Origin of the sequence: Nocardia xishanensis NBRC 101358 (assembly GCF_001613365.1) — a bacterium.
Taxonomy (GTDB): Bacteria; Actinomycetota; Actinomycetes; order Mycobacteriales; family Mycobacteriaceae; genus Nocardia; species Nocardia xishanensis.
Genome location: NZ_BDCF01000023.1, coordinates 1 through 57,671, shown reverse-complemented (window position 1 = coordinate 57,671; position 57,671 = coordinate 1). Strand labels below are relative to the sequence as shown.

Below are 57,671 nucleotides of genomic sequence, written 5' to 3'. Positions count from 1 at the left end.
TCCGCGCCGACGGCCTCGCCCGCCACCGCGAGCACCCGCAGACTCGACACCCGCGCCGGATCCACCGTAGCCAGCGCCGACGGCGTGATCACCGCGTGCGTGACGCGTTCGGCCTCGATCAGTTCGGCCAGCGCGTCGCCGCCGAACACTTCGGGCGGTGCGACCACCGCGGCGCCGCCCGCGCCGAACGCCATGATCGCCTCGAACACCGACGCGTCGAAACTCGGTGAGGCGACCTGCAATACGCGCGCGTGCTCGTCCAGCGCGAGCGACTCGCGCTGCGCGGCGACGAGATCGGCGATGCCGCGGTGCGAGACCGTGACGCCCTTCGGCGTACCGGTGGAGCCCGAGGTGTAGATCATCCACGCCGGGTGGTCCGGCAGGATCGGCATGCGCGAATAGTCTTCGCGCGGCGACGAGTCGTCATTGCGCAGCGGCGAATCGTCGGCCGCGCGCCAGCGGGCGGCGAAGGTCGTGTCGTCCAGCACCAGCCACCGCGTGTCCTCGGGCAGCTGCGCGCGGTGCGCGGCGACGGTGAGGCCGAGCACCGCACCGGAATCGGTGAGCATGTGCTCGATGCGGTCCACCGGATGCTTCGGGTCGACCGGCAGGAACGCCGCGCCCGCCGCGGCGGCCGCCCACATGCCGACCAGCAGCTCCGCGCCCCTGGTCAGTCCGAGCGCCACCACCGTCTCCGGTCCGGCGCCCGCCTCGATCAGTAGGCGGGCGAGTTGCGCCGCGCGGGAGGCCAATTCGCGATAGGTCAGCGTCACGCCCGCGGCGACCACCGCGGCGCGCTCCGGATGCGCGTCCGCCGTCGCCGCGAACAACTCGGGCAGGGTGTGCACCCCGGCGGATTCCGGACCGCGCGCTGGCACCAGTTCGGCGCGCTCCAGCGGCACCAGCAGGTCGATGTCGCCGAGGCGCTGTCCCGGATCGGCGACGACCGCGCCGAGCACACCGAGCCACCGGCGGGCCATGGTGTCGGCCGTCGGCGCGTCGAAGAGGTCGGTGGCGTAGGTCAGCGTGGCGTCGATGCCCGCCCGCTCGGCGCCGTCGAAGCGCTCGCGCAGGTCGAGGGTGAGGTCGAACTGTGCCGCGTCGCGATCCAGATCCTCCACGTCGATGCGCAGGCCGGGCAGCTCGAGCGCCGGTTCGACGAAGTTCTGCAACGAGAGCGAGACCTGGAAGATCGGATGGTGCGCGGTGGACCTGGTCGGGTTCAGCACCTGCACGAGGCGTTCGAAGGGAACGTCGGCGTTGGCGAACGCGTCCAGATCCGATGAGCGAACGGCGGTGAGGAATTCGCGGAAGGTCAGGTTCGGGTCGACCGGCGTGCGCAGCGCGAGGGTGTTCACGAACATGCCGACCATCTCGTCCAGCGCGGCCTCACCGCGCCCGGCGACCGCGGTGCCGATCACCACGTCCTCGGCGCCGCCGAGCCGCGCGAGCAGCACCGCGAGGGCGGCGTGCACCACCATGAACATGCTGACCTCGGTGTCGGCGGCCAGCTCGGCCATGGCCCGATGCAAGCCCTGCTCGACCGCGAAATCCAGGTCCGCGCTGCGCATCGACTGCACCGCGGGGCGGGGCCGGTCGGCGGGCAACTCCAGCAGATCGGGTGCGCCCGAGAGCGATTCGGTCCAGAAGCGGATCTGGCTCGCGGCCAGCGAGTCCGGGTCGGACTCGTCGCCGAGCAGTTCCCGGTGCCACAGCGCGAAATCGGTGTACTGCACCGGCAGCGCGGCCAGCGCCGCCTCCTTGCCCATCGTGGCCGCGGCGTAAGCGGTCATCAGGTCGGTGGCCAGCGGCGCCATGGACGCGCCGTCCGCGCTGATGTGGTGCACCACCAGGACAACGACGTGCACCGGCGTCGCGCGGCCGTTGCCTTCGGCCGTGTGCAACCGGAACAGTCCGACCCGCAGCGGCGGCTCGGTCACCAGGTCGAATCCGACACCGGCCAGTTCGACGATCCGATCACGCAGCGGCGCACCGGGTTCGGTGACGATCGCTTGGAGCTCGGGCGCAACGGCATCCGCGCCCATGACCACCTGACGCAGCCCCTCGGCATCGGCGGGATACATGGTGCGCAGGCTTTCGTGCCGGTCGATCACCGCACGCAATGCCCGCCGCATGGCAGGCACGTCGAGTTCGCCGGTGAGGCGCAGCGCGACGGCGATGTTGTAGGCCGGCGAGCTGGGGTCGAGCCGGTTGAGCACCCACATCCGCTGCTGAGCGGGCGAGAGCGGGATCCGGTCCGGCCGGATCCGCGGCGCCAACGCGAAGCGGGCGCGGGCCCCGGCCGCGGCGGGAACCACCCGCGCCGACAGTTGCGCGACGGTCGGGGCGTCGAACAGATCGCGCAGCGCGATCGTGGCGCCGAGCGCCGCGTTGACCCTGGCCACCACCTTGGTCGCGCTGAGCGAGTTGCCGCCCAGTTCGAAGAACGAGTGGTCGATGCTGACCCGCTCGGCGCCGAGCACTTCAGCGAACACCTCGGCGACCGCTTGCTCCACCGGTGTGCGCGGCGCCAGATACCGGCGCAGGAAGGCGGCGAAATCCGGCACTGGCAGCGCATTGCGATCCAGCTTGCCGACCGGTGTCAGCGGCACCTCGTCCAGCACGACGAGATAGCCGGGCACCATGTAGCCTGGCAGCGCGCCCGCGATGCGCGAGCGCAGCCGTTCGGTGTCGTATTCCGGTTCATCGCCCAAGGATTCGCGGCCCGCGTCGCTGAGCACCACGTAGGAGACGAGCACGGTCTCCCCGGCCGGGCCCGGCATGCCGACGGTCGCGGCGTATTCCACGTGGTCGTCGGCCGCGAGCACGCCGTCGATCTCGCCGAGTTCGATGCGCAGGCCACGGATCTTGACCTGGAAATCGCTGCGGCCCAGGTACTCCAGCTCCAGCGCCGTTCCACCCGGGCGGTCGGATTCGACCCAGCGCACCATGTCGCCGGTACGGTACATCCGCTCCCCGTGCGCGCCGTACGGATTGGCGACGAAGCGGCCCGCGGTCATCGCGAACCGATTGAAGTAGCCGCGCGCGATGGCGGGACCTGCGAGGTACAGCTCGCCCTCCACACCGACCGGCACCGGACGCAGCCAGGTGTCGAGCACCATGACGGCGGCGCCGCGAATCGGTCCGCCCATGGTGATCGGCCTCCCGGCCTCCAGTTCGCCCGGCCCGGTGGCCCAGATGCTGAATTCCGTCGGGCCGTAGAGGTTCAGCATGCGCCTGCCGACGGACCACTGCGCGGTCAACTCCGGCCCGGCGGCTTCGCCCGCGACCGACAGGACGCGCAGATCGGGCAGGCCGCTCGGATCCATGGTTGCCAGCACCGACGGTGTGATCACCGCGTGCGTGACCCGCTCGGCGCGCAGCAGATGTTCGAGTTCGGCGCCGCCGTACACCTCGGGCGGCGACAGGACAAGGTGCCCGCCCGTCGCGTGCGCGGTGAGCAGTTCGAATACCGAGGCGTCGAAGCTCGGCGAGGCGACTTGCAGCGCCTTGGCGGTGGGATCCAGGTCGAGCGATTCACGTTGCGCCGTGGTCAGATTCGCGACGCCGCGATGGCTGAGCAGCACCGCCTTCGGCTTGCCGGTCGAGCCGGAGGTGTAGATCAGGTAGGCGGTCTGGTCCATCCGGATGGCACCGCCGCGCTCCTCGTCGGTGATGGGGCCGTCCGGGACCGTCATCGCCCTGCGGATGGTGTTGAGGTCGTCGAGCAGCAGCCAGTCGATGGTGCTCGGCAGCGTCTCGCCGGTGGCGCGAACGGTCACGCCGATGGGCGCTTTGGAGTCGGTGAGGATGTGCTCGATCCGTTCCACCGGGTAGTTCGGATCCAGCGGCAGGAAGGCCGCGCCCGTCTTTACCAGCGCCCACACCGCCATCACCGACTCCACCGAGCGGGTGAGGGCGAGCACGACGAACACCTCGGCGCCGATGCCGCGGCGCAGCAGCACCCTGGCGAATCGGTTCGACCAGGCGTCCAGCTCCCGGTAGGTCATGCTGTCGCCGTTCGCGCTGACCGCGAGGGCATCGGGATTCACCGCGGCGCCGGCGGCGAGGATCTCGGGTAGCGTGCGCTGCGGCACCGAGTCGATGCCGTGCACGGGCAGCAGGGCGGCGCGCTCGACGGCATCGCAGTGTTGCAATCGCGCGACGCCGAACTCGGGGTGCTCGGTGATCTGCTCGAGCAGCAGGACGAACCGGTCGAGCAGCCTGCGCGCGTCCCGCTCCGCCAGCTGGTCGGCCATGAACTTCACCGTGACCCGCAGCTTGTCGCCCGCCTCGCCGGGCAGCCCGTGCAGCGGAATCACCATCAGGTTCAACGGATACGGCGTGGCGTCGGTGCCTTCGATGTCGAGCACCCGCATGCCCGCGATGTCCAGCGACTGCGACAGCGCCTCCCGGTCGATCGGGTACGACTCGAAAACGGTGAGGGTGTCGAACAATTCGGCCAGACCGACCGCCTGGTGGATGGCCGCGAGACCCACGTGCTGGTGATCGAGCAGCCGCGCCTGCTCGGTCTGCACCCTGGCCAGCAGGTCGGCCACCCGCTCCGCCGGATCGAGCCGGACGCGCACCGGGAGGGTGTTGATGAACAGGCCGACCATGTCCTCGACGCCAGCCAGCTGCGGCGGCCTGCCGGACACGGTGCCGCCGAACACCACGTCGGTGCGTCCGGTCAGCATGGCGAGCAGCAGCGCCCACGCCGCCTGCACGGCCGTGTTCACGGTCGCGCCCGCCGCGCGGGTGGTCGCCTCCAAGCGCGCGACCGCCTCGGCGGACAGATCGACCGACACCATGCCGGACTCGGTGGACTCGATCCCGGCCAGCGTCGGCACCGCACGGGTCGGGGCATCGATCCCGGCCAGCGCCTCGCGCCAGGCGTCGAGCGACGCGGAACCCGCTGCGCCGGTGATCATCTCGGTGACAGAGCCGGGCGCGGCGGATGCCTCGGCGGGTTCGGCCGTCGGCCGTCCGGCCTCGGCCTGCCGCTCCGCGGCCACGACGCCCGCGGATTCGCCGGGCGCGGGCTCGACGACAGCTGCGGCGATTCCCGTTGCGGCCGCGGCGCTTTCGGCGCCATCCTGTTCGGCGAGCCAAGCGAGGAAGCCGCGATAGGACGGTGCGGGGGCGAGCACGTCCGCGGCGCTCGCACCCGCACCGGAGGCGATGTACACGGTCAGCAGCTCGCGCACCAGCAGCGGCGTCGACCAGCCGTCCAGCACCAGGTGGTGATTGGTCATCAGCAGGGTGTAGGTGTCGTCGGCGGTGCGGATGAGCTGGAAGCGCAGCAGCGGCGGACGGGTCAGGTCGAAGCGGGTGTTCGCGTCGAGCGCCAGGATCCGGTCCAGTTCTCTCGTGCGCTCGACCGGCTCGGCGATGTCCCTGAGATCCTGTTCGTGCCAGCGCACTTCGGCGTCGTCGAGCACCAGCTGGCGGGGTCCGTCTTGCGTCTCGACGAACGCGACGCGCAGGTTCTCGTGCCGGTCCACCAGCACTTGGGCCGCGGCTCGCAAGCGGACGGCATCCACCCGGCCCGCGAGGGTGAGCCTGGTCTGCACGGTGTAGCCGTCGGCGGTGTCGGTGTCGTACCAGGCGTGGAAGAGCAGCCCGTATTGCAGCGGCGACAGCGGCCACACGTCGGACAGGTTCGGGTAGGTGCGCTCCCAGCCCTCGATCTGCGACTGAGTCACCGTGGCGAGGGGGAAGTCCGACGGTGTGTGCCCACCGGCTCCGGTCGTGCGCGCGTGATCGGCGAGGGCGGCCAGCGCGTCGGCCCAGTGTTCGGCGAACGCGCGGACGTCGTCCGCGTCGAGCAGTTCCGTGGCGTAGGCCCAGGTGACCTCGAGGCCGTCGGCGCCCATGATGGCGTTGACGTCCACGACGGCGGGCAGCGGCGCGAGGTCGTCCTGTGTCGCGGCGAATCGCCTTGGCAGCCAAGGTCCTTCGGTACCGCCTGCGGCGCGGCCCAGATAGTTGAAGCTGATCTGCGGGGTCGGCCCCGCGGCCAGCTCGGCCGCGGTCCGCGGGTTCAGATACCGCAGCATGCCGTATCCGACGCCACGGTCGGGAATGGCGCGCAGCTGCTCCTTGGCGGCCTTGATCGCCAGACCGGCAGCGGGTCCGCCCGCGAATGCCTCGTCCAGGTCGATGCCGGCGAGATCGATCGCCACCGGGTACACGCTGGTGAACCAGCCGACCGTGCGGGCCAGATCGGCGCCGGGCAGCACCGACTCCTCGCGGCCGTGGCCCTCGAGGGTGAACAACGCGCCGGTCCTGGCCCGCCAGCGCGCGACCGCCATGGTGAGCGCGGCCAGCAGCACGTCGTCGGCGCCGCAGTGGAACAGCGCGGGGGCTTGGTCGAGCACGGCGGTAGCGACATCCACCGGCACGGTGGTCCGCACCTCGGCCGCGCTGCCCACGGTGTCCACCGCCGGATCCGCCGCCCGCCCGCCGAGCGGCGCGTCCGGGGTGGCCAGCACACGCTGCCACACGGGCAGTTCGCTCGCGCGCGACTCGGCCTGCTCGATGTTCGCGTGCGCCCAGCGGCGGTAGGAGGTGCCGACGGGCTCCAACTCGCCGCCGGAGAAGGCAGTGGCCAAGTCGGGCAGAAGGATTCGCCAGGAGACGCCGTCGGTGACCAAGTGGTGCAGTACCAACCAGAGCCGGGTCCCCTCGGCGATGCCACGACCGTCGTCGGTCCCGACACCATCGGTGCCGCGCACGTCGGTCGAGTCTGTGGCACCCCTGTCGATTCCACCGCTACTGGCAGCGTCCACGCCGGCGTCGATCCCGTCACCACTGGCAGCGCCAGGGACGGCAACGTCGGTCGTACCGGCGGCGGCGACAGGTGCGCCCGCAACAGAATTCGGCTCCACCAGGACGAACCGGGCGACGACGCCCGCGCCCGGATCCAGCCGATCGGCGGCGCGCTGCAAGGCGTACTCGCAGCTCGCCTCGGGATCTTCGCCTGCGATCACCGAATCGATGCAATCGGCCGCGCGCACCGAACCGGGTTCGGCGACAATCCATTCCCAGCCGTCCTCGGCCTTGCGCAAGCTGCTGCGCAGCACGTCGTGGTGGTCGAGCAGCGCCTGCACCGCGGCGGTCAGGCGGGCACGGTCGCCGTCCGGCGGCAGCGCGATCAGGACGGCCTGGCTGTATCGGTTCCAGGTCTCGCCCTGGTCGAGCATCGCGTGCACGATCGGCGTGATCTCCACCGGACCCACACCGCCGCCGGGCAATTCGAGCACGGCGGTATCGGCCGCGTCGGTGGCGACGGCGGCCAGCGCGGCCACCGTCTTGCGCTCGAACACATCGCGCGCGCTGAATCGCAGCCCGGCGGCGCGGGCGCGGGAGACCAGCTGGATGGAGATGATGCTGTCGCCGCCGAGTGCGAAGAAGTTCTCGTCGACGCCCACCGCGTCCAAGCCGAGCACCTCGGCGTAGAGCCCAGCGAGAGTCTCCTCGCGCGGGGTGGAGGGCGGGCGGCGCACGGCGGTACGCATGCCGAAATCGGGTGCGGGCAGCGCCCTGCGGTCGACCTTGCCGACCGGCGTCAGCGGCACGCTGTCGAGCACCATGATCACCGTCGGCACCATGTAGGACGGAAGACGTTCGCCGACAGCTGCTTTCAGCGCCTCCGGCTGCACTTCCACGCCCGCTGCGCCGAGCACGTAAGACACCAGCGCGGTGGCCCCGCTCGGGGTGGTCGCCCCGATGGTGAGGGCGAATTCGATCTCGGGCAGCCGCTCCAGCGCGGCGTCGACCTCGCCGAGCTCGATGCGGTAGCCACGCACCTTCACCTGGAAGTCGCCGCGGCCGACGTAGTCCAGCTCCAGCCGGCCCCCGCGGCGCCGCCATCGCACGAGGTCGCCAGTGCGGTACATGCGCGCCCCCGGCTCGTACGGGTCCGCGACGAACCTGCTTGCGGTGAGTCCGGTGCGCTGGTGGTAGCCGCGCGCGACGGCGGGCCCGCCCAAATACAGCTCACCGACCACGCCGGGCGCGACCGGCCGCAGCCACGGGTCGAGCACGAGGCCGACGACCCCGCGCGCGAGGCTGCCGATGCTCACCGGTCCTTCCGGCGTCAGCGGCGCGCTCACCGTGACGGTGACTGTGGTCTCGGTGGGGCCGTACCCGTTGAGCAGCGTGCGGCCCGCCCATTTCGACACCAGCTCCGGCGGGCACGCGTCACCGCCGACCACGACGGTGCTCAGGTCGGGCAGCGTCTCAGGGTCGAGCGAACCGACAACGGCCGGTGTGACGTTCAGATGGGTGACCCGGTTCTCGCGCAACACCCGCGCCAAGTCCTCGCCCGCGTAGGCGGCGGGCGGCACGACGGCGATCGACGCGCCCACCGCGAACGCGACGAGCAGCTCCTCGACCGAGATGTCGAAGCTGGGCGAGACCGCGTGCGCCACTACGGCACTCGCGTCGACGCCGAACGACGCGCCGGAGCCCGCGACCAGGTTCGCGAGCCCGCGATGGGTCACGGTGACGCCCTTGGGCATACCCGTCGACCCGGAGGTGTAGATGAGGTAGGCGGGCTGGTCCAGATGGATCGCGGCCGACCGGTCGGCGTCCGTGACCGGCGTCGAATCCTGGTGCCGCACCATCTCGTCCGTCTCGGGATCATCGAGCGTCAGCCAGGTGATGCGGTCGGGCAGCGCGGGCCGCGCGCCGGACACCGTGAGCCCGGCGACGACGCCGCTGTCCGCGATCATGTACTCGATGCGATCGGCGGGATAGCCGGGATCGATCGGCACGAACGCGGCGCCGGTCCGCGCCACAGCCCAGACCGCGAGGACCGACCGCAGTGAGCGCGGAATGGCGACGGCCACCGCGGTTTCCGGGCCCGCTCCCGCCGCGATGAGCAATCGCGCGAGGCGGTGGGAATAGGCGTCGACCTCCCGATACGTCAGCGCCGTGCCATCATCGGCGCGGACGGCGATCGCGTCCGGGTCGATGGCCGCGCCGTCGGAGAGAATCTCGGTCAGCGTGCGCGGCGGCACCGAGCCGGGACCGCGGGCGGGGGCCAGTTCGTCGCGCTCCTCAGGCGAGAGCACCGACACCGCCGACAGCGGCGCCTCCTCCCCCGCCGCCAGGAAACGGTGCAGGAAGTCGAGAAACCTACGGTGCTGCGCGGCCAGTTCCTGGTCGTCGTAGAGGTTGGGATTGGCCTGGAAATCGATGTGGGTGTTCTCCGCGCCCATGCCCGGATACAGATTCAGGAACAGGTCCTCGATCAACCCGGAGGTCAGCACGTGCATCCGGCCGGTGACCTCGCCGAGCCGAATCCTGGTGTCCACCATCATGAGATTGACCGTCGGGCCGAACGAGGCCGCCTCGTCCACCGACCAGCCCAGATCGCGGACGATGTCCTCCTGGCGGTACCGCTGCCTGCGCAGCGCCGAGGTCAGCTCGCGCTGCGCGGCATGGATCAACCCGCCGACGGTGGCCTCGGCGCCGAGAGGCAGCCGCAGCGGCACCACGTTGGCGATCATGCCGCCGGAGCGCCGCAGCACCGCGGTGGTGCGCCCGGAGACCGGCAGGCTCAGCATCACCTCGGGCGCGCCGGTCATCGCGCCGAGGTAGGCGCCGAACGCGGCCACCACGACAGGCGCGATACTGGTCGAGCGGGCTTTGGCGAAATCGTCCAGCAATTTCGCTGTGGCGGAAGGCAATTCGCCCGCCACCAGGCTGGGGTGCGCGTCCACGTCGGCCGCCCGCCCGGCCAGGCCGACCGGTTCGGCCATGCCCGAAAGATGCTCGCGCCAGTACTGCGCGTCGGCGACGAAGCGCTCCGAGTCCCGGTAGGCCACGTCCGCGTCGAGAATGGTGCGCAGATCGGCGGCCTTGCTCGGCGGCGGCTCGCCGCCCGCCAGCCTGGCGTTGTACAGCTCGGCGGTCCGCTGCACGATGGTCATGGCGCCGAAGCCGTCCAGCAGGATGTGGTGGATGCGCTGATACCAGTACCAGTGATCGTCGCCGAGCCGCAGCATGGCGGACTTGCCGAGCCGGTCGCGCAGCAGATCCAGCGGGGCGGTGTACTCCGCTCGCATCCACGCCTGCGCGGCGGCCGTCGGATCGGTCTCGTCGCGCAGGTCGACGAGCAACGTCTCATCCTCCAGCGAGGTGTCGATCACCTGGTAAGGGAAGCCGTCCACTTCGATCAGCCGCAGGTAGCCGCTGCCGAATTCGCGCGCGGCCTGGCGCGCTACGTCGGCGAGCAGATCGAGGTCGAGCGCGCCGCGGAACTCCACGTACTGCGCGATCGAGATCGGGGTGTCACCCGCGAAGTGCTGCGCGAACCAGATGCCGCGCTGGGCCGCGGAGAGCGGAAACGCTCCCGCGGGCAGGCGGCCGGCCGCGGCCACTGGGGTGAGAGACGGCTGAGGCATACAAAGTCCCTGCTGGCTCAGAAAAAAGACGGAGAGAACAAGTCAGGACGCGCGCGGTGCCCGCGAGGGGTGAGCGCGCTGTCGCCCGCGGCGGGCCTCGACTCGTGTGGGAACGAGCCTTCCCGCGGATGAGTCGACCAGCGTGCGCATAGGAGTACTTCCCCTGGAGAGTTTAGCTCCGCACGCTGGTCGACAACTCGAAATCCGCATGTCAGGGAAGGATTTCCCGACGCGGGATACGGTGCGTCGTCAGGACGCCTGCCGCAGTGGGGCGCGCTCGCCGTCGGTGATCGGGCCGTCCGATCCGGTGAGGTAACGAACGAGCATCGATCGGTCGTCGAGTACCAGCCAGCCGATGGCCTCGGTCAGTTCGCCGCGCAGCGCGGTGGTGGTGACGCCGATCGTGGCCGTCTCGACCTCGCTCGAACCCGGTCCGCGCGACGTGACGAGCACGGGGGTCGCGCCGGACTTGGCGATGGCCCAGCGGGTGACCGCCGCTTCGATGGCAGGCTCCACCGCCATGGCGACCGTCGCGCCCGGTCCGGCGCCCTTGGCGAGCAGCACCCGGGCGAGCCGATTCGACCAGGAGTCCAGTTCGCCGTAGGTGAGGACGTAGTCGGCGGTGGACACCGCGATCGCGTTCGGGTCGAAGTGGTCGACCGACGCGAGCGCGCCCGTCCGGGCCGGAACGGAAGGTGCGATGGTTTCGGTCGACATTGCGATGCTCCTCGGATTGCGGCGTTTTCTTTGTGCCTTCCAATCTCGTCGTCCGAGGCCATTGCCGACAGGAACCCCAAGGCTGCCTCCCGACCTCCGAGGGTGAACGATTCCCCACCCAAGGGGGAACGCGCGAACCGCCGGCCGCAATGGGACTCGCGACCGGCGGTTCGAGGTACGGGCGGAATATATCAGGCGGATTGGACCTCGGCATCCCAGTCGATGCGGTAGCGCCGCTCGGCGCCTACGGTCTTCTCGGGGTTCATCACCGTCTTCACCATCAGCGGCATCAGCAGATTCATCATCTTGCGCGCCACCGGACCGGGCGTCTTGCTGCTGTTGATCTTCGCGGCGCGCGCCGCGACGCCCTCCACCCGCTCCCGGCGCAGCAGCTCATAGGCCGCGAACGCCGCTGCGGGGTCGGGCAGATCCCGCAGGCACCTGGCCAACTGCACCGCGCTCTCGACGGCCAGCGACGCCCCCTGTCCCGAACTGTTGGACGGCGCGTGTACCGCGTCGCCGACCAGCACCATGCGTCCGCGGTACCAGTGCGGCACCGGCGGCATGATGTGCAGCCCGCCGGTGACCTCCAGCTGTTCGGGAGTGGTGCTGCGGGCCAGCATGCCGCCGGGGGTGTCCTCGGCGTAGGTGTCGCGCAGGATCGTCAGCCACTGCTCGGCCGGGATCGCGCGGGCCTCGGTGAGCGTCAGGTACTGCTTGGACGGCAGGTTCGCGCCCCAGAAGACCTGCCCGTCACCGGCCGACCAGTACAGGTAGTACGCCTGCTTGCCGAACGCGAAAACCATGGTGTCCGCGGGCACTTCGGCATCGCAGAAGGTCGACGCGCCGAAGCCGAGCATGCCGGTGTACTTCGGGCCTGGCGCGTTCGGATCGATCAGGCCGCGCACGGTCGAGCGGATGCCGTCCGCGCCGATCAGCACGTCCGCGGTGGCGGTGCTGCCGTCCGCGAATCGCGCGGTGACGCCGTCGGGGTGCTCATCGACGCCGACCAGGCGCTTGTCGAACTCGACATGGACGCCGGCGGCCACCGCGTGATCGTGCAGCGTCTGGTGCAGTTCGGCGCGGTCGACCAATTGCAGCGGCGGTTCGCCGGGCACGGCGGGCAGGTGGTGCTGGTTGCCGCCCACCGAGAGGATCATCTTCGACACCGGCTGCGCGATGGCGCGCACCGGATCGCCCGCGCCGATGATGTCGAGGGCGGCGACGCCGTTGGGGGCGAGCGCGAGCCCGCTGCCGATGCCGTAGGAGGTGCCGGGGTAGGCCTCGTAGACGCGGGCGTCGATGCCCGCCTTCAGCAGGGCGGTGGCCGCGACGGGCCCGGCGATGCCGCCGCCGATGACGAGCGCGGAACGGATTCTGGACATGGGGTATCTCCCGAGGTGAGTTGTCGGTTTCCCCGAACCGATCCGCGTACCGCGCACCCAGCTATCCTGTGGTTGCCAGCCTCGTGGCCGGGTGCGCTCGTGCGGGCACGGTTCGAGACGGTTTCATCGGGCTCGGCGGCGGTGTTGCCGCACCGCCGCCGGGCCCGGTCTCTATTGCGTCCCTCCCGGCTACCGCCGGGCGATGGTGGCTACTTCGGTTCCCGCATTCCCCTCTCGACCATCTCGACGACGTCGGACGCCGCCATGGCGCCGTCATGGAACTGCCGCCACATGGGCAGGTCGGGGAAGGTGCCGTCGACCAGCTCGGCGCGCCAGGAGCGGGCCCACGCGGCCTCGGCCTCCAGCATCGCCAGCCCGTATTCGGTCTCGATCAGGAACAGGCGGGGCAGGGTGCCCGCGAGCTTCGCCAGCTCACCGCGGACGCCCGCGGCGATCGCCTCCAGCGCGCCGATTCTGACGCCGAGCAGTTCGATCACCTCGTCCGGCGACAGCACGCTGGCCACCGAGAGCCCCGCCGTGAACGCGTCGCGCTCCCGAACCGGAGTGGCAATCAATTCCCTTGTCCAGTCGGACATTTCGGCGCGACCGGCGTCGGTGACGCGGTATATGACCCGTTCCGGGCGTGCGCCGTCGCGTTCGCTGCCGACGGGTTCGAGGAAACCGGCTTTGACCATGTTCTCGACCACCGTGTAGAGCGAACCCCACTTGATGTCCATGTCCTGGTCTTTGCCGCGCTCGCGCAGCTTCGAGGCGATCTCGTAGCGGTGCATCGGCCGTTCGATGATCACCGTGAGAATGGCGAGCGCCAGCAGGTTGTTCACCTTGCGTTTCGTGGCCATGACACCTCCTTACTCGTCTACGAATATACGTACGCGAGTATTCGGGCGCAAGTATCTGAAGTCGCCTGGCTGAGGGCGTGCGGAGGCAGGTGGAGTCCGCCTCCGCACGCCCCGCTCAACCGGATGTCAGCGGCGGCCAGGCTCACTCGATGGAGCTCGGTATCGATGGCCAGAATCCGGACAGGCTCCCACCTGGTACCGGTTCAACCGACTCCTGCGGGTTCGACCTCGTCCAGATGTTCTTCCAGCAACTTGGCGGCGACACTCATGAGGGCCCGGTCGAGCAGCGCACGGTCGGCGGGGCCGCGGTCGTTCCAGGTGTCGAGGCGGGCGCCGAGCCAGCGACGCCATGCCGCCTTCACCCGATCCACCTCGGCGACACCGGAATCGGTGAGGTGCAGTACGCCGTCATCGGCGTAGACATAGCCACCGCCGATGACCTTCGACACGACCGGCTCGATCACCTCGTCGGGCACCCGGTGCGCCTGCGCGATGGTGTGCATCGTCGCAACACCACGAATCCTGTTGTGCAGGTATACCTGTCCCAGCGCCCAAGCTTGACCGCGGCTGAGCGGGCTGTGCGCGTCGGCGAGAACGGCGGGGAACACCGGACCTTCGGCGCGCGCCTTGCTCATGGTCACCGCGACGGCACGTTCGAGCAGACCCTCCCGGTCGGCGTTGTCGGGCACCGAAAACCCTTCGCCCACATCGGAAGCGCCCGCCCGAGCGCTGTCACGCAACGGCACCTCCTTCAGGAACCAGGCCACCACGAACCCGGCCAGCGCCACCCCGGTGGCCACCGCCTCGGCGAGCAGATACGAGGTGACCACCCAGGCCATGTGCCCGGCTCCGCCGAGATCGGCGACGATGGTCGGCAGTGCGGTGGAGACGATGGTCTGATCCAGTGCCGCCATCAGCATGCCGAGCACGATGGTGGCGAAGACGACGTTGGTCCGCCCGCGACCGAGCGGCTCCCGGCTGGATTTCTCGGCAACAGCGACGGCACCGGTCATCGTGCCAGTATCGTCCGATGGCCACCCGGCGCAGGGCCAGCGACACGGCAGCGAACGCCCGCCCGCGCGTCAGCCCGCGCGGACCGCGTACTTTCGCAACCCCGGCTCCAGGGCGTCGAAGGCCACCCGGATGTATTCGGTGAGCGCTCCGGCGATCTCGTCGTTCGATTCGCCCGCGAGAGTTCGGCGCACCGTCTCCTCGAACAGCACGCGGTGCACGCCGCCGAGCTGGGCCGCGGCCACCCGGGGCGTGATGTCGTCGGGCGCGGCGCCGGTTTCCGCGGCCAGCGTGCTGGCCAGCGCCGCCTCCCTGTCATCGTGGAACTCGCGTAGGCGCGCCGTCAGCGCCGGACTCTCGGCGATCATCCTGGCGAACTCGGGACCGGAGAAGCCCACCACCGGGTCGCGGTCCGCGGCGGCAGCGAGGTAGGCGCGGCGCAGCGCGGCCAGCGCGGACTCTCCCGGTTCGCGCTCGCGCACGATGCGGGCGAGTTGATCGACGAAGACCTCCCCGAGGTCGAGGGCGAGGTCCTCTTTGCGTGGGAAGTAGTTGGTCACCGTCATCTTGGCGACGTCGGCGGCGGCCGCCACCTCGGCGATCGTCACCTTGTCGAATCCGCGCTCCAGGAACAGCAGCGTCGCTTGGTGCGAGATGTTCTCGCGCGTCTGCTGCTTCTTGCGCGCACGAAGTCCCTGTTCGGCCATGGCCGCGAGCGTATCCGATCTCGGCATAAATTTGTAGTTGACATATTTTTAGGCTGTATCTAAGTTTATCTCCGCCTCGCCGATCGACCGGAAGGACCACCCGTGCCCCAGCTCGACACCGCTCCCCTCTCCGACGATCCGATGCGGGACTACCTGCGCCACATCGGCCGCACCCCGCTGCTCACGCCCGCCGAGGAGGTCGCGCTCGCCGTCCGCATCGAGGCGGGCGCGCTCGCGCAGCGGCGCATCGACGAAAGCGCTTCGGCCGGAATCGAACTCGCGGCGGCCGAGCGGCGCGAGCTGCACAGCGCCGCCGCCGAGGGCCGGTGCGCCAAGGACCACATGATCCGCGCCAATCTGCGATTGGTGGTCTCCATCGCCAAGCGCTATCCGACGCCGACGGGGATGTCGCTGCTCGACTTGGTCCAGGAGGGCACTTTCGGCCTGATTCGCGCGATCGAGAAGTTCGATCACCGGCTCGGCCTGAAGCTGTCCACCTACGCCACCTGGTGGATCCGCCAAGCCGTCGGCCGCGCCATCGCCGACCAGGGCCGGACCATCCGCATCCCGGTGCACGTGGTCGAGGTGCTCAACCGGGTGACCCGAACCGGGCGCGAGCTCGCTCAGCGACTGGGCCGTGAAGCCACCGCGGCCGAGATGGCCGCCGAGCTGGAACTCCCGGTATCCCAGGTCGAGGAGGTGCTGGGCCACGGACGCGAGCCGATCTCGCTGCACGCTCCCGTCGGCGACGGCGAGACCGAATTCGGCGGCCTGATTCCGGACGATGCCCCCGACCCTGCCGACGTAGTCGCGGCGACCATGATCCGCGGCAGGCTCGACGCGGTGCTCGCCACGCTCACCGACCGGGAACGCACGGTGATCCTGTTGCGCTTCGGCCTGGACCGGGACGAACCGCGCACGCTCGCGGAGGTCGGCACCGCGCTCGGCGTCTCCCGCGAGCGGGTCCGTCAGCTCGAGGCGAAGGCCATGGGCAAGCTGCGCCAACCCCATCGCGCACGGCGGCTGGCCGGCATGCTGGCCTGACTCGATGACCCAACGGTCACCGAGTTCCGTTGCTGCTCAGGGAGTTTCGATAAGGGCGATGGCCACCGGAACCAGCAGCTCGACCAGCTCGGACACCGGAGGCCGCGGGTCGCAGAGCAGCCACTCGTGGGTGAGTCCGTTGATCGCGCCGATGAGCGCGCTCGCCGCGAGACTGGGGTTGCCGCGAATCCGGCCGCCGAGCACCACCCTCGGCACCACCGCCGTTTCGAGCACGCTCGCCCAGGCATGCCTGCGCTCGCGCCGGTGCCGCTCCATGCGCTCGCTCACCCCGACCACCTCGATGAACGCCACCTTGGCGCGGTACGGATCGGCGTCGAGCGAGCCGAGGTAGGCGCTGAGCACGGCCGTCATCGCGGCGCTCGGATCGAGGCGCGGATCGAGCACGGCGAGTGCGTCAGCGACCGCGGTGACCGCGTCGCCCTGGATACGGTCGTATGCCGCGGCGAGCACATCCTCCCTGGTCTGGAACTCCTCGTAGAACTGACGCTTGGAAAGTCCGGCGCCCGCGCACACGTCGGCCAGCGAGCATTCCGTGTACCCGCGTTCGGCGAAGAGGCGCGTTGCGGCCTCCAGGAACCGCAGCCGCCTTTCCGCCTTGCGCTCGGCCACGGCGCGCCCGCCGTATTGCCGCCCCACCGTCGTCGTCACGCCTTCACCGTATCCAACGCAATGGCGAGGTAAGGTCACCGAATCCGGGATACGCGCCGGTAGCGAACCCGTCTGGGTCGGCGCGGTTCCTTCCCTCGAAACTTACTCCAGAGTAAGGTTGCCGCATGGCGTGGAAACCTACCGAAATCCCGGACCAGACCGGGCGCACTTATGTCATCACCGGCGCCAATGGCGGCCTCGGCGCGGAGACGACCAAGGTGCTGGCCGCAAAGGGCGCGACCGTGGTCATGGCCTGCCGCAACGCCGCGAAAGCGAAGGAGGTGGCGGCCGAGATCCCCGGTGACGTGCGAGTCGCCGCGCTCGACCTCGCCGACCTGACCTCGGTGCGCGCGTTCGCCGACCAGTCCGGCGAGATCGACGTGCTCGTCAACAACGCGGGCCTGATGAACATCCCGTTCTCCCGGACCGCGGACGGCTTCGAGACCCAGTTCGGCGTCAACCATCTCGGCCACTTCGCGCTGACCGGCCTGCTGCTCGACCGCGTCCGCGACCGGGTCGTCACGCTCGCGAGCATCGCGCACAAGCAGACCCCGAAGCTGTGGATCGACGACCTCAACTACGAGAACCGCCGCTACCAGCGCAATCTCGCCTACGCGCAGGCCAAGCTGGCGAACCTGATGTTCGCGCGGGAGTTGCAGCGCCGCCTGGCCGAGTCCGGCTCGAAGAAGCGCTCCTACGCCGTGCATCCCGGTGTCTCGGCCACCGATCTGTTCGCCAGGACCGAGACCCCGCTCGACCACGTGAGCAAGCCGTTCATCCGCCTGATCGGGCACGCTCCGGCGAAAGCCGCGCACTCGACGCTGTTCGCCGCGACCATGCCCGACGCAGACCCTGACATCTACTGGGGACCGACCCGGCTGTTCGGCAGCCAGGGACCGGTGCGGCCCTCGTCCTCCAGCAGGCTCTCGAAGAACCCCGAATTGCAGCGGCGGCTGTGGTCGGAATCGGAGCGGATGACCGGGATCACCTACCGGTTCTGACCATGCTCGCGGCGGGGAGAGCCGAGGCCGACCTGCTCCTACGCACCCTGTAGTAGACAGGTACCGTAGTAAGCGTGTCCGCCTCTCCCCGCCGCTCGGCACACAATCGCCCGGCCCTGATCGCGCTGGTGATCGTGGCCGCCCTGGCCTGCCTTGCGCTCGGCTGGTGGCAGTGGGAGCGATTCGAGTCGTCCAGCGGAACCGGGCAGAATCTCGGGTACGCGCTGCAGTGGCCGTTGTTCGCCGGGTTCGCGGTGTTCGCCTATTTCCGGTTCGTGCGACTGGAGACCGAAACCGAAGACCGGCACACGCCGGGCGCCGCGCCGCAGCGGACCGAAGCCGCCCCGAAGACCGCGCCGCGCGAGATTCCGGCGGGCATCCTGCCCGAGCGACCGAAGGCCGCGCGCGACGACGATCCGGTGCTCGCCGAATACAACAAGTACCTGGCCGCGCTCAACGCCGACGAGTTCGACGACCGGGTTCGCCGGGCAGGCCTCGACACCCGCAACACCGAGAGGAGCGCCGGTTGAGCGCCAGCGAGAACGAGACCACCGTCGCCACCGAGGCCGCGGCCGCGCCCGTCAAGGCGGCGAACACCGCCAAGATCGCCTCGGCGCTGCTGCGCTACCGGGTGCTCGCCTGGACCACCGGCCTGTGGCTGCTGCTGCTCACCGGCGAGATGATCGCCAAGTACGGCTTCGGCGCGAGCACCCCGAGCTGGATCGCGGTCGTGCACGGCTGGGTCTACTTCATCTACCTGATCGCCACCGCCGACCTCGCGGTCAAGGTGCGCTGGCCGATCGGCCGCACCGTCGGCACCCTCATCGCCGGCACCGTCCCGCTGCTGTCGTTCTTCGTCGAGCACGTCAACGCCAAGCAGGTCAAGAACGACTTCGGCGTCTGAGCCGCGCGGACGTCAGCCTGCTAGCTCGGCCAGCGCCGGCAGCAACTGCCGCAGCGCGCGGCCGCGATGCGAGGCCGCGTCCTTCTCGGCGGGCGTGAGCTGGGCGGCCGAGACCTCGCCGCCCTCCGGCACGAACAGCGGGTCGTAACCGAAACCGCCCTCTCCCATCGGTTTCCGGGCGATGACGCCGGGCCACTCGCCGCGCACCACGAGTTCCGCGCCGCCGGGCACCACCAGCGCGCAGGTCGAGACGAAGCGCGCGCCGCGCCGCTCGTCGGGGACATCGCCGAGCTGGCCGAGCAGCAGCGCGTTGTTGGCGGCATCGTCGCCGTGCCGCCCGGCCCAGCGAGCGGACAGCACGCCGGGCATACCGTTCAACGCGTCCACCTCGATACCGGAATCGTCCGCGACACAGGGTAATCCGGTCGCCGCGGCGCCGTCGCGGGCCTTGGCCAGCGCGTTCTCCTCGAAGGTCGCTCCGGTCTCGGGCGCCTCGTCGTACGGGGGCACGTCGTCCAGGCCGACGATCTCCACCCCTGCGACGCCCGCCTCGTCCAGAATGCGGCGCAGTTCCTTCAGTTTCTTGGCATTGCGGCTGGCGACCAGGACGCGGCTCATCACTTCTTCTTCGACGTCTCGACGGGCTCGGGCAGCGCGCCGGGATACGGCAGCGCCAGCGCCTCCTTCTGCACCGTGAACAGCTGCTCGCATCCGGCGAGCGCGGAATCGAGGAGCTTGTCCAGGGTGGAGCGCGGGAAGGTGGCGCCCTCGCCGGTGCCCTGGATCTCCACCAGGGTTCCGGTGTCGGTGGCGACCACGTTCATGTCGACCTCCGCGCGCGAATCCTCTTCGTAAGGTAGGTCGAGCCGCACCCGGCCGTCGACGACGCCGACGCTCACCGCGGCGATCGCGCACGAGATGGGCTGCGGGTCGGCCAGCCGTCCGGAGGCGCCGAGCCAGGTCACCGCGTCGGCGAGCGCTACGTACGCGCCGGTGATGGCCGCGGTGCGGGTGCCGCCGTCGGCCTGGAGCACGTCGCAGTCGATGGCGATGGTGTTCTCGCCGATGGCCGCGAGATCGATGCAGGCGCGCAGCGACCGGCCGATCAGCCTGCTGATCTCCTGGGTGCGCCCGCCGATCTTGCCCTTCACCGACTCCCGGCCGGAGCGGGTGTGCGTGGCAGCGGGCAGCATCGCGTATTCGGCGGTGAGCCAGCCGAGTCCGGAATCGCGCCGCCACGGCGGCACGCCTTCGGTCACGCTGGCCGTGCACATCACCCGGGTCTGACCGAACTCCACCAGCACCGAACCGGCTGGATGCGTGGTGAATCCACGCGTGATCCGTACCTCGCGGAGCTCATCGTCCGCCCTGCCATCGGCTCGTCTCGACACGGGGCCAGCCTAGTGGACACGCACTATGCCGTCCGACCGCAACCCCGGCGACCCGTCAGATGTCGAAGCTCTCCCCCGGCGCGACGGCGTGCACCGGACCGGTGAATTCGGCCTTGGCCTCGGCGATGACGTCCTCGCGCGACGTCCACGGCGGAATATGGGTCAGCAGTAGTTCCTTCACTCCTGCGCGCGCCGCGATCTGGCCCGCCTCGGTGCCCGAAAGGTGGATGCCGGGCGGACGATTCGCCGGATCATGGGTCCAGGACGCCTCCGACATCAAGACGTCGGCGCCCTGGGCGAGTTCCTGTACGGCGTCGCACATCGCGGTGTCGCCGGTGTAGACGAAGGTGCGGCCCGACTTGGTGGTGATGCGCAGGCCGTAGGACTCCGGCGGGTGGTACATCCGCCGCGCAACGACCGTGTGCCCGGGGCCGAACTCGATCTGTTCGCCCTCGGCCCACTGCTGCATGTCGATCACGTCGGACCAGTCGTCGCATTCGCCGCCGATCTCGGCGGAGGCGTTGCCGATGCGCAGCGCGGCGTCCGAAGGCCCACGCACGATGGCCCGCCCGACGGGCGGGGTCGGGTGGTAGCGCCGCCACACCAGCAGACCGGGCAGATCGAGGCAGTGGTCCGCGTGCAGGTGGGTCAGGAAGACGTCGACCTCGCCGGGGTCGGCGTAGCGCTGCAGCGCGCCGAGCACACCGGGACCGAAATCGATGACGGTCGGATTCATATCCGGACCGCTCAACAAGTATCCCGACGCTGGGGAGTCCGGGCCGGACACACTGCCCGAGCACCCGAGGACGGTAAGGCGCATGCCCTCATGCTGCCACGACGAATTATCGGTCACGAAACGATCCCCCAATATCTCCGACGGGCTGCACTCGCACCGTAGTGTGCCGAGGATCCCCGCTCGATCCTGCCAACCGCGTCGACGTCCATTATCAGAGCGTACCCAGCGGCCGGGCGGCTCATGCGCCCCCCGCGAAATCATCCTCCCGCCAAGAGTTTCCGGGTGGTCTCAGGCGGCGCTCGACGCGGGCGCGCGCCGTTGTCGCGGGGCCAGCAACCAAGCCGCGACGACACCGCCGATCGCGCCGAAAAGATGGCCCTGCCAAGAGATTCCGTACTGCCCGGGCAGTACGCCCCACAGCAGCGAGCCGTACAGCACCAGGACCACGAAGCCGAGCACGATATGTCCGATCTGCTTGGCGAACCAGCCGCGCAGGATGAGGAAAGTGAGCCACCCGAAGACCAGCGAGGAAGCACCGACGTGCACGGTGCCGTCGCCTCCGGTGAGCCAAGTGCCGATTCCGGCCAGCACCCAGATGATCGCGGTGGCCGCCAGCCCGCGCCCGATCCCCGCCGCAAGGACGAGGAAGCCGAGGACGAGAACCGGCAGCGTATTGCCGATCAGATGGTCCCAGCCGCTGTGCAACAGCGGAGCCCAGAGGATGCCCCACAGCCCGTCCGCTTCGCGCGGCTCGATGCCCGCGCGATCGAGCTGGCGGCTGTCGATGGCGTCGAAGCCCTCGATGGCGTAGAGCAGCAGCACGAATCCGGTGATCAGCACACCGGCGCGCAGCCACAACTGCTTCATCGTCGCGAAATCGCCCGAGCGCGGCGCGGGCTTCGATCCCGGCGGCGCGGCGCCAGGTGTGACCGAGCGCGGAGTCCCCGACCGCGCCCGCAGGGCCGCGATCCGATCCGGGTCGAACGAGGGCCCGAGTCCGCCGGTCATGGCAACCTCCTGATCGATGCCACAGCTCGTCCTTCGAGCGTACCGATCCGGACGCGACGCCCCCGCCCGCACGGCGCCGGGTCACCCACCCGGCGCCACGGAGCTCACGCCCAGAGCTGGCCTTCCAACCGCTCCTCCGCTTCCTCGAGCGTTCCGTCGTACGCACCGGTCGACAGGTACTTCCAGCCGCCGTCGGCCACCACGAACGCGATGTCGGCCCGCGTGCCAGCCTTGACCGCCTTGCGCGCGACGCCGAGCGCCGCGTGCAGGATGGCTCCGGTCGAGATGCCCGCGAAGATGCCCTCCTCGAGCACCAGCTCACGGGTGCGCTTGACCGCGTCGAACGGACCTACCGAGAAGCGGGAGGTCAGCACCGACTCGTCGTACAGCTCGGGGATGAAGCCCTCGTCGATGTTGCGCAGGCCGTAGACGAGTTCGCCGTATCGCGGTTCGGCAGCGACGATTTCGATGCTCGGAACCTTCTCGCGCAGGAAGCGCCCCGTACCCATCAGCGTGCCGGTGGTGCCGAGTCCCGCGACGAAGTGCGTGATCTCGGGCAGATCGGCGAGCAGTTCGGGACCGGTGCCCTCGTAGTGCGCCAGCGCGTTGGCGGGGTTGCCGTATTGGTAGAGCATCACCCAGTCGGGGTTGGCCGCGGCGATCTCCTTCGCCTTGGCCACCGCTTGATTGGAGCCGCCGGCGGCAGGCGAGTCGATGATCTCCGCGCCGAACATGGTGAGCAGCTGACGTCGCTCGACCGAGGTGTTCTCCGGCATCACGCAGACCAGCCGGTAGCCCTTGAGCTTGGCGGCCATGGCCAGCGAGATACCGGTGTTGCCGCTGGTCGGCTCCAGGATGGTGCAGCCAGGCCGCAGCAGACCGTCGGCTTCGGCCTGTTCGATCATGCGCAGCGCGGGGCGGTCCTTGATCGATCCGGTGGGGTTGCGGTCCTCCAGCTTCGCCCACAGCCGCACGTGGTCGTCGCCGTCCCACTTCGGGGACAGCGTGCGCAGGCCGACCAGCGGGGTGTCGCCGAGGGTCGCGATCAGCGATTCGTAGCGCGCCACGGAATCAGCGAATCCCGTCGACATGCGTCCGCGCGCCACCGGCGACAGCGGGCAGGATGGTGACGCTCGCGCCCGCGGGCACCTCGGCGGCAAGACCGCCCGCGAAGCGCACGTCCTCGTCGTCGACGTAGATGTTGACGAAGCGGTTCAGCTTGCCGTCCTTGAGCAGGCGCTCGGCAAGCCCGGGGTGGTTGGCGTCGAGGTTCTCGATCAGCGCGGACAGCGTCTGGCCCTCGGCTTGCACGCGCTTCTCGCCTCCGGTGAGGCCGCGCATGATGGTCGGGATGGACACGGTTACCGACATGGGTACTCCTCGGTTCTCGTCAGGGCTCGGGGGTCAGGCGGTCTCGTAGTCGTCGACGATCCGCACCGGCTCCTCGGTGACATCGCCGTCGAGGATCCGGTAGCTGCGCAGCTCGTGCTTTTCGGGGTCGCGGGTCGAGACCAGCACGTAGTGCGCGTTGGGCTCGGACGCGTAGGAGATGTCCGTGCGGCTGGGGTAAGCCTCGGTGGCGGTGTGCGAGTGATAGATCACCACCGGCTCCTCGTCGGCCGCGTCCATCTCGCGCCACACCTTCAGCTGTTCGCCGGAATCGAAGCGGTAGAAAGTCGGCGAGCGTTCGGCGTTGACCATCGCGATGAACCGCTCCGGCCGATCCGAACCCTCGGGCCCCGCGATGACCCCGCAGGCCTCGTCCGGGTGGTCGGCGCGGGCGTGCGCCACCATCGCCTCCACGAGGTCGGCTCTGATCACCAACACGAGTCAAACCCTTCCGCATACCTTCGCCGACCTGATCCACAGCCGACAACGAGCCAGCCTATTCGCCTATTCCCCCCGCTCCACTCCCCGGTCCCGGTTTCCGCGGTTCACCTGCACACAGCTTCTGGTCACCGGCTGGGCGTCGCGCGGCTTGCCGGTGTGGGAGCGCGCAAGGTGTGTGGGTCAATCCAGGAAGAGGTCGGTGTAGGTAGGGATGCCCGCGACGGGGGTCGCCGTGAGGACCGCGTCGACGATGGCGCGTTCGACGCAGAGGGCGGCCGCGGTGCAGAGCGCGTCGAGGAGCAGCAGGTCGTCCGGGAAGGCGGGCGGGAGCGGAACGCGAGCGGGCCGGGCGGTGCCGGTGGCCACGGCGAACAACGTGTCGCCATCGAGAGGCGAATGCGCGGGGCGGACCGCGCGGGCCAAGCCGTCGTGGGCCGTTGCCGCCATCCGGCGGCAGCCGGAAGGATCGAGCGGCGCGTCGGTGGCGACGACACCGATCGTGGTGTTGAGGACGGTGCCCTTGACGGGCAACGCGTTGGCGTGGGCCAGGCGCTCCGGATCGGCCGGTCGCAGCCCGAACCGGCCGGGGCCGTCGGTGCCCGCTCCCCACGGCAGACCGGTGCGCGGATCGAACACCGAACCGACCGGGTTCGCCACCACCAGCGCTGCCACCGTGACGCCCGCGGCCGGGCCTTCGCCGAGCACGAGGCTCGCGCTGCCGACGCCACCCTTGATCGATCCGGCGCGCGCTCCGACGCCCGCGCCGACCGAACCGCGCTCGAAATCGGCGGCCGCCACGGCGGCGGCTCGATAGCCGAACTCGGCGGTCGGCCGCACGTACCAGTCGCCGACCGGCAGGTCGAAGATCACCGCGCCCGGCACGATCGGCACGACCCGGTCGGCATCCTCCGGGTCCATCGGAATGCCTTCGCCCTGCTCCTCCAGCCACCGCATGACACCGTCGGCGGCGGCGAGACCGTACGCGCTGCCGCCGGTGAGCAGGATCGAATGGACCTGGCGAACGGTGTTGGCGGGATCGAGCAGATCGGTCTCGCGGGTGCCCGGCCCGCCGCCGCGCACATCGACAGAGGCGACGGCACCGCCCGGCGCGCGTACCACGGTGCAGCCGGTGGCGGCGCCCGAACCGAGGGTCGCGTCGGGATCGAGGTCGTGATGGTGTCCGACGAGAAGACCCGCGACGTCGGTGAGCGAATCGCGTGGTCCCGGCACTGCATTCATCCGCTGCCCTCCAGAAATTGCGGGACGACCCGCTTCATTCTCGCCCGGGTTCGGTGCATGGCGGCACGCAGCTTCGATCAGGGCGCGAGCGCTTGCAGCAGCGTGTCCTGCATCCAGGTCAGCCAGTGGTAGACGTCCAGGTGCGGACCGCGCGGATCATCGGGATCGAGGTGGTCGGGCGTGTCGGCGTCGATCTCCAGCACCGTGCCGAGCGCGAGGCGGACATCGGTGAGCGCGGCGAGCCACGCGTCGGCCTGTTCCGGCGTGAGCACGATCTTGCCGCCGTCCGGCGGGACGGTGTCGAGCACCACCGCGCCCGCGGCGAGCTTGCTGTCGATGATCTCCGGTTCGTGCAGCCCGCGCAGTGCGCTGTTCAGGCCCGCGCGCTCAGCGTCGGGGGAACCGGGCTCGGCGCGGTGGAAATCCGGCAACAGCCGTAGTAGCCGCGGGTCGTCCGGCGGGGTGGTGTTGCCGGTGCGCAGGCCGGTGAGCGCGGCGAGCTCGTCCTCGGGCGCCGACCGCGAGCGCTCGACGAGCAACCCGGACACCGCGCCGACGAGAGAGCGCAGGACTCCGGCCTCTCTCGCGTCCATCTCGGACCGCAGCTTGAGGCCGCTCAGTGAGTTCTTCCGGCTCCACTTACGCACGGAGCCCGCTCCATTCACGCACGAGCGCCAGGGTAGTCGTACCGATCAGTCGTCCCGTTGCATGGTCGCCCACAGGCCCGCGGCGTGCAGCCTGCGGACGTCGTGCTCCATCTTGTCGCGCGAGCCGGACGACACCACGGCCTTTCCTTCGTTGTGCACCTGCAACATCAATTCGGTCGCCTTGGCTTTGCTGTAGCCGAAAAGCTTCTGAAAGATGTAGGCCACGTAGTGCATGAGATTGACCGGGTCGTCCCACACCACAGTTACCCACGGACGGTCCTCCGCCTCCAGGATCTCGGTGTACTCGACCGCTTCCGGGGTCGCCTGTGCCGCCGACAGTGTCGTTTTCGTTTCGCACAAGCTCATAACGTCCAGGGTACGACTCGCCCCCGGGGATACAACACCCGTGCACGGCAGCCCCGCGAGTCCCGCTGGCTACAGTGGCCGATGTGGACCAGCACGATGGGGTCGCCAGCACCGCGCTGCTGACCGACCAGTACGAACTGACCATGCTGGCGGCCGCGCTCGCCGACGGCTCCGCGCACCGCGCGTGCACCTTCGAGGTGTTCGCCAGGCGGTTGCCACACGGTCGCCGCTACGGCGTCGTCGCCGGAACGGGCCGGTTGCTCGAGGCGCTGGCGAACTTCCGTTTCGGTGAAGAGGAGCTGGCGATCGTCGCCGGATTCCTGGACGACCGCACCCTGGACTGGCTGCGCGCTTACCGCTTCACCGGCGAGATCGACGGCTACGCCGAGGGCGAGCTGTACTTCCCTGGCTCCCCGATCCTTTCGGTACGCGGCAGCTTCGCCGAGTGCGTCGTGCTGGAGACGCTGATCCTGTCGATCCTCAATCACGACAGCGCGATCGCCTCGGCCGCGGCGCGCATGGTGAGCGCCGCCGCGGGCCGCAGGATGATCGAGATGGGCTCGCGGCGCGCCCACGAACTGGCCGCGCCCTCGGCATCGCGGGCCGCCTACCTCGCGGGCTTCGACGCCACCTCGAACCTGGAGGCGGTGCGCACCTACGGCGTGCCTGGCGCTGGCACCAGCGCGCACGCCTTCACGCTGCTGCACAGCGGCGCCGACGGCGCGCACGAGGCCGCGGCCTTCCGCAGTCAGGTCGAGGCGCTCGGCGTCGGCACCACCCTGCTGGTCGACACGTTCGACATCACCCGCGGCGTAGCCAACGCGATAGAGGTCGCCGGCACGGAACTCGGTGGCGTGCGCATCGATTCCGGCGATCTCGGCGTGCTGGCCAGGCAGGTACGCGTGCAACTCGACGAGCTCGGCGCGACCAAGACCCGCATCGTGGTCTCCGGTGACCTGGACGAGTACGCGATCGCCGCGCTGCACGGCGACCCCGTCGACGTGTACGGCGTGGGCACCGCACTGGTCACCGGGTCCGGCGCGCCGACGGCGGGCATGGTCTTCAAGCTGGTGGAGGTGGACGGGCTTCCGGTCGCCAAGCGCAGCAGCCACAAGGAATCTCGCGGCGGCGCGAAGAAGGCGGTGCGCCTCGCGCGCGACACCGGCACCGTCGTCGAGGAGATCGTCTACCTCGCGGCGGGCCCCGAGCCCGCGAGCGGCGAGTTCCAGTCCCGTCCGCTGTCGGTCCCGCTGGTGCGCGATGGCAAAGCGCTGGACGGGCTTCCGACTTTGGCCGAGAGTCGCGCGCTGGTGTCGCGCGGGTTGGTCAGCCTGCCGTGGGAAGGCCTGAAGCTCTCCGACGGCGATCCCGCCATCCCGACGACGTTCCTGAGCTGATCGGCCTCATTTCCCCGACAGTCCGCCGGAGCGCCGCCCGATACCCGTGAAAGCCACGAGCACCAACACGACGAGCAGCGCGATCACGCCGACCACAACCCCGCTGATCACCACGGAGAACCACTCGGCGCCCACCGGCCACTCGCCGTCGGACGCGCGCTGCGCCAGCGAGAACCCGGTGTAGCCCGCCGCCGTCCCGACAGACACCCCGGTCGCCAGCTTGGCCACAGGACTCATACCCACCTCCATGTCGAACCGATCCGCCCGGACAACAAGGGCGGCAAGAGGTAATCACCGGCGGGGTAATCTTCGTTTACATCACCCGAAAGGTGTCATGAGATGAAGCGGGCGCTGATCATCGTCGACGTGCAGAACGATTTCTGCGAAGGCGGTTCACTCGCCGTCGACGGGGGCGCGGGGGTCGCGGGTCGCATCAGCGAGCACGCGATCGCCGGTGACTACGCCGCCGTCGTGGCCACCCGCGATCACCACATCGATCCGGGCGCGCACTTCTCCACCGAACCGGACTATGTGGACAGCTGGCCTCCGCACTGCCGCGTCGGCACCCCCGGCGCCGACTTCCACCCGAACCTGGACACCACGCCGATCCACGAGGTCTTCTCCAAGGGCGAATACAGCGCCGCCTATTCGGGTTTCGAGGCCGCGACCGCCGACGGCACCGACCTCGCCGAGTGGCTGCGCGAGCGCGACATCGACGCGGTCGACGTCGTCGGCATCGCCACCGACCACTGCGTGCGCGCCACGGCGCTCGACGCGAGAGCGGCCGGATTCGAGACGCGCGTGCTGCTCGGCCTGACCGCGGGCGTGGCGCAGGCGACCATCGAGAAGGCGCTCGGCGAACTCGAGGCCGCCGGCGTCGAGGTCGCCCGTTAGGGTCCACCCCCGTGGACTACCGATTTCCGGCGAGCGCCCGCGCCGCCGTCGCCCGGGCACTGGCCGACGCCGAGGACATCGACCGCGCGGCGGACATCGTCTTCTGGTCCAACCCGGCGACCGAGGAACTGCGCGCCGACCCGGTCCGCCGCCGCACCGCCCTGCCGCCCGCGTTCGCCAATCTGATGGTGCTCGCCTCGCTGAACGATCACGTGGATGCGGGCGGCTTCGGCCGTTTCCTCGCGCGGCGGGCCGACGAACTCCCCTGGCTGCCGGGCGCGCTGCGGGCCGCGGGAATGCCGGGACTGGCCGCAGCGGTGGTGGTCGCCGCATACGAGGCGCTGGCGGAATCGCACGACAACGCCGACCTGGACCGGCTCTGGGACGACGAGTACGCCGTGCTCGACAACCCCGACCAGATCAGGCAGCCGCGGGACGGCACCCGGAAGAACCGCGCCGACGCGCTCTACGACGCCAACGAGCCCGCCGATTTCCAGCGGCGCGTGCTCGAGTACGCGCGCGCCAACCTCGACGACTTCGTCCGGCCCGACCGGTGAACCGTGTCGGTGGCGGGCAGTAGGCTGCACGCGTGCCCGAACTGCCCCCAGTCTCCGACCTTCTGGCCACCGCCGTGCACGCGCTGGGCGGTAAGGAACGGTCCGGGCAGGTGACGATGGCGTCGGCCGTCGACCACGCGATCGACACCAAGGAGCACCTGGCCGTGCAGGCCGGGACCGGTACCGGCAAGTCGCTGGCCTACCTGGTCCCGAGCCTGCGGCACGCGGTGCGCACCGGCCGCACGGTGGTGGTGTCGACCGCGACGATCGCGCTCCAGCGTCAGCTGGTCGACCGCGACCTGCCCCGCCTTGCCGAGGCGCTGGCCAAGCCGCTCGGTCGCCCGGCCCGTTTCGCGATCCTCAAGGGCCGCAACAACTATCTGTGTCTCAACAAGATAAACAGCGCCATCCCCGACGAGCCCGCGGAGGCCGAGCTGTTCGACGCGTTCGCGATCTCCCGCCTCGGCCGCGAGGTGCAGCGCCTCAACGACTGGGCCTCCAACACCGAGACCGGCGACCGCGACGAGCTCGCGCCCGGCGTCACCGATCGCGCCTGGCGTCAGGTCAGCGTGTCCTCACGCGAGTGCCTCGGCAAATCACGCTGCCCGTTCGGGCAGGACTGCTACGCCGAGCGCGCCCGCGCCGAGTCGGCCCAGGCCGATGTGGTGGTGACCAACCACGCCTTGCTCGCCATCGACGCCATCAGCGGCATCCAGGTGCTGCCCGAACACGACGTCGTGGTGATCGACGAAGCGCACGAACTGGTCGACCGAGTCACCGGCGTGGCCACCGCCGAACTGGCGCCGTCCGCGATCAGCGCCGCCGCCCGCCGCTGCGCCAAACTCGTCGACGAGCGCGAGGTGGACCGGCTGGAGGGCGCGGCGGAGGCCTGGCATCAGATCCTCGACGAACTGCCGCCCGCCCGCTGGGACGTCATGCCCGACGGCGTCCCCCAGGCGCTGGCGCTGGTACGCGACGCCGCGTGGAACGCGCGCACCGAACTCGCGCCGCCAGGCAGCGGCAATCCGCAGGGTGATCCGGACACCGCGGCCGCCCGCACACTGGCGCTTGCCGCGATCGATGAAATACACGACAGCGCCGTCCGCGCGCTCACCGCGTTCGACGAACCCGATCCGGCGACCCGGCGCGACGTCATCTGGCTGGCGGCCGAGGACGCGCGCGGCGGCGTGCCGCGCAAGACGCTGCGCATGGCGCCGCTCTCGGTCGGCGGACTGCTGCGCTCACGGCTGTTCGGCACCGCCACCGTGGTGCTCACCTCGGCCACCCTGCAGATCGGCGGATCCTTCGACGGGCTCGCGGTCACCTGGGGACTGCCCGCCCAGTCCGCGAACCGCCCCGACACCGGAACCGCCAACGGCGCGCAGGCGCCCTCGGACAACGAGACCGTGCGCTGGAGCTCGCTCGACGTCGGATCTCCCTTCGACCACGCCAAATCGGGCATCCTCTACGTGGCCAAACATCTGCCGCCGCCGGGCCGCGACGGTCTGCCGCCCGCCTACCTCGACGAGATCGAGCGCCTGATCGATGCTGCGGGCGGACGGACACTCGGCCTGTTCTCCTCGATGCGCGCCGCCCGCGCCGCCACCGACGCGCTGCGCGACCGGTTGAACACCCCGGTGCTGTGCCAGGGCGAGGACTCGACGGGCGCGCTGGTGCGCAAGTTCGCCGACGATCCGGAGACCTCGCTGTTCGGCACCTTGTCGCTGTGGCAGGGCGTCGACGTTCCCGGCCCGTCGCTGAGTCTGGTGATCCTGGACCGCATTCCGTTCCCCCGCCCGGACGACCCGCTGCTGGCGGCGCGGCAGCGGGCGGTCGAATCCCGCGGCGGCAATGGCTTTCTCACTGTCGCGGCCAATCACGCGGCGCTGCTGCTCGCCCAAGGCACCGGCAGGCTGCTGCGCAGCGTGGACGATCGCGGCGTCGTCGCCATCCTCGACTCCCGGTTGGCCACCGCACGCTACGGCGGCTACCTGCGCGCCACCCTCCCGCCGTATTGGGAGACCGCCGATCCGGAGGTGGTCGTGAAGGCGCTGAAACGGTTGACCGCGAACGCAAGCTGACCGAGGACGACGTTCGATGCGAACCCGCGCGACCACGAACCGCCCGCCGCCGATCCCATCTGTGATACCACTCACAAACGCGCACAATTGATTCCGCGTGGAAGTAAGTTTGGCCTTGATGCTTCGGTGGACCCCAATTCCCACACCGAATGTATCGGTGATATCCCCGTGCCAAGCCCCTGCACTCGGTGCGGGGATGTCCCTAAAACAATTCCGCGGCGCGAAATTTGGATGTCGCGCCGCAGCGGCGTGTGAGACGGTATCCGGATGAAGCGCCCCACCGAAAACGACGTACTCGGTGAATTCCTGATCAGCGCAAGATCATTGACCGAGTATCGTGCCATCTTCGAGCTCATCGACGCCGACCTGCGCGGCCGCATCCTCGACTGCCCCGGCGGCGCAGCGAGTTTCGTCGCCGAAGCCGCCGAACTCGGCGCTCATGTCCTCGCTGCCGACCCGGTCTACGCCAACCCCCCAGCCGAACTCCGCGAGCTCGCCCGCACCGAAACCGAACGCGGAAGCGCTTACGCCGGATCTCATCACGAACGCTACCGCTGGGACTTCTACGGCGACCCGGACCGCCTCCAGGCCATCCGGCTGACCGCCGCGACCCGCTTCGGCGACGACCTGCTCGCCAACCCCGGCCACTACATCGCCGCCCAGCTCCCCGTACTCCCCTTCCCCGACAACACCTTCGACTTAGCCCTCAGCTCCCACCTGCTTTTCACCTACGCCGACCGCCTCGACGCCGACTTCCACCTCGCCGCGCTACTCGAACTCGCCCGCGTCACCACGGGTGAAATCCGCCTCTACCCACTCGTCGACCACAGCGGGCGGCCCCAGGACGACCTGATCGCTCGCCTCCGAAAAGAGGTACACGACAAGGGCATTCCCACCGAGCTGCGCCCCACGCACTACGAATTCCACCGTGGAGCGACCGAGATGCTGGTGTTGCGACCGAACCGGCGATGAGCCGCGGCCGACCGAATCCGCTCGATGCCGAGTCGGCTCAGGGTTATCGTCACCGATAGCCGGGCCTCACCAGCGACGGGCAACCGGGCGGTGCGTCGACTCGATCAGAGTGGTCAACTGACGCTCGATCTCCTCGGGGGCACCGGGCGTGACGGTGAAATCCTCACCGCCCTGGTGATAGAGCAGATACCTGCCGTCCGCGGGAAGGTAATCCAGCCAATGGAATCCACGCCCGTCGTTCGTCGGCCTGCTGTCGTACGCCGCGCCCCGATAGACGGTGATCTCTCCGAGACCGGACCGGGGACGCCGCAGAATGCGGTTCAATTCCTCGGTGTGGGACAAGCGCGTCGGGTGCTGCGCGTAATCCGTCCGCCCCAGATCAGAGCGACGTCCCCGGATGGGAGCATGCCGACCTTCCACGCACCTCGGCAGCTGGACCACGACATGCCGAGCGACGGCTCGTGCGGGACAGTGCGAGAGCAGCACGTCGCGGCCGTACTGCTGGGTCGGCCCCGGCAACTGGACCGCGACGGTCGCCCGATCACCCTCCACGCCCGCGTGAATGCGAACGACCTGAGCGAAATCGCGCCCGAAGAAGCCGTGCACCTCGACGCGGACTTGCGGCTCGAGCAGCACCTGCAATGCGCCATGCAGGCGATGATCGGCGATCCGGCCAAGTCGCTGCCCGGCTTCGGCGCGCGCACGGAGATAGTCGTCGTGCGCCTCGATGCCCTCGACCGTGTAGCGCAACGGATACGGCAGCCGGTCACGCCCGAACGCCTCCAGCGCCAGCTGGAACATGAAACCATCCAGACGCCAATGGTTTTCGCTCACCCGCCGATCACTCCACCCGGCGGAAGCGCGGGCGGCTGACTCCCGAGCAATTCATCTCCATGGTCATAGATCAAATAGTCGGGTGTCTTGTGCTCATCGTCGTCATCACCCTTACCGCGCGCCGCCGGCGCACCCATTCCGGGCATGCCCGCCCGGCCGCTGCCTGCCGGGCGGCTGTTGGCCAACCCGCCCGACGGCCCGGACTGCCCCGGAACATTCCCGCCGGGCACTGACCGCCCGGGCGATGGGATCGTCGGCACGCCCGGTCCGGGCGACCCCGGTCCCGGCCCCGTAGGCGTCGGCAGACCCGCATTCGGCAGCTTGGTGTCGGGGACCGTCGCGGCTGGCGTCGTGGAGGTCGGCGTGGTCGACGTCGGATCAGTCGGAGTCGTGCTTTGCGGAGTCGTGCTCTGCGGGTCGCCCGTCGTCGGATCCTCGGGGGTTTCCGTGTCCGTCGGGTCGTCAGTGCCCGGATTACCCGGTCCTGGCCCTGGCCCTGGCCCCGGACCGGGACCAGGGCCGGGACCAGGACCGGGAATCTTCGGCTCTTCCTTCTTGTCGTCGATCGTGCTCTTCGGCTCGGGAAGGATCGGCGTGTACGGATCCACCTCGTCCACGACACCGGGCTGATACACCCGATCCATGAAGTCGCGGACCCGATTCTCGGCTTCGTCGGCGCGGTACTGGGCGCTCTTGAAAACCCCGTTGCCGGGGATGTGACCGATGACTTGATCGATGAGCGACAAACTGTGCGGCTCGTCGACGGTCTGCTGGGCCTGGGTCAGATATCCCTCGGTGAGATCCAGTCCGCGAGCGACCATGTTGAACGTGACGATCAGCTTCTTCATCTCGTCTGCGTAGGACTTGGTGGATTCGATGACCGCGTTGGCGGTCTTGCCTTCCATGAAGTCATCAATGTCGCGTTGCACGCCGGTGGAGAAGTCGTTGACGAGACGTTCGGCTTCACGGACCATGTCGCGCCAACCGTCGGCGGCCTTGTTGATCTCGGGTTGCTTGATGTCCTTCAGTTGGTTGTAGATCCACTCGTGAGACTGCGAAAGGAAAGATTCCTTTTTGTCCCCCACCAGGACCCGATCCGCGTATCGGCCGTCGTATTGCGACTGCAGATCCGACCACGTCTTGTTGACGAACTGCCGGTCGGTATTCCACTGATTCTGTGCTTTGGACTGCCGATCGTTGAAGTTCTCTTCTTGCGTCTGCGCCTCGGAACGCGCGTGGAAGAAGTTGTACACGTGACGCGGAACCGCGATCACTGGAACGCCATAGCTGGCGACGTTGGCCAGCCACTCGTGCGGAGGAGTCCCCATTACGCCTGCTTATACATCCGTGTTGTTGAACTGACTGGCATTGGCCTGATCGGTGTCGGAAAGCTTGCGAATCGACAAGGCGTAGGTATCGCGCATCAACGTGACAACGTCGATGTGCTTCTTCAACTGATTGACCGCAGAGTCGGAGTCGTTGACCGCCTTGTTCTCGAATTTTTTCTTCAGAGCCTCGGCGGAAGGCAGGGTTCCGAAACCACTTATCTGCCCCAGGTCGGATGCCTTGACGAGGAGGTAATCCTCTAGTCCTTTGAGCATTACCTCGGCGCGGTTGCGCAGCGCATCACCGATCTGATGATCCATTCGGAACTCGCCCGCTTCAGCTTTCTGCTTGTACCCGCGCCACTGGGCCAAAGCGTCGTCTAGCGACGCTGGGTTTTGCTGGCTTCCCGCAGGTTCGTTTGCGTTCGACATCAGCCCCTCCCTCTCCGACCAATTCTCCGAGCCGAACCGTGACGTTGGAGACCGTGACGCGCGAAACGCGCCGCACCGGCCTCCGAAAGCAGAGTTCTCATTTCGGCAGAATCGGTTCGAAGTACCTCATATGCCGCTCGGCCAAGTCACAGGGCGGTGATTGTGGCATAGAACCACGCTCGCTGTACCGCCAGGCGATTCCCACCTCGAACATCCCCTGCGCGGCGGGAACACTGACATAACAGGTCAGCTTGTCAGGATCGTGCCTCTTGGTGTGCACCACGCCGGCCCTGGATCCTACGGCGACGTCTTCGATCACGAGACTTTGATCATTCGCTCGACGTTCAGGGACCGTGCGCCTCGTCGAGAAGATGCTGACGGCATACGGTCCCTCGGTCGATCTCCAGTTGCAGACTTTCCACCAAGCCTCATCGTTGGACTCACTGTCCGCGCTCACTTGCTTGGTCGCCGGATCCAACTTGTCCCCCCGCAACACGTCATTCGACAGATCTGTACACGGATTGAACAGCGGAACCGACTCATTGTGCGAGAACGGACTACTCCCCTCCTCCGTCGCGTTCCCGCCAACGGTCGACGTGCAACTCGCCAGCACGGAACTCACGGCAGCCGCACCAACAGCCAGACGCACCGCGAACCTGCTCGACATCCCCATGGCTCGCATACCCCTCCTGACATCCAGCGCCGACGAGCCCTCACAGGATAAGACGTAGATGGATCCCCCACGGTTCCCACTCGGGCACGGTCATCTTATCCGACGGCGGCCAAGCGCCCAACAGCTCAGGAGAGTTGGCGCTTCCCCACCACCGCCGCTGATCATCATGTCGTGTCGGGCTCTTCGTCGAGCGGAGGGCGATAGCGAGGGTCTTGTTCGATCGCCGCGCGGAAACGGGAATGGGCTTGGACGAAGGCGAATCTTTCGTCATAGATCGGACGGTAGGTCACCCGCTGAGTGCCCTTGTTGGCCAGCAGAATGAACACAACCAAACCCAGCGGAATCGAACCCGGGAATAGAGCGAGTACTAGCGGGACGAGCAGAAGATCGATGTTCGCCACGCTGACTATCACCACAGCGACGAGATTGACGGCCATCACCCACAGCAGCGCGCGGGCGAGCCAGCGGTATCGCCGGGTGGTGCGGACGCATCGATCACAGACAGGCCACTCGCCGTCGAGGATCGTCGAAACCGGTGCGCCCGTGACCATTCTCAGCCACACGAGCTTGGCCAGGTCTCGCTCGAAGGCCGAGCGATGAAACCGAGGATGCAGGTCGGTGTCGTAGAAGCAGGCTCGCACCTCGCTTCGGGACACCGCCGGGCGACCGTGCCTGGCACACACATCGGGCAGAGGTTGCGCGACTTCCAGTTCGAGTGGTTCGACGTGTAGCCGCCGGTCCGTCTTCCGCCAAAGGGAACCAGTATTCGGCAAAGCTTTTCGACACCGACGCAGCCGGATCGTCACATCGTCCTGGTGAGTCCACTGCCGCTGGTGCACCAACGGGGTCGGCGGTAGCGGGTTCGGTTCGAAGCCACCACTATTGGGGCTGTAGTACTCGCCAGCCAGGCGCAGTCGCCTCACTGGAGCCAGCCACGCTGGTTGCGGTCCTGGAAGTACAGATCGTCGTCATCCAGATCGTCGGGCGTGACGATCCGGTCGCGATTGGGCTTCCGAGTTCCTGGAATCACATGGCTCGCTGGGCGGTCACCGCTACTCGAGATGTTGGCAGCGGACGCGGAGGGAGTCGATTGGGGAGCGCTGGTCGGCGATTGGTCGGGTGACGTACCCCGGGAGGGTTCAGCGGGTGGCGGAGTCTCGGAATCCTGTTTCCGGTAGCTCTCGAGGATTGCATTTCCCAGTTCGGCCTTTCGCTGGATTTCCTCGGGCGAAGTCGCCGCGAAATCCGCGAGCGCCTGGGGGATGACGGCGTCGCCAAGTCGCGCGAATGCCTCGCTGTGGGCGAGATCGCGAAGCGTGCCCTTCCCCTGCAGGATGCCCTGTATTTGCGCCTTCAGATCTGCGTCAACGCCCGCGCTGCCGACGATGATGTTCATAGCTTTCGCAAGATGACGTGACATGCCGATGTCGCCGCCGACGAGGTCCAGCATCGGTTCTTCGCGACTCATCAGATCACCCCGGGATGATCGTAGCTCCCGCCCAGGCTGGGAATTCGGAATTCCATCGCGGTCCCTATGAATGCGGTGATCGTACCGACGGCTGCTTGTGCGGCAGCCAGCGCGGCTCCTAGATTTTTTATCAGCTTCACGGTATTGAAATTCATTGCGATGACGATGGCGACACAGACGACTTCCAGTGCGGCTGCAGCCGCAGCGCCATAGCCAGTCGCCCTGGCAGCAGCTGCTGCTATTTTAGTCAGCACCCACTGAACAATTTGGTCGCCGATTTCCAGAAGAATCGCTTGGACGGTCTGCGCGATGCCGAACGATGCCCACGCAAAGGCGGCGATCGCGTTAGCGACCTCTGTCAAGGGATCGACCTGCCCGTCGACAGCCGTCGTCAGTTTGGAGAAGTAGTCGTCCGCGCTGGTGGCTGCATTGCCCTGCCAGGACGACTCCATGTTTTTCATCGCCGACTCGACCGCGTCAGCGTAGGCAGTGTTGTACGCGGCCAGATTCTCGACCGCCTTGGCGGATTCGAGGAGCTTTTGCCAATCTCCTCCGAAGTACTCCTGCACCTCTCCGACCGGGTTGAATCCAGTCAACGAGACGATGAGATTCAAGTAGTAGGTGACGCTGTACGCGTTTCCCAGCACGAAGTCGACCAGAGTTCCTCCGGTCGACAACCAAGCCTCGACCTCCGGTGCGACGAGCTTCTCGGTCGGATCAGGTGCAGCAGTACTGTCGGTCATTTATCAGCCTTCGTCGGGTAGGTCTTGTCGAGCGCTTCGGCCCGCGCTTTGTCGATAGTTCGGTACATGTCCGCGGCCTTCTCCAACTCCGTAGCGGCTTCGCTCGTCTTGGAGCCCAGCCGGGTATAATTTACCGCCAGCTCGTCACAGGCTTCTTGAAGAACGTCCATGAGAGGTTTCAGGACCAGACCGGCATTACTTTCCAGATCGAGCCACTTCTTGGCGTACTCGACGGCCTTCGCGCTTCCCGTAGCGATTTCCCCCAGCTGGTCTGCCGCCTTGTCGATGTCGTCCGGGGCAACCTTGAATTCGTAGGTCATTCTCTGACTTTCTGTAAGATGTGGCGAGATTCGCGCGTCACTGCGAAGTCCCGTACATTCGCGGCCGGGAGGTGCGTCTGGCGTGCGGCTAGGTGGCCATGGGTGCGAGACCTCGACTCGGCATGCGGCAGTGAGGACGTGAGCCCGGGGCATTCCGATGCCAAAATGAACTCCACGAGGGTGGTTGGAGGTAGCGGCCATCGGCAGTAGAACGAGAAGCCGTGGATTTCGGCGCCAAGCCGCATCACCCCGAGCGCCTGTCCACCGCCCGCCGAATCGACATCCCACCCCGCCACCGCGATCACTCCCCTCGTGATTCTCCGAAAGCTTACTGCACGTGGAGTATTCGTTGGCGAATCGTGCGTCGGCGACGATGATCGGGTTGCGGACCAAGCCGGATGGTGCTGGCTTCGGCCTCGCAGTTGCCGGTACAGCGATCGGCAGCTCGTGGATCCGCGACCGGTCGTCGTTCTCACCCGAGTGGCGCTCCCCGCCACCATTGCCGCACACCTTCCAGGTCGAGGTGGAGGGAACCTTCCATGCTGTGGGTGTACATGAGGAGGGTTTCGCGGTGGGTGTCGCCGGTGAAGACGGTGACGATGCGGGTGTAGGTGAAGCCGTCTTTTCGGCGGTCGAGGGTGTAGTTGGTGTAGTTCTTCGATCCGTGTGCGTCCTCTGAGCGCTTGTTGGCGGGGAGTCCGGTGACGACCGCGCGGGCGTCGGCGGCGGAGCGGTATCGGTAGAACTCGTAGTAGGGCGGGTTGAGGCTGTTGGGGCCGACGCCGTCGCCGCTGTAGCAGAACCAGGCTTCGGTCCAGTTGCCGAAGTCGGGGCGCTGTTGCAAGTCGGAGGCTTCCGCGGTGTGGGTGGTTCGTTTGTCGCACCGCGCGTTTCGATAGCCGGCGCCGATCGGGTCGGCGGGCACCATGCCAGGAAATTCCCGGTGGATGAGGTCGACGTCGGCGGCGGCATTCGAGCTGGTGAGCACCAACGCGACGGCGACACCGCTGATGGTGAGCACCGCGACTGCGCACAGGACGGCGAGAAGGACGAGCGGCGAACGCCGTTGTGGTGGTGCTGCTCCGGGCATCATGCCGCCGCGCGGAGCGCCGACCGGCCCATGCGCCATCGGCGTCAGCGGCCCCAGCGCGATCGGAACCAAAGGAACTTGTCCCATCGGCGCTGGAGGAACGTGCGCCATCGGCGCTGACGAACCCTGTCCGTGCGCCGTCGGAACTGGCGAGGCCTGCCCTTGACCCATCGGCGCTGAAATACCCTGCGGCAAGCCGAGTGCGGGAGCGTGCGAGTTGGGCGCGCCAGCGGCCGCGACGTACGGCCCGGGCGGAGTCATCGCCGCAGCCGACGCGCCCACCGGCACGCCTGCCAGCGCCCGCCGCGCCGCCTCGGCGAATTCCGCACAACTGCCGAATCTTTCCTCGGCCCGCTTGGACAGCGCTCGCGCAAGCACGCCGTCCAGCGCGGCAGGCATTCCGTACCGAACGCCGCTCAGCGGAGGCGGCGGCTGCTGTAGATGCCCTTGAATGACCACCGTGGGGTTGGTGGATTCGAACGGCACCACGCCCGCGAGCAGCCAGTACAGCGTGCAGGCCAGCGAGTACTGGTCGGTGCGGCCGTCGAGCGGCGCGCCGGTGAGCTGCTCCGGGGAGGCGTAGGTGAGGGTGGCGGTGAAGGTGCCGGTCCGGGTGAGGTGGACCGCGTCGTCGCGGAGACGGGCTATGCCGAAGTCGGTCAGAAAGATTCGTTCCTGACCCGCGCCCGGATGGGCGAGCAGGATGTTGGCGGGTTTGACGTCGCGATGCAGGATGCCCATGCTGTGCGCGTAGTCCAGCGCATTCGCGGTTTCGGCGACGATACGGACGGCGCGTTCGGGCGTGAACGAGTTGGTGTCGATTTCGGCGGCATCGGAACCGTCGACGTACTGCATCGAGATCCACAGCTGCTCGTCCTCGACCCCGCGGTCGTAGACGGTCACGATGTTCGGATGGTCCAGCCGCGCGACGACATCGGCTTCGCGTTCGAAGCGGGCGCGAATCTCGTTGTCGGCGAACATCTCCCGATTCAGCAGCTTGAGCGCGGTACGCCGCGGCAGGCGCGGATGCCTGGCCAGGTACACCGATCCCATGCCGCCGCGTCCGAGCTGTCGCTCGATGACGTAGCCCGCGAAGACCTCCCCCTCGTACAGCACGCCGCCCCCTCCTTCGTCTCCACCGGCAAGCGAGCCGATGCTAGTGCACCCGCTCTAACGCCACTACGGAGCGGGGCGCGGCACCACCTGCGTCGGGAACGTCTGTCCCAGGTCGAAGCCGCCGTGCAAGGCAGGCAAATCACTTTCGGCGGCAACCTGTTTCGATTCACTCCGAGCGCGCGACCCGGAACCCCACGTCATCGATCCGAAACGTCGGGTGACTGCGCCGCCGCACCGACGCACGGCAACTCCAGTGCCGATCGGACCACCCGCCTCCGCGCAGCACCCGGTACTCCCCGTACACCTCGGCGTCGTAGACGTCCCAGCACCAATCCCACGTGTTGCCGAGCATGTCGTACAGCCCCCAGGAATTGGGCGCCTTCCGGCCGACCTCGTGCGCGTGCCCGGCGGAATTGTCGCGGTACCAGGCGATCTCGTCGAGCTCGCCGTAGCGAGGCCCGGAAGTGCCTGCCCGGCAGGCATGTTCCCACTCGGCTTCGGTGGGCAAGCGATATCCCGCTGCCGCGGCATCCCATTCCACGGCCAACCCCTCGACGCGATAGGCGGGAGCGAACCCCTCGCGTCTCGAGAGGGCATTGCAGAAACCGATGGCGTCGATCCACGAAACGCTCTCCACAGGAAGCCGATCCCCCGCGACGGAGCTCGGCCGCAGCCCCGTGACCGCCGCGTATTGCGCCTGGGTGACAGCGACCGCACCGATCCGGTACGGCGCGAGATCGACCGACCAGCTCCGCTCGGTGCGCCGGTCCGACAACGCCACCCGGCCCGCCGCGACGGCCACCAGCTCGATACCCACGCTCACGATCTCATGATCTCAGTGGGCGTGGGTCCGTCGACAACGGCGGGCGAAAGCGGGAGGTACGCGCGTCGGCACAGCCGGACGCAGTCCCGTCGACAGCCACGCGCAGCCCGGCGGAGGCGGAGGTACGCCTATGTGGCATCCGCCCCTCGGCTCACCCCCGCACCGCGAGCGCGTCCACCTCGAAGAGCATCCCCGGCAACGCCAACGCCGCGACGCCGAGCAACGTCTGCGTCGGCGGCCGCTCGCCCCAGATCTCGGCGATCTTCTTGCCGAGGACCGTCAGCTTGTCCAGATCGTGGTCGACGATGAAAGTACGCAGCTGCGCGACGTCCGGGTAGTCCAATCCCGCCGAGCGCAACGCGATGCCGAGGTTGGCGAAGGCCCGGTCCACCTGACGCGCGAAGTCCTCGGTGGTGGTGTGCCCCTCGGCGTCGGAGTCGTATTGGCCTGCGATGAGAACCAGCTCGCCGGATACCCGCGCGACGTGGCTGTAGCCGAATCCGGTCGGGTCGTGCAGTTCGGCGGGGTTGCTGATCTCGATGGTCATCTTCTCTCCTGAATCTCTACTCGGGCCGCACCGAGACGACGACGTGGCGGCGCGCGGTGTGACAAAACCCAGGTGGGCCGAAAACGAAGGCGGCGCGGCGACCGAAATCACCGCGCCGCCCGATCAGGACCGCCCGCTCAGAGCACCCACTTGAGGATCAGCGTGACGACGCCGGTGGCGACGGCGAGCCCCACCGCGCCCGCGCCCCACACGAAACCCTTGCGCTTCCAGGGACGCCCGGCGTCCAGCGAGAACTGGCCCGAGCCGGTGAAGGCCACCGTGGCCGCGACGGTGCCGAACAGCAGCGGCATCTCCCAGCCGCCCTGGCCGAACAGGCCGGGACCCCAGGTGGCGTTGATCGCGTTGAGCATGGTGCCGAGGACGATGGCCGCGGCCAGCGGGGTGAGCACACCGAGGACCAGCATCAGACCGCCGACGATCTCGGTGAGGCCGGCCAGCGTGCCGAACAGTTTGCCGGGGTTGTAGCCCATGTTCTCGAACATGGCGGTGGTGGCGTCCCAGCCGTAGCCGGAGAACCATCCGAACAGCTTCTGCGCGCCGTGCGCGGCGAGCAGGCCGCCGAAGACGACCCGCAGGATCAGCAGCCCGATGTCGGTCGCGACGGCGTCGAGCGGGCTGGTGGTCTCGATTTTCGGCACTGCCGGCTTGGTGGTCATGCTGGTTCCTCATCCCTGCAACGTGAATCGTCAGTTTCGGCAACTAATCGGACCGTGGTCCGATTATCCTGCAGTTCGTCCCAACTCCGCGCTCGCGGGATCTATTCCGGCTACTCCGCGAGGAAGAAGAAGTATCCGAGGAAGATCACCAGCAGCGCCCACATGGCGGGATGAACTTCCTTGATCCGGCCGCGCGCGACCATCACCACCGGGTAGAAGATCATGCCCATGGCCAGCCCGTTCGCGATCGAATAGGTCAGCGGCATCACGATGATGGTGATGAACGCGGGCACCGAGTACTCGAGCCGGTTCCAGTCGATCTCGCCGAGCGAGCGCGCCATCAGGATGCCGACCACGATCAGCGCGGGCGCGGTCACTTCGGTCGATCCCGCGACGACCGCGAAGATCGGATAGCAGAACATCGCGACGAGGAACCACCCCGCCGTGGTCACCGCGGTCAAGCCGGTCCGGCCGCCCGCCGAGACGCCTGCCGTGGATTCCACATAGGCGGTGGTGGTCGAGGTGCCGATGACCGCGCCCGCCATGGTGCCGACCGAGTCGGCGGCGAACGCGCTCGCGGCGCGCGGCAGCTTGCCGTCCATGTCCAGCAGCCTGGCCTGGTTGGCCACGCCGATGAGCGTGCCTGAGGCGTCGAAGAAGTCGACGAACAACATCGTCAGCACGACAACGGCCATCTGCGCGGTGAACGCGTCGGGCAGGTGGACGATGGCCTGCCCGAAGGTCTCGTCGAGCCCGCGCGGTAGCGCCGCGACGCCGCTGGGCAGCTCGACCAACCCGGTGACGATGCCGAGACCGGCCGTGAGCACGATGCCGTAGAGCACCGCGCCGTGCCAGCCACGCACCAGGAACACCAAGGTCACCGTCAGGCCGAACAGCGCGAGGAGCGTGGTGCCCTCGGTGAAATCGCCCAGCTTGACGAAGGTCGCCTCGCTGGAGGTGACGATGCCCGCGTTCTTGAGTCCGAGAAACGCGACGAACATGCCGATGCCCGCGCCGACCGCCAGCTTCAATTGCAGCGGAATCGCGTTGAGGATCTTCTCTCGGACCTTGGTCACGGCCAGCACGAAGAAGATGACGCCGGACAGGAACGTGCCCGACAGCGCGACCTGCCACGGGATGCCCATGCCGAGCACCACCGAGAACGCGAAGAACGCGTTGAGTCCCATGCCCGGCGCGAGCGCGATCGGATACCGCGCCCACAGGCCCATCACCAGGGTGCCGACCAGCGCGGCGACGGCGGTGGCGGTGAACACCGCCTGCATCGGGATTCCCTTGTCGCCGAGCGCGCCCTCGTCACCCAGGATCGCGGGATTGACCGCGAGGATGTACGACATGGCCAGGAACGTCACGGTGCCCGCCATCACCTCGCGGCGCATCGTCGATCCGGTCCGACTGACGCCGAAGTACGCGTCGAGGCGACCTCGGGTCCTGGTCAGCAGGTCGGTGGCCATGGGTTCTCCAGTCCTGGCAGTCGAGCAAGGGATGCCCAGGCACGGTAACCGACGATTCACTGAACCATGGTGCCGGTGCGAGCTCCTCCGCTCGAGGACACACGTGAGGATGCTCACCCGTGCGGAATCGCCACCGCGGATCAGGCGCTCGGCGCGACCACCAGACCGAGCTCCGAGTCGGAGGCGAGCAGCTCGTTGTGCGGCAGCACGCGGACGGTGTAGCCGACGGCACCGGACACCGGGAGCGGCGTCTCGACCCCGAAGAACTCCACGCCCGCATCCGATCCGACGTGCGTCATCGGGATGATGGTGACATCGGACAGCTCGTCGGTCGGCGAGACGCGACCGAACACCGCCTGCACCACCACGTCCGACAGGTGCAGCCCGCCCAGCTCGACGCGCGCGGTGAGCGAGACCGGCGCGCCGATGATCGGGGTGTCCGGCAGGCCTGTGCTGTCCACCTGGATCACCTTCACCGAGGGCCACGCCGCCGACACTCGGCCGCGGTATTCCGCGATCGCTCGCGCACCCGCGAAGTCGTCGGCCGTCGCGCGCTGCGAGGCGCCCGCGGCGGGCTCGTAGTACTGCACGGCATAGTCGCGCACCATGCGGGAGGCGAGCACCTTCGGGCCGAGGGTCTGCAAGGTGTGCCGGACCATCTCGACCCAGCGCACCGGCATGCCCGCGCCGTCGCGGTCGTAGAACCGCGGCGCGACGGCGCGCTCGAAAAGGTCGTAGAGCGCGGCGGCCTCCAGATCGTCGCGGCGGTGTTCGTCGGCGACGCCGTCGGCGGTGGGGATCGACCAGCCGTTCTCGCCGTCGTACATCTCGTCCCACCAGCCGTCTCGGATGGAGAGGTTGAGCCCGCCGTTGAGCGCGGACTTCATGCCCGAGGTGCCGCAGGCCTCGAGCGGGCGCAGCGGATTGTTCAGCCACACATCGCAACCCCAGTACAGGTACCTGGCCATCGACATGTCGTAGTCGGGCAGGAAGACGATGCGGTGGCGCACCTCCGGATCGTCGGCGAACCGCACGACCTGCTGGATGAGCGACTTGCCGCCGTCGTCGGCCGGGTGACTCTTGCCTGCGACGACCAGCTGCATCGGCCGCTCGGGGTGCAGCAGCAGGGCGCGCAGCCGCTCCGGATCGCGCAGCATCAGCGTGAGGCGCTTGTAGGTCGGGACGCGGCGGGCGAAACCGACGGTGAGTACGTCGGGATCGAAGATCTTGTCGATCCAGCCCAGTTCGGCCGAGGCGGCGCCGCGCTCCAGCCAGGACGCGCGCATCCGGCGACGCACCTCGGCGACCAGCGTGGCCCGCAGGGTGTTGCGGGTCGACCACAGTTCGCCCAGATCGACATCGCGCAGCCGTTCCCAGCCGCGCGCCTCCTCGACCAGCTCCGCGCCGATGAGTTCGCGCGCCTTGTCGAGCCATTCGCGCGCGGCCCAGGTCGGCGCGTGCACGCCGTTGGTCACCGAGCCGATCGGCACCTCCGCCGCATCGAAGCCCGGCCACAGCGGCGCGAACATCCCCCGGCTCACCTCGCCGTGCAGCTGGGACACACCGTTGGCGCGCTGGGCCAGCCGCAGTCCCATGTTCGCCATGTTGAACACCGACGGATCGGATTCACGGCCGAGCGCCACGATGCGGTCAACGGAAAGGCCGGGCAGCATGGCGGATTCGGTCTCGCCGTGCCCGCCGCCGAAATAGCGGCGAACCAGCGGCATCGGAAACCGGTCGATGCCCGCGGGGACCGGGGTGTGCGTTGTGAACACCGTCCCGGCCCGGACGGCGGCCAGCGCGGTATCGAAATCCAGGCCGCCCGCGAGGTATTCGCGGATTCGCTCGACGCCGAGGAAGCCTGCGTGACCTTCGTTCATGTGGAATACGTCGGGGTCGGGCAGGCCCGCGGCCCTGGTGTAGGCCCGCACCGCGCGCACGCCGCCGATGCCGGCCAGGATCTCCTGCTTGATCCGGTGGTCCTGATCGCCGCCGTAGAGCCGGTCGGTGACGGAGCGCAGTTCCGGATCGTTCTCGGCGATATCGGAATCGAGCAGCAGCAGCGGCACCCGACCGACCTGCGCGATCCAGACCCGCGCCCGCAGCACCCTGTCCTCTGGCATCGCCACGCGCACCAGCACCGGCGACCCGTCGCTGGTGAGCAGGCGCAACGGCAGGCCCTGCGGGTCGAGCGCGGGATAGTGCTCGATCTGCCAGCCGTCCGAGGACAGCGACTGCCGGAAATAGCCGGAGCGGTACAGCAGGCCGACGCCGATCAGCGGCAGCCCCAGATCCGAGGCGGCCTTGAGGTGATCGCCCGCAAGGATGCCGAGTCCGCCGGAGTAGTTGGGCAGCACCTCGGTGACGCCGAACTCCATCGAGAAGTAAGCGATGCCGCGCACGCCACCCTCGCCGTTCTGGCGCTGGAACCAGCCGGGGCGGGCGAGGTAATCGCGCAAATTCGCCGCGGCCGCGTCGACCCGGCCCGCGTAGTCCGCGTCGGCGGCCAGCTCGTCGAGCCGGGACGCGGGCACCTCGCCGAGCATCCGCACGGGATCGTGCCCGACCTCGAGCCACAGGTCGGGGTCGAGTTCCCGGAAGAGATCCTGCGTCGGCCAATGCCATGACCAGCGCAAATTCGTGGAAAGCTCGCCCAGGGCCGCGAGACGCTCGGGCAGATGGGCACGGACGGTGAATCGACGCAATGCCTTCACCTGGGGAACCCTACCGAACGCCGCGCCCCTCGGCCGCCTCCGGCGAGCCGCGCCCCGATTCCACTGGCCGGACCGCGCCGCTCGTGACAGCATCTGCTGATGCCGCACTGGGTCGACGTGCTTCCCGAATTCCTGCTCGCCTGTCTCGCGCTCGCCGCGCTGCCGGGCCCGGCGACGGCCCTGTTCCTCCAACGGTCGTTACGCGACGGTCGCCGCGCCGGTCTCGCCGCGGTAGCGGGCAACGAAATCGGCGTGTTCGGCTGGACCCTGGCGGGCGGGGCCGGGCTCTCCGTCCTGCTGGTCGCGAACTCCGTGCTCGACACCGCCGTGCACGTGCTCGGCGCGGCGGTGCTGATCTATCTCGGCGTGCAGGCCTGGCGCGGCGCGGGCCGCGACGACGCGTTCGGCTCGACCATGACGGCCATGCTGCCCGCGGGACGCACCCCCGCCTCGGCATTCCGCGCCGCGTTGCTCTCGATCGCCGCGAACCCCAAGGCCGCGGTGTTCGGCCTGACGATCCTGCCGCAGTTCCTGCCGACCAGCGGGCCGGTACTGCCGACGGTGCTGATCCTCGCCGCGATCCAGCTGGTGATCGACACCTCGTGGTGCGTCGGTGTGGTGCTCGCCGCCGACCGGGCGGGCGGCTTGCTGCGCCACGCGCGCATCCGGCAGCGGGTGGAGCGGGCACTCGGCGCCGCGCTGGTCGCGCTCGGCCTCGGCTTGGCCGCCGATGCCCGCTGATTCCACGCCATGGTCACGGCACCGGGTAGGTTGGTCCACGTGACCGGCCGCATCGCCATCGATGACACCGCCCCGTCCATCCCCGGCGGCCGCCCGGCCAAGGCCGTGGTTGGCGAGGTCTTCCCGGTGCGCGCCGTGGTGTGGCGCGAGGGGCACGACGCGGTCGCCGCCACGCTCACGGTGCGCGCACCAGGAGCGGCGCGGGCCACCCGGATCCGGATGACCCCGGACTTCGAGCCCGACGTCTTCAACGCCGCCTTCGTCCCGAACCTGCCCGGCGCGTGGACTTTCCGCGTGGAGGGCTGGAGCGATCCCATCGCGACCTGGCGGCACGCGGTGGAGGTCAAGCTCGCGGTCGGGCAGAGCGCCGTCGATCTGGCCAACGACCTCGAGCTCGGTGCGCGGCTGTTCGAGCGAGCCGCGCAGGCGCTGCCGAAGGCCAAGTTCGAGAAGCTGCGCGCGGTGGCGGCGGCGTTGCGCAGCGACGAGCAGCTGCCCGCCAGAGTCGCGCCCGCGTTCTCCGAGGAAGTCGGCGAGATCCTGCACGCCACGCCGCTGCGCGATCTGGTCACCCGTGGCCCTCAGCACACCGTGCAGGTCGAGCGGCACCGCGCGCTGTACGGCTCGTGGTACGAGTTCTTTCCGCGCTCCACCGGCGGCTGGGACGCCGAAGGCGAACCCGTGCACGGCACCTTCGCCACCGCGACCAAGGAACTCTCCCGGATCGCCGGCATGGGCTTCGACGTCGTGTACCTGCCGCCGATCCACCCGATCGGCGAGGTGAACCGGAAGGGCCGCAACAACGCGCTGACCGCCGAACCCGGCGATGTCGGTTCCCCGTGGGCGATCGGTTCGCGGGACGGCGGACACGACGCCGTGCACCCGGCGCTCGGCACCGAAGCCGATTTCGTCGAATTCGTCGCCGCCGCAAATCAACTCGGTCTCGAGGTCGCCCTCGACCTGGCGCTGCAATGCGCGCCGGACCACCCATGGGTCGCCGCCCACCCGGAATGGTTCACCACGCTGCCCGACGGCACCATCGCCTTCGCCGAGAACCCGCCGAAGAAGTACCAGGACATCTATCCGGTCAACTTCGACAACGACGCCGATGGACTCTACGCGGAGGTGCTGCGCGTCGTCCGGCACTGGATCGGCCTGGGCGTCAAGATCTTCCGCGTCGACAACCCGCACACCAAGCCCGCCGACTTCTGGGAATGGCTGATCGCCACTGTCCGGCGCACCGATCCGGACGTGATCTTCCTGTCCGAGGCGTTCACCCGCCCGGCCCGCCTCTACGGCCTGGGCCGGCGCGGATTCAGCCAGTCCTACACGTATTTCACCTGGCGGGTGGCGAAGTGGGAGCTCATCGAATTCGGCAACGAGCTGGCCGCCAAGGCCGACGAGGCCCGCCCCAACCTCTTCGTCAACACCCCCGACATCCTGCACGAGAGCCTCCAGCACGGCGGGCCGGGTATGTTCGCGATCCGTGCGGTGCTCGCCGCCACCTTGGCGCCGACCTGGGGCGTGTACTCCGGTTTCGAGCTGTTCGAGCACCAGGCGGTGCGTCCGGGCAGCGAGGAGTACCTGGACTCGGAGAAGTACGAGCTGCGCCCGCGCCCGTTCGCCGAGGCGCTGGCACGCGGCGAATCGCTGGAACCCTGGCTGACCCGGCTCAACGAGATCCGCCGCGCCCACCCGGCGCTGCAACAGCTGCGCTGCCTGCACTTCCACCACGTCGACAACGACGCACTCCTCGCGTACTCCAAATTCGATCCGGTCAGCGGCGACGCGGTGCTCGTTGTCGTGAACCTGAACCCCTACGGCGCGGAGTGGGGCTTCGTCTCGCTCGATCTGCCCGCCATCGGACGCGAATGGCACGACCACCCAGTGGTAGTCGACGAGGTGAGCGGCGAGGAATACCACTGGGCGCAGACGAATTACGTGCGCCTCGACCCGGCCAAGGCGGTCGCGCACATCATCGCGCTGCCGCCGGTGCCCGCACCCGCGCGTCTGGAGCTGGCCTACCGGCGGTCCTTCCGATGACCCGCGTGGCCACCATCAACCGCCGCGATCTGATGTTGCTCGCGGCGGGCACCCATCACGATCCGCACACCGTCCTTGGCGCGCATCCGCATCCGGACGGGACGGTCGTGCGGGTGCTGCGCCCGCACGCGGACACGGTCGCGGTGCGCGTCGGCGAGGTCGACCACGCGCTGAAACCGTTGGGGTACGGGATCTTCGCGTCGGTGCTGCCCTATCCGGATCTGATGGACTACCGCGTCGTCACGACATACCCCGGCGGACCGACCGTCGTCGCCGCCGACGGCTATCGCTTCCTGCCCAGCGTCGGCGAACTCGACCTGCACCTGATCGGCGAGGGCCGCCACGAGCGACTGTGGGACGTGCTCGGCGCCCATCTGCGCCGCTACACCACGCTGGACGGCCCGGTCGACGGCACATCGTTCGCGGTATGGGCGCCGAATGCCCGCGGCGTCACCGTGATCGGCGATTTCGACGGCTGGAGCGGTAACACCGCGCCGATGCGCGCGCTCGGCACGTCGGGTGTCTGGGAGGTCTTCGTCCCGGGCATCGGGGTCGGCGAGAAGTACAAATATCGGGTGCACGGCGCCGACGGACGCACCGTCGACCATGCCGACCCGCTGGCCTTCGCCACCGAACACCCGCCGGCGACCGCGTCGGTCGTCACCGAGAGCGGCTACACCTGGGACGATGCCGACTGGCTCGAACGCCGCGCCGCGACCGATCCCAACCGGGCGCCGATGAGCGTCTACGAGGTGCACCTCGGGTCGTGGCGGCCCGGCCTCGGCTATCGCGAATTGGCCGAGCAGCTGGCCGATTACGTGCGGGAAGCGGGCTTCACGCACGTCGAACTGCTGCCCATCGCCGAGCACCCGTTCGGCGGCTCCTGGGGCTATCAGGTCACCTCCTACTATGCCCCGACGGCGCGGTTCGGCTCCCCCGACGACTTCCGCGCCTTCGTCGACCACCTGCACGGCGTTGGCATCGGCGTGCTGCTCGACTGGGTGCCCGCCCACTTCCCGCGCGACGAATGGGCGCTGGCCCGCTTCGACGGCACCCCGCTCTACGAGCACGCCGACCCGCGGCGCGGTGAGCAACTCGACTGGGGCACCTACATTTTCGACTTCGGCAGGCACGAGGTGCGCAACTTCCTCGTCGCCAACGCGCGTTACTGGATCGAGGAGTTCCACATCGACGGCCTGCGCGTCGACGCGGTCGCCTCCATGCTCTACCTGGATTACTCACGCCGAGAAGGTGATTGGGAGCCCAACGTGCACGGCGGCAGGGAGAACCTGGAAGCCGTCGACTTCCTGCAGGACCTCAACGACACCGTGCACCGCCACCATCCCGGCGTGATCACCGTCGCCGAGGAATCCACCACCTGGCCCGGCGTCACGCGCGGCACCGACGTGGGCGGCCTCGGTTTCACCATGAAGTGGAACATGGGCTGGATGCACGACACCCTCGGCTTCCTGCGCCGGGATCCGATCCACCGCTCCTGGCACCACAACGAGATCACCTTCTCGCTGATGTACGCCTGGAGCGAGAATTACGTCCTGCCGATCAGCCACGACGAGGTCGTGCACGGCAAGGGCACGCTGTGGACGCGGATGCCGGGCGACGATTTCGCCAAGGCCGCGGGCGTCCGGGCGCTGCTGGCCTACATGTGGGCGCATCCGGGCAAACAGCTGTTGTTCATGGGCCAGGATTTCGGTCAGTTCCGCGAGTGGTCACACGATCGCGGCCTGGACTGGGCCGAACTGGACAATCCACTGCATTCCGGCATCGCCGCGGCCGTGCGCGACCTCAACTCGGTCTACCGCGCCCACCCGGCGTTCTGGAGCCAGGACACCACGCCCGGCGGCTACTCCTGGCTGGAGGCCGACGACCGCGAACACAATGTGCTGGCGTTCCTGCGCTACGGCGCCGACGGCTCGGTGGTCGCGTGCGTGCACAACTTCTCCGGATCGGTGCACGGCGAATACCGGGTCGGCCTGCCCGTAGCGGGCGAGTGGACCGAGATCCTCAACACCGACGCGGCGGAGTACGGCGGTTCCGGCATCGGCAATTACGGCGCGGTGAAGACCGAGGAGATCCCCTGGCACGGCCGTCCGTTCTCGGCGAGCGTCGCACTCGCGCCGAACAGTGCGGTGTGGTTGGCGGGGCCGCCCGCTTGAACAGCGGAATGGCGACAACCGACGCCCGCTCGAACAGCGGATACCGAAGACGCCCGGCGCGTCATCGCTCCGGGCGTCCATGGTCATCGTTGTGTTCGAGAAAGCGATCGGATCAGTCGGCGCACCGAGATCGGTCAGCTCCGAAAAGCGGTTGGTCGCGAATCGGCGCGGACGATGAGTCGCGGTCGATCAGTACAGCGCGGCGGCCAGCTTGCGGCGGGCCGCGACCACGAAGGGCTCGGCCTGATCGAACAGCTCGAACAGCTCGAGCAGACGGGTGCGGGCCTTGGTGCGGTCGTCGCCCGCGGTGCGCTTGACGACGGCGATCAGCCGGTCGAACGCCGCTTCCGGCCGCTGGTTGAGCAGTTCGAGGTCGGCGGCGTCGATGGCGGCGTCGACATTCGCCGGATCCTGATCGGCGGTCGCCAGCGCCGAATCGGGCACCTGCTGTGCCCTGGCCAGGAAGCGCAGCTGCCGCAGCGCGCCCTTGGCCTCTTCGTTGTTCGGTTCCGCGGCCAGGATCGCCTCGTAGGCGGCCTCGGCGCCGGCCAGGTCACCGCGCTCGAGCGCGTCCTCGGCGGCGGCGAAGCGCGGATCCTCCGCGGGCTGCGGCTCGGCCGCGCCGCCCTCGAGCTTGCCCGCGACCGCGTCGACCACCGCGTCGAGCCACTGTCTGACCTGCGGCTCGGGCTGCGCGCCCTCGAAATCGGCCAGCGGCTGCCCGGCCGCGATGGCGATCACCGTCGGGATGCCCTGCACCCGCAGCGCCTGCGCGATGCGCATATTGGCCTCGGCCTCGACGGTGGCCAGCTCCCAGGCGCCGCCGTCGGCCACGACCAACCGCTCCAGGGTCCTGACCAGCTCGACGCTGCCCGGGCTGCGCTGCGAGTACAGCGCGACGATCACCGGAACCTGCATCGACCTGCGCAGCACCTTGGTCTCGAAGTCCGCCTCGCCGACCGCGTAGTCGCCGGCGGACGCCGCACCGGCGGGCGGCTGCTTCAGACTGGACAGATCGACCGCCCCGGACATGGCGGCGGCGACGGCGGGCGAGGGACGGCGTGCGGCAGGTCGAGTCACGGTTTCCAGTTTGTCACGACGGGACGCGAACGGCTTCCGCGGCGGGGGTCGCGTCGGCGTTGCTCAGCTCGCCCAGCTTGCCGGTGCGCACGGCCCAGACCTCGAAGATCACCGTGAAGAACGGCGGAATGCTGGACAGCAGCGCGAGGACGAGGGTCTTCCAGTTCCAGTTCAGCTCACGCGCGGCGAGCAGCGAGGTCAGCACGAACAGGACGAAGATGGCGCCGTGCACCGGGCCGAAGATCTTCACGCCCACTTCGTTGCCGGGATCGGGCAGGTATTTGAAGGCCATTCCCACCAGCAGGCCGAGCCACGAGAGTGCCTCGAGCACCGCAAAGAATCGGAATCTACCGGCGACGCTGCGCAGATCGAAGAAACCCATGCGCCCCATTGTGCCGGATGCACTACGACGAGTCGTAGTTGAACACGTCACATCGATGTCCACGGCCGGATGCGCCGAAAGGACGGGCGTCGCGTCCGGCGCGGAACGCACCGGACGCGACGCCCAGGAGAACTACACCTTGATGATGAGGGCGTCGCCCTGACCGCCGCCACCGCACAGCGCGGCCGCGCCGACGCCGCCGCCGCGGCGCTTCAGCTCGAGGGCCAGATGCAGCACAATACGGGCGCCCGACATGCCGAGCGGGTGTCCGATGGCGATGGCGCCGCCGTTGACGTTCACCTTCTCGGTGTCGATGCCCAGCTTGCGGGCCGACGCGATGCCGACCGCGGCGAACGCCTCGTTGATCTCGACCACATCCAGGTCGGCGGGCGAGATGCCCTCGCGCGCACAAGCCTTCGCGATGGCGTTGGCCGGCTGGTCCTGCAGGGTGGAGTCGGGACCGGCCACCACGCCCGCGGCGCCGATCTCGGCGATCCAGCTCAGTCCGAGCTGCTGCGCCTTCTCCTTGCTCATCACGACCACCGCGGCCGCGCCGTCGGAGATCTGCGAGGCGGTGCCCGCGGTGATGGTGCCGTCCTTGCGGAAGGCCGGGCGCAGCTTGCCGAGCGACTCCGCGGTGGTGTCGGCGCGGATGCCCTCGTCGGTGCTCACCAGCACCGGATCGCCCTTGCGCTGCGGCACCGCGACCGGGACGACCTCCTCGTCGAACAGACCGTTCTTCCACGCCGCCGCCGCGCGCTGGTGCGAGGCCGCCGCGAAGGCGTCCTGGTCCTCGCGGCTGATGCTGTCGGTGTCGTTGCGCTGCTCGGTGAGCGCGCCCATGGCCTGGTCGGTGAAGATGTCGTGCAGGCCGTCGTAGGCCATGTGGTCGCGCAGCGTCACATCGCCGTACTTGAAGCCCTCCCTGCTCTTTTCGAGCAGGTGCGGCGCCTGGCTCATGGACTCCTGGCCGCCCGCGACGACGATATCGTACTCGCCGGCGCGGATGAGCTGATCGGCGAGCGCGATCGCGTTGATGCCGGACAGGCACACCTTGTTCAGGGTCAGGGCGGGCACGTCCATCGGGATGCCCGCGGCCGCCGCCGCCTGCCGGGCGGGGATCTGGCCCGCGCCCGCGGTGAGCACCTGGCCCATGATCACGTAGTCGACCTGCTCGGGAGCGACGCCGCTCTTCTCGAGCGCCGCCTTGATCGCGAAACCGCCGAGATCGGACCCGGAGAAGTCCTTCAGACCGCCGAGCAGCCTGCCGACCGGGGTGCGCGCACCGGAGACGATGACGGTTGTGGTCACGACGAGCCTCGCATTCATTGGTGGAACCCGCGCGCCATCGCACAGGCGACGGCGCGGCGTCAAGAGTTGTACTCAACGGTAGCCTGTCGGTCTCCGGCGGCCTCACGCAGGTAAGCGCTACCGTCGAGTCGTGAGCAACGCGAATCAGACATCCGAACTCATTCCGGGCGACTACGTGGTCGCGATCGACCACGTCGGCATCGCCGTCCCCGACCTGGACACCGCAATCGCCTGGTACGCCGAGAATCTCGGCATGATCGAGACCCACCGCGAGGTCAACGAGAGCCAAGGCGTGCACGAGGCCATGCTGTCGCTCCCCGGTGCGCCGGACGGCGCGACTGCTCTGCAGTTGCTGGCGCCCCTCAACGCGGATTCCACGATCGCAAAGTTCATCGATCGCAGCGGACCCGGCCTCCAGCAGCTCGCCTACCGCGTCACCGACATCGAGGCCGTCTCCGCTTATCTGCGGGATCGCGGTCTGCGTTTGCTGTACGAGGCCCCGCGGCACGGAACCGCCGATTCCCGCATCAATTTCATCCACCCGAAGGATGCTGGCGGTGTGCTGATCGAGTTGGTCGAGCCGAACCCGAATGTTACGCACTAGTATCAAGATCGGGGCCGAAAAACTCGTCCAGATCACATTCGCGGTCGAGTCACCATCGGCCCTCCATAGGCTGTAGTTTGTGTGCCATGTCGTCACCCGAGTCCGATCGCAATCGCTTCGTTGCACTGCCCTTCACCGTTGTGCGCAAGGGTTATGCGCAAGACGAGGTGCGTAACTACTTCGACCGCTTCGATGCCGAGCTGAGGGTCACCGCCACCGATCGCGATGCTGCTGCGGCGCAAGCCCGTAACCTCGCGAGCCAGTTGGAGGACGCGCGGGACGAGATCGACGAGCTCCGCAAGGAGGTCGACCGACTCTCGGTGCCGCCGACCACTGCCGAAGGCATGTCCGACCGCATCTCCCGCATGCTGCGACTGGCCTCCGACGAGGCCTCCGAGGTCAGGGCCCTCGCCCAGGCCGAGGCCGCGGAAATGGTGTCGATCGCGGAGCAGCAGGCGACCGAGATGCGCGGCAAGTACGAGTCGCTGCTCGCGGAGACCAAGGAGAAGCGCGAGGCCCTCGACATCGAGTTCGAGCAGACCCTCGCGAACGCACGCACCGAGTCGGCGAAGATCATCGAAGCCGCTCAAGCCGAGGTCGAGCGCCTCGGCAAGGAAGCCGAAGCCAAGCGCAAGGCGACCCAGCAGGACTTCGAAGTCACCATGGCCGAGCGTCGTACCAAGCTCACCCGCGCCATGGAGGAGCTGGAAGCCACCAGCCGCGCCGAGGCCGCCCAGCGGATCAAGGACGCGACCGACGAGGCCAACCGCCTCATCACCTCCGCCACCCAGACCTCCGAGCGCAAGATCGCGCACGCCAAGGAACTGGCCGAGGAGATGCGCGTGCTGCGTGGACGGGTGCTCGCCCAGCTGCTCGGTATCCGCGGTCAGCTCGACTCGGTGCCCGCGATGCTCGCCGCGGTCAACCGGGAAAGCGAACTGCTGGACGGTGTTCCGGAGCAGCGCAAGTCGATCGGCGGCAGCACCAAGTCGGTCGGCGCCCGCACCACCAAAGCGATCCCCGAGGTCAGCAGCGAGGACGAGGACCTGGACATCGACGAGCGTGAGAACGCCGACATCGCCAACTGACGTCGGCTGAGGCGACGACGCAGTACCAGAACAGAATTCACCCGAAGGCCGCTCCCGTCAGGGGAGCGGCCTTCTTAGTTGTGCGGGGTACGTCGTCGGCAGGGAATCGACGACGCGGGCCGTTCAGGACCAGCGACGGGTGATGCGGCGCGTCCGGCGACCGTTCCAGCAGCCGCGATGCCAGTGCCTGCGGTCGTCCTCGCCGCCGTCTGCGGCCCAGGCGACGATATGGGCCACACCGGGCGGGATCTCGTGGTCGCATCCCGGGCAGCGGTAGGTCTTCGTGGCGCGGGTGCCCGGAATGGTGCGGACGACGTAGACCTCGTCGTCGTCCGGACCGCGTTCAGTGCGGCCGAACACGTCGCCGAGCGGCGCGACGTCGGACCCGGCCTGATTGCGAGCGCGCGGTTTCCGACGAGGCATGCCGACAAGCCTAATGGGCGCCTGCGGCCGGACTCCGCCCCCTTACGCAGGCCGGGCCACGCAGCCCGCTACCGACGTGCCTCACACGGTGAAGGACGCGCGCACCAGATTGTGGTCCGACAGCCCGTCGACACTCTCCACCGCGGCCTCGCGCGCGTCGATGCCGTGCGTGACCACGTGGTCGATGAACTGGGACTTGGCGCCGGCGGTGCGCGGGCGGGTGGGCAGCGCGTCGGCGGGCAGCTCCGCCACGGTGAAGCCGGGGCCGAGCCCGTCGGCCACGACCGCACGGTCGGCGTTGAAGTCACCGAGCAGCACAGCGGGACGTGTGGGATCGGACAACGCCACCCCCGCCAACGTCGACAGCTGCCGCCCGCGGCGATCGTCTCCGGTGACGTGCGTGGCGACCACCGTCAGCCCGGACGTCGCCACCGCCAACGCACCCTTGCCGGGATCGTCGCCGAACGCCGCCGCGAACACCTTTCGCCCTGGATCGTCGACCACGAGCGCCAGGTACTCGTCCCGCTCCCGCAGCGCCGTCGGTATGCGCTTCGACCGCGGCACCCGGGGATAGCGCAGCGTGTGGATCGTGCGATCCGGCAACGCGTCACGCAGCGCCGTCAGCAGATCACCGCTGACCTCTTGCAGCGCGATGATCTGCTCGGAACGCTTCGCGATACGCGCGGCGATGGCGTCGATCCGCTCGGCTTCGACAGGCCATTTGGCAGCGACGTCCTCGTACCAGTTCTCAGCGTGTACGCGGTGCAGCACGTTCCAGGTCGCGACGGTGATCATGGATTCGTGTCGGGGTCAGAAGAGGCGGAATTCGTTGCTCTCCGTGCCGCGCAGGGCATCGTAATCGAGTGTGAGGCAACGGATGCCGCGATCCTCGGCGAGGGTACGCGCCTGCGGCTTGATCTGCTGGGCGGCGAACACTCCGCTCACCGGGGCGAGCAACGGGTCGCGGTTCAGCAATTCCAGGTAGCGAGTCAGCTGTTCCACACCGTCGATTTCCCCGCGCCGCTTGATCTCCACCGCCACGGTCGCGCCGTCGGCATCGCGGCACAGCAGGTCCACCGGCCCGATGGCGGTCATGTACTCACGACGGACGAGCGTGTAGCCCGGACCGAGCGTCTGCACGTGTTCGGCGAGCAACTCCTGAAGATGGGCTTCCACACCGTCTTTCACCAACCCGGGGTCGACGCCCAGCTCGTGCAACGAGTCGTGCTCCACGTCTTCGATGGTGATGCGTAGTTCCTCGCCCGCCTTGTTCGTCACCACCCACAGCGCCTTCGCGCCCTCGGGCAGTTCCGCGGCGGCCGCATCCCGCTCTTCCAGCCAGCACGGCGGGCTCATCCAGTTCAGCGGCTTGTACGAGCCGCCGTCGGAGTGGACGAGCACCGAGCCGTCGGCTTTGATCATCAGCAGCCTGCGGGCCATCGGAAGGTGAGCGGTCAAACGACCGACGTAGTCGACCTGGCAACGAGCAATCACGAGGCGCACCGGTCGAGTCTAGGCCCTGCACCACATCGGCACGGAGCCGCCCGACCTTCTCAGCCCAGCGGCCACAAAGCAAGACGTCGTACGCTCGGCTTCGTTGACGTAGTGGAGGTTGCTGACCCTGAATCCCGGCCGTGCCGCGTAGTAGTCGGGCGCGGCCGTATTGCATAACTTGGTGTCCATCACGGCGGACACCTTGATCGAGGCGTTCTTCCGAGTCGCGACACGTAGCGTCGTATTCGTCGCCGACATCTCGTCCA

52 protein-coding genes and 1 pseudogene (1 of these 53 running past the window's edge) are annotated in these 57,671 nt (G+C 68.7%); 14 read left to right on the top strand and 39 right to left on the bottom strand.

Annotated features, from left to right (window positions below; translation table 11 throughout):
* The 6 genes and pseudogenes from NX1_RS19590 to NX1_RS19565 all read right to left on the bottom strand — a co-directional run.
* Window positions 1-10,415, bottom strand: partial view of a non-ribosomal peptide synthetase gene (locus tag NX1_RS19590; protein WP_084501572.1) — the 5' portion only. 3,214 nt of this gene lie to the left of the window's left edge; only the first 10,415 of its 13,629 coding nucleotides appear in the window; it begins with the start codon at window positions 10,413-10,415; the stop codon falls past the left edge of the window.
* A 249-nt stretch (window positions 10,416-10,664) separates the two neighbouring features.
* On the bottom strand, window positions 10,665-11,132 hold the full coding sequence (locus NX1_RS19585) for an AMP-binding protein (protein WP_068061324.1): 468 nt from the start codon (window positions 11,130-11,132) through the stop codon (window positions 10,665-10,667).
* 191 nt (window positions 11,133-11,323) lie between these two features.
* Window positions 11,324-12,517, bottom strand: coding sequence for an FAD-dependent oxidoreductase (locus NX1_RS19580; RefSeq protein WP_068061321.1), 1,194 nt, complete (start codon window positions 12,515-12,517; stop codon window positions 11,324-11,326).
* Window positions 12,518-12,726: 209 nt separating this feature from the next.
* Window positions 12,727-13,377: a PadR family transcriptional regulator gene (locus NX1_RS19575; RefSeq protein ID WP_068061318.1), complete on the bottom strand. Its 651-nt coding sequence runs from the start codon at window positions 13,375-13,377 to the stop codon at window positions 12,727-12,729.
* 785 nt (window positions 13,378-14,162) lie between these two features.
* Window positions 14,163-14,390 (bottom strand): annotated as a pseudogene (locus NX1_RS38715) (MFS transporter); the annotation flags it as partial.
* A 69-nt stretch (window positions 14,391-14,459) separates the two neighbouring features.
* The gene (locus tag NX1_RS19565) at window positions 14,460-15,095 is read right to left on the bottom strand and encodes a TetR family transcriptional regulator (protein WP_068061313.1); all 636 of its coding nucleotides are present in this window, start codon (window positions 15,093-15,095) and stop codon (window positions 14,460-14,462) included.
* 102 nt (window positions 15,096-15,197) lie between these two features.
* Here NX1_RS19565 and NX1_RS19560 point away from each other — a divergent pair, with 102 nt between their 5' ends.
* Complete coding sequence (locus tag NX1_RS19560) at window positions 15,198-16,139, top strand: sigma-70 family RNA polymerase sigma factor (RefSeq protein WP_245668580.1); 942 nt, start codon at window positions 15,198-15,200, stop codon at window positions 16,137-16,139.
* A 36-nt stretch (window positions 16,140-16,175) separates the two neighbouring features.
* On the opposite strand, the gene NX1_RS19555 is transcribed toward NX1_RS19560, so the two are convergent.
* Window positions 16,176-16,808, bottom strand: coding sequence for a TetR/AcrR family transcriptional regulator (locus NX1_RS19555; protein ID WP_068061311.1), 633 nt, complete (start codon window positions 16,806-16,808; stop codon window positions 16,176-16,178).
* Window positions 16,809-16,933: 125 nt separating this feature from the next.
* Between NX1_RS19555 and NX1_RS19550 the strand changes: the two genes are divergently transcribed.
* The 3 genes from NX1_RS19550 to NX1_RS19540 all read left to right on the top strand — a co-directional run bounded on the left by NX1_RS19550 (window position 16,934) and on the right by NX1_RS19540 (window position 18,713).
* On the top strand, window positions 16,934-17,809 hold the full coding sequence (locus tag NX1_RS19550) for an oxidoreductase (RefSeq protein WP_068061309.1): 876 nt from the start codon (window positions 16,934-16,936) through the stop codon (window positions 17,807-17,809).
* Window positions 17,810-17,883: 74 nt separating this feature from the next.
* Window positions 17,884-18,339: a transcriptional regulator gene (locus NX1_RS19545; RefSeq protein WP_068061307.1), complete on the top strand. Its 456-nt coding sequence runs from the start codon at window positions 17,884-17,886 to the stop codon at window positions 18,337-18,339.
* Entirely contained in the window at window positions 18,336-18,713 is a 378-nt protein-coding gene (locus NX1_RS19540; RefSeq protein WP_068061306.1) for a DUF3817 domain-containing protein, read from the top strand. Before NX1_RS19545 ends, NX1_RS19540 begins: the two co-directional genes overlap by 4 nt.
* Window positions 18,714-18,725: 12 nt before the next feature.
* On the opposite strand, the gene rdgB is transcribed toward NX1_RS19540, so the two are convergent.
* The 10 genes from rdgB to clpS all read right to left on the bottom strand — a co-directional run bounded on the left by rdgB (window position 18,726) and on the right by clpS (window position 25,930).
* Complete coding sequence (gene rdgB / locus NX1_RS19535; protein WP_068061303.1) at window positions 18,726-19,331, bottom strand: RdgB/HAM1 family non-canonical purine NTP pyrophosphatase; 606 nt, start codon at window positions 19,329-19,331, stop codon at window positions 18,726-18,728.
* On the bottom strand, window positions 19,331-20,104 hold the full coding sequence (gene rph / locus NX1_RS19530; RefSeq protein ID WP_068061301.1) for a ribonuclease PH: 774 nt from the start codon (window positions 20,102-20,104) through the stop codon (window positions 19,331-19,333). The genes rdgB and rph overlap by 1 nt, the downstream gene beginning before the upstream one ends.
* 55 nt (window positions 20,105-20,159) lie before the next feature.
* On the bottom strand, window positions 20,160-20,924 hold the full coding sequence (locus NX1_RS19525; protein WP_084501571.1) for a cyclic nucleotide-degrading phosphodiesterase: 765 nt from the start codon (window positions 20,922-20,924) through the stop codon (window positions 20,160-20,162).
* 204 nt (window positions 20,925-21,128) lie between these two features.
* Complete coding sequence (locus NX1_RS19520; protein ID WP_084501570.1) at window positions 21,129-21,848, bottom strand: rhomboid family intramembrane serine protease; 720 nt, start codon at window positions 21,846-21,848, stop codon at window positions 21,129-21,131.
* A 104-nt stretch (window positions 21,849-21,952) separates the two neighbouring features.
* Window positions 21,953-22,915, bottom strand: a complete 963-nt coding sequence (locus tag NX1_RS19515; RefSeq protein WP_068061299.1) for a PLP-dependent cysteine synthase family protein — start codon at window positions 22,913-22,915, stop codon at window positions 21,953-21,955.
* A 4-nt stretch (window positions 22,916-22,919) separates the two neighbouring features.
* Window positions 22,920-23,219, bottom strand: coding sequence for a MoaD/ThiS family protein (locus tag NX1_RS19510; protein WP_068061296.1), 300 nt, complete (start codon window positions 23,217-23,219; stop codon window positions 22,920-22,922).
* 33 nt (window positions 23,220-23,252) lie between these two features.
* On the bottom strand, window positions 23,253-23,675 hold the full coding sequence (locus NX1_RS19505; protein WP_068061293.1) for a M67 family metallopeptidase: 423 nt from the start codon (window positions 23,673-23,675) through the stop codon (window positions 23,253-23,255).
* 183 nt (window positions 23,676-23,858) lie between these two features.
* Entirely contained in the window at window positions 23,859-24,917 is a 1,059-nt protein-coding gene (locus tag NX1_RS19500) for a P1 family peptidase (RefSeq protein WP_068061290.1), read from the bottom strand.
* 77 nt (window positions 24,918-24,994) lie between these two features.
* Window positions 24,995-25,564: an oxidative stress transcriptional regulator AosR gene (aosR, locus tag NX1_RS19495; RefSeq protein WP_068061467.1), complete on the bottom strand. Its 570-nt coding sequence runs from the start codon at window positions 25,562-25,564 to the stop codon at window positions 24,995-24,997.
* A gap of 45 nt (window positions 25,565-25,609) precedes the next feature.
* The gene (gene clpS, locus NX1_RS19490) at window positions 25,610-25,930 is read right to left on the bottom strand and encodes an ATP-dependent Clp protease adapter ClpS (protein ID WP_068061288.1); all 321 of its coding nucleotides are present in this window, start codon (window positions 25,928-25,930) and stop codon (window positions 25,610-25,612) included.
* Between the two features lie 65 nt (window positions 25,931-25,995).
* Between clpS and NX1_RS19485 the strand changes: the two genes are divergently transcribed.
* Window positions 25,996-27,327, top strand: a complete 1,332-nt coding sequence (locus NX1_RS19485) for a nicotinate phosphoribosyltransferase (RefSeq protein ID WP_373864889.1) — start codon at window positions 25,996-25,998, stop codon at window positions 27,325-27,327.
* A 6-nt stretch (window positions 27,328-27,333) separates the two neighbouring features.
* Here NX1_RS19485 and NX1_RS19480 read toward each other — a convergent pair whose 3' ends face one another.
* Window positions 27,334-27,564, bottom strand: coding sequence for a hypothetical protein (locus tag NX1_RS19480; RefSeq protein WP_157119868.1), 231 nt, complete (start codon window positions 27,562-27,564; stop codon window positions 27,334-27,336).
* Between the two features lie 102 nt (window positions 27,565-27,666).
* Here NX1_RS19480 and NX1_RS19475 point away from each other — a divergent pair, with 102 nt between their 5' ends.
* The 4 genes from NX1_RS19475 to NX1_RS19460 all read left to right on the top strand — a co-directional run bounded on the left by NX1_RS19475 (window position 27,667) and on the right by NX1_RS19460 (window position 31,831).
* On the top strand, window positions 27,667-28,221 hold the full coding sequence (locus NX1_RS19475) for a nicotinamidase (RefSeq protein ID WP_068061280.1): 555 nt from the start codon (window positions 27,667-27,669) through the stop codon (window positions 28,219-28,221).
* 11 nt (window positions 28,222-28,232) lie between these two features.
* Window positions 28,233-28,778, top strand: coding sequence for a DMP19 family protein (locus NX1_RS19470; RefSeq protein ID WP_068061277.1), 546 nt, complete (start codon window positions 28,233-28,235; stop codon window positions 28,776-28,778).
* A 32-nt stretch (window positions 28,779-28,810) separates the two neighbouring features.
* Complete coding sequence (locus NX1_RS19465; RefSeq protein ID WP_068061274.1) at window positions 28,811-30,859, top strand: ATP-dependent DNA helicase; 2,049 nt, start codon at window positions 28,811-28,813, stop codon at window positions 30,857-30,859.
* Between the two features lie 267 nt (window positions 30,860-31,126).
* The gene (locus NX1_RS19460; RefSeq protein ID WP_068061271.1) at window positions 31,127-31,831 is read left to right on the top strand and encodes a class I SAM-dependent methyltransferase; all 705 of its coding nucleotides are present in this window, start codon (window positions 31,127-31,129) and stop codon (window positions 31,829-31,831) included.
* A gap of 66 nt (window positions 31,832-31,897) precedes the next feature.
* On the opposite strand, the gene NX1_RS19455 is transcribed toward NX1_RS19460, so the two are convergent.
* From NX1_RS19455 to glgP, 14 genes are all read right to left on the bottom strand, one after another.
* The gene (locus NX1_RS19455) at window positions 31,898-32,665 is read right to left on the bottom strand and encodes an ESX secretion-associated protein EspG (RefSeq protein WP_068061268.1); all 768 of its coding nucleotides are present in this window, start codon (window positions 32,663-32,665) and stop codon (window positions 31,898-31,900) included.
* Entirely contained in the window at window positions 32,662-33,993 is a 1,332-nt protein-coding gene (locus NX1_RS19450) for a hypothetical protein (protein WP_157119866.1), read from the bottom strand. The genes NX1_RS19455 and NX1_RS19450 overlap by 4 nt, the downstream gene beginning before the upstream one ends.
* Before the next feature lie 9 nt (window positions 33,994-34,002).
* On the bottom strand, window positions 34,003-34,422 hold the full coding sequence (locus NX1_RS19445; RefSeq protein ID WP_068061265.1) for a hypothetical protein: 420 nt from the start codon (window positions 34,420-34,422) through the stop codon (window positions 34,003-34,005).
* A 97-nt stretch (window positions 34,423-34,519) separates the two neighbouring features.
* Window positions 34,520-35,104 (bottom strand): DUF3558 domain-containing protein, encoded by a 585-nt coding sequence (locus tag NX1_RS19440; protein WP_084501568.1) that lies wholly within the window; start codon window positions 35,102-35,104, stop codon window positions 34,520-34,522.
* A gap of 155 nt (window positions 35,105-35,259) precedes the next feature.
* On the bottom strand, window positions 35,260-35,901 hold the full coding sequence (locus NX1_RS19435; protein ID WP_157119864.1) for a hypothetical protein: 642 nt from the start codon (window positions 35,899-35,901) through the stop codon (window positions 35,260-35,262).
* Between the two features lie 113 nt (window positions 35,902-36,014).
* Window positions 36,015-36,563: a hypothetical protein gene (locus NX1_RS19430; RefSeq protein WP_068061256.1), complete on the bottom strand. Its 549-nt coding sequence runs from the start codon at window positions 36,561-36,563 to the stop codon at window positions 36,015-36,017.
* The gene (locus NX1_RS19425) at window positions 36,563-37,306 is read right to left on the bottom strand and encodes a hypothetical protein (RefSeq protein ID WP_068061250.1); all 744 of its coding nucleotides are present in this window, start codon (window positions 37,304-37,306) and stop codon (window positions 36,563-36,565) included. The genes NX1_RS19430 and NX1_RS19425 overlap by 1 nt, the downstream gene beginning before the upstream one ends.
* Window positions 37,303-37,626 (bottom strand): type VII secretion target, encoded by a 324-nt coding sequence (locus tag NX1_RS36965; protein ID WP_068061247.1) that lies wholly within the window; start codon window positions 37,624-37,626, stop codon window positions 37,303-37,305. Before NX1_RS36965 ends, NX1_RS19425 begins: the two co-directional genes overlap by 4 nt.
* Before the next feature lie 472 nt (window positions 37,627-38,098).
* A complete protein-coding gene (locus NX1_RS19415) occupies window positions 38,099-39,832 on the bottom strand; it encodes a serine/threonine-protein kinase (RefSeq protein ID WP_068061245.1) in 1,734 nt (577 codons plus the stop codon).
* Window positions 39,833-39,998: 166 nt separating this feature from the next.
* On the bottom strand, window positions 39,999-40,637 hold the full coding sequence (locus NX1_RS19410) for a formylglycine-generating enzyme family protein (protein ID WP_068061465.1): 639 nt from the start codon (window positions 40,635-40,637) through the stop codon (window positions 39,999-40,001).
* 169 nt (window positions 40,638-40,806) lie between these two features.
* The gene (locus NX1_RS19405) at window positions 40,807-41,202 is read right to left on the bottom strand and encodes a RidA family protein (RefSeq protein ID WP_068061243.1); all 396 of its coding nucleotides are present in this window, start codon (window positions 41,200-41,202) and stop codon (window positions 40,807-40,809) included.
* Between the two features lie 137 nt (window positions 41,203-41,339).
* A complete protein-coding gene (locus tag NX1_RS19400; RefSeq protein ID WP_068061239.1) occupies window positions 41,340-41,879 on the bottom strand; it encodes a DoxX family protein in 540 nt (179 codons plus the stop codon).
* A gap of 110 nt (window positions 41,880-41,989) precedes the next feature.
* Window positions 41,990-43,351 carry an NCS2 family permease gene (locus NX1_RS19395; RefSeq protein WP_068061236.1) on the bottom strand — a complete coding sequence of 454 codons (1,362 nt, stop codon included), beginning with the start codon at window positions 43,349-43,351 and terminating at the stop codon, window positions 41,990-41,992.
* A gap of 140 nt (window positions 43,352-43,491) precedes the next feature.
* The gene (gene glgP / locus NX1_RS19390) at window positions 43,492-46,065 is read right to left on the bottom strand and encodes an alpha-glucan family phosphorylase (protein WP_068061233.1); all 2,574 of its coding nucleotides are present in this window, start codon (window positions 46,063-46,065) and stop codon (window positions 43,492-43,494) included.
* Between the two features lie 99 nt (window positions 46,066-46,164).
* On the opposite strand from glgP, the gene NX1_RS19385 reads away from it, so the two are divergent.
* Genes NX1_RS19385 through glgB form a run of 3 tightly spaced genes read left to right on the top strand, consistent with a single transcriptional unit; the run spans window position 46,165 to window position 51,023 of the window.
* Window positions 46,165-46,806, top strand: a complete 642-nt coding sequence (locus NX1_RS19385; RefSeq protein ID WP_174555497.1) for a LysE family translocator — start codon at window positions 46,165-46,167, stop codon at window positions 46,804-46,806.
* Window positions 46,807-46,845: 39 nt separating this feature from the next.
* Entirely contained in the window at window positions 46,846-48,849 is a 2,004-nt protein-coding gene (locus NX1_RS19380) for an alpha-1,4-glucan--maltose-1-phosphate maltosyltransferase (RefSeq protein WP_068061462.1), read from the top strand.
* Window positions 48,846-51,023, top strand: a complete 2,178-nt coding sequence (glgB, locus tag NX1_RS19375; RefSeq protein ID WP_068061227.1) for a 1,4-alpha-glucan branching protein GlgB — start codon at window positions 48,846-48,848, stop codon at window positions 51,021-51,023. The genes NX1_RS19380 and glgB overlap by 4 nt, the downstream gene beginning before the upstream one ends.
* Before the next feature lie 189 nt (window positions 51,024-51,212).
* On the opposite strand, the gene NX1_RS19370 is transcribed toward glgB, so the two are convergent.
* The 3 genes from NX1_RS19370 to NX1_RS19360 all read right to left on the bottom strand — a co-directional run bounded on the left by NX1_RS19370 (window position 51,213) and on the right by NX1_RS19360 (window position 53,796).
* Window positions 51,213-52,055: a tetratricopeptide repeat protein gene (locus NX1_RS19370; RefSeq protein WP_068061224.1), complete on the bottom strand. Its 843-nt coding sequence runs from the start codon at window positions 52,053-52,055 to the stop codon at window positions 51,213-51,215.
* A 61-nt stretch (window positions 52,056-52,116) separates the two neighbouring features.
* Window positions 52,117-52,485, bottom strand: coding sequence for a DUF3817 domain-containing protein (locus tag NX1_RS19365; protein WP_084501566.1), 369 nt, complete (start codon window positions 52,483-52,485; stop codon window positions 52,117-52,119).
* Between the two features lie 132 nt (window positions 52,486-52,617).
* Complete coding sequence (locus NX1_RS19360) at window positions 52,618-53,796, bottom strand: acetyl-CoA C-acetyltransferase (protein WP_068061459.1); 1,179 nt, start codon at window positions 53,794-53,796, stop codon at window positions 52,618-52,620.
* A gap of 130 nt (window positions 53,797-53,926) precedes the next feature.
* Between NX1_RS19360 and mce the strand changes: the two genes are divergently transcribed.
* Both mce and NX1_RS19350 read left to right on the top strand, forming a co-directional pair.
* Window positions 53,927-54,400 (top strand): methylmalonyl-CoA epimerase, encoded by a 474-nt coding sequence (gene mce / locus NX1_RS19355; protein ID WP_174555495.1) that lies wholly within the window; start codon window positions 53,927-53,929, stop codon window positions 54,398-54,400.
* 86 nt (window positions 54,401-54,486) lie between these two features.
* Window positions 54,487-55,488 carry a coiled-coil domain-containing protein gene (locus tag NX1_RS19350; RefSeq protein ID WP_068061221.1) on the top strand — a complete coding sequence of 334 codons (1,002 nt, stop codon included), beginning with the start codon at window positions 54,487-54,489 and terminating at the stop codon, window positions 55,486-55,488.
* Between the two features lie 123 nt (window positions 55,489-55,611).
* Here the strand turns inward: NX1_RS19350 and NX1_RS19345 are convergent, their stop codons facing one another.
* From NX1_RS19345 to NX1_RS37430, 4 genes are all read right to left on the bottom strand, one after another.
* Complete coding sequence (locus NX1_RS19345; protein WP_068061219.1) at window positions 55,612-55,911, bottom strand: Rv1322 family protein; 300 nt, start codon at window positions 55,909-55,911, stop codon at window positions 55,612-55,614.
* 81 nt (window positions 55,912-55,992) lie between these two features.
* Window positions 55,993-56,706, bottom strand: a complete 714-nt coding sequence (locus tag NX1_RS19340) for an endonuclease/exonuclease/phosphatase family protein (protein WP_068061216.1) — start codon at window positions 56,704-56,706, stop codon at window positions 55,993-55,995.
* Window positions 56,707-56,721: 15 nt separating this feature from the next.
* The gene (gene nucS / locus NX1_RS19335; RefSeq protein ID WP_068061213.1) at window positions 56,722-57,414 is read right to left on the bottom strand and encodes an endonuclease NucS; all 693 of its coding nucleotides are present in this window, start codon (window positions 57,412-57,414) and stop codon (window positions 56,722-56,724) included.
* A gap of 9 nt (window positions 57,415-57,423) precedes the next feature.
* Window positions 57,424-57,671 (bottom strand): hypothetical protein (locus NX1_RS37430; protein ID WP_218024148.1); only part of this gene is annotated, 248 nt, incomplete at its 5' end.

Coding starts and splice junctions, on each gene's coding strand:
- NX1_RS36965 (WP_068061247.1), bottom strand. CDS start 37,626: ATGACCTACGAATTCAAGGTTGCCCCGGACGACATCGACAAGGCGGCA.
- NX1_RS19475 (WP_068061280.1), top strand. CDS start 27,667: ATGAAGCGGGCGCTGATCATCGTCGACGTGCAGAACGATTTCTGCGAA.
- rdgB (WP_068061303.1), bottom strand. CDS start 19,331: ATGAGCCGCGTCCTGGTCGCCAGCCGCAATGCCAAGAAACTGAAGGAA.
- NX1_RS19370 (WP_068061224.1), bottom strand. CDS start 52,055: ATGTCCGGGGCGGTCGATCTGTCCAGTCTGAAGCAGCCGCCCGCCGGT.
- NX1_RS19445 (WP_068061265.1), bottom strand. CDS start 34,422: ATGTCGAACGCAAACGAACCTGCGGGAAGCCAGCAAAACCCAGCGTCG.
- NX1_RS19575 (WP_068061318.1), bottom strand. CDS start 13,377: ATGGCCACGAAACGCAAGGTGAACAACCTGCTGGCGCTCGCCATTCTC.
- NX1_RS19450 (WP_157119866.1), bottom strand. CDS start 33,993: ATGGGGACTCCTCCGCACGAGTGGCTGGCCAACGTCGCCAGCTATGGC.
- NX1_RS19500 (WP_068061290.1), bottom strand. CDS start 24,917: ATGAATGCAGTGCCGGGACCACGCGATTCGCTCACCGACGTCGCGGGT.
- NX1_RS19385 (WP_174555497.1), top strand. CDS start 46,165: ATGCCGCACTGGGTCGACGTGCTTCCCGAATTCCTGCTCGCCTGTCTC.
- NX1_RS19395 (WP_068061236.1), bottom strand. CDS start 43,351: ATGGCCACCGACCTGCTGACCAGGACCCGAGGTCGCCTCGACGCGTAC.
- NX1_RS19585 (WP_068061324.1), bottom strand. CDS start 11,132: ATGTCGACCGAAACCATCGCACCTTCCGTTCCGGCCCGGACGGGCGCG.
- glgB (WP_068061227.1), top strand. CDS start 48,846: ATGACCCGCGTGGCCACCATCAACCGCCGCGATCTGATGTTGCTCGCG.
- NX1_RS19480 (WP_157119868.1), bottom strand. CDS start 27,564: ATGAGTCCTGTGGCCAAGCTGGCGACCGGGGTGTCTGTCGGGACGGCG.
- NX1_RS19565 (WP_068061313.1), bottom strand. CDS start 15,095: ATGGCCGAACAGGGACTTCGTGCGCGCAAGAAGCAGCAGACGCGCGAG.
- NX1_RS19365 (WP_084501566.1), bottom strand. CDS start 52,485: ATGGGTTTCTTCGATCTGCGCAGCGTCGCCGGTAGATTCCGATTCTTT.
- NX1_RS19430 (WP_068061256.1), bottom strand. CDS start 36,563: ATGAGTCGCGAAGAACCGATGCTGGACCTCGTCGGCGGCGACATCGGC.
- NX1_RS19580 (WP_068061321.1), bottom strand. CDS start 12,517: ATGTCCAGAATCCGTTCCGCGCTCGTCATCGGCGGCGGCATCGCCGGG.
- NX1_RS19525 (WP_084501571.1), bottom strand. CDS start 20,924: ATGCGCCTTACCGTCCTCGGGTGCTCGGGCAGTGTGTCCGGCCCGGAC.
- NX1_RS19440 (WP_084501568.1), bottom strand. CDS start 35,104: ATGCGAGCCATGGGGATGTCGAGCAGGTTCGCGGTGCGTCTGGCTGTT.
- NX1_RS19400 (WP_068061239.1), bottom strand. CDS start 41,879: ATGACCACCAAGCCGGCAGTGCCGAAAATCGAGACCACCAGCCCGCTC.
- NX1_RS19345 (WP_068061219.1), bottom strand. CDS start 55,911: ATGCCTCGTCGGAAACCGCGCGCTCGCAATCAGGCCGGGTCCGACGTC.
- NX1_RS19510 (WP_068061296.1), bottom strand. CDS start 23,219: ATGTCGGTAACCGTGTCCATCCCGACCATCATGCGCGGCCTCACCGGA.
- NX1_RS19460 (WP_068061271.1), top strand. CDS start 31,127: ATGAAGCGCCCCACCGAAAACGACGTACTCGGTGAATTCCTGATCAGC.
- NX1_RS19405 (WP_068061243.1), bottom strand. CDS start 41,202: ATGACCATCGAGATCAGCAACCCCGCCGAACTGCACGACCCGACCGGA.
- clpS (WP_068061288.1), bottom strand. CDS start 25,930: ATGAGCTTGTGCGAAACGAAAACGACACTGTCGGCGGCACAGGCGACC.
- NX1_RS19550 (WP_068061309.1), top strand. CDS start 16,934: ATGGCGTGGAAACCTACCGAAATCCCGGACCAGACCGGGCGCACTTAT.
- NX1_RS19425 (WP_068061250.1), bottom strand. CDS start 37,306: ATGACCGACAGTACTGCTGCACCTGATCCGACCGAGAAGCTCGTCGCA.
- NX1_RS19340 (WP_068061216.1), bottom strand. CDS start 56,706: ATGATCACCGTCGCGACCTGGAACGTGCTGCACCGCGTACACGCTGAG.
- NX1_RS19350 (WP_068061221.1), top strand. CDS start 54,487: ATGTCGTCACCCGAGTCCGATCGCAATCGCTTCGTTGCACTGCCCTTC.
- NX1_RS19520 (WP_084501570.1), bottom strand. CDS start 21,848: ATGACCGGCGGACTCGGGCCCTCGTTCGACCCGGATCGGATCGCGGCC.